Annotated in this window: 43 protein-coding genes and 15 pseudogenes (2 of these 58 running past the window's edge); 37 read left to right on the top strand and 21 right to left on the bottom strand. The window is 63.5% G+C overall.

The features are described from left to right. The 6 genes and pseudogenes from H9L14_RS10545 to hflK form a co-directional block, all read right to left on the bottom strand. Window positions 1-1,542: pseudogene (locus tag H9L14_RS10545) on the bottom strand (OPT family oligopeptide transporter); it reaches 398 nt to the left of the window's first position. A gap of 46 nt (window positions 1,543-1,588) precedes the next feature. Further along, entirely contained in the window at window positions 1,589-1,978 is a 390-nt protein-coding gene (locus tag H9L14_RS10540) for a nuclear transport factor 2 family protein (protein WP_187708057.1), read from the bottom strand. Then, the gene (locus tag H9L14_RS10535) at window positions 1,968-3,608 is read right to left on the bottom strand and encodes a helicase HerA-like domain-containing protein (protein WP_187708056.1); all 1,641 of its coding nucleotides are present in this window, start codon (window positions 3,606-3,608) and stop codon (window positions 1,968-1,970) included. Before H9L14_RS10535 ends, H9L14_RS10540 begins: the two co-directional genes overlap by 11 nt. Before the next feature lie 60 nt (window positions 3,609-3,668). After that, a pseudogene (locus H9L14_RS10530) lies at window positions 3,669-5,197 on the bottom strand (Do family serine endopeptidase). A 47-nt stretch (window positions 5,198-5,244) separates the two neighbouring features. After that, the gene (gene hflC, locus H9L14_RS10525; protein ID WP_187708055.1) at window positions 5,245-6,135 is read right to left on the bottom strand and encodes a protease modulator HflC; all 891 of its coding nucleotides are present in this window, start codon (window positions 6,133-6,135) and stop codon (window positions 5,245-5,247) included. Further along, window positions 6,132-7,217: an FtsH protease activity modulator HflK gene (gene hflK, locus H9L14_RS10520; protein ID WP_187708054.1), complete on the bottom strand. Its 1,086-nt coding sequence runs from the start codon at window positions 7,215-7,217 to the stop codon at window positions 6,132-6,134. The genes hflC and hflK overlap by 4 nt, the downstream gene beginning before the upstream one ends. A gap of 145 nt (window positions 7,218-7,362) precedes the next feature. Between hflK and H9L14_RS10515 the strand changes: the two genes are divergently transcribed. Both H9L14_RS10515 and H9L14_RS10510 read left to right on the top strand, forming a co-directional pair. Continuing rightward, window positions 7,363-8,256: an Mrp/NBP35 family ATP-binding protein gene (locus tag H9L14_RS10515; protein WP_222949806.1), complete on the top strand. Its 894-nt coding sequence runs from the start codon at window positions 7,363-7,365 to the stop codon at window positions 8,254-8,256. Window positions 8,257-8,282: 26 nt separating this feature from the next. Further along, on the top strand, window positions 8,283-8,720 hold the full coding sequence (locus tag H9L14_RS10510) for a CoA-binding protein (protein WP_187708052.1): 438 nt from the start codon (window positions 8,283-8,285) through the stop codon (window positions 8,718-8,720). Here the strand turns inward: H9L14_RS10510 and H9L14_RS10505 are convergent. The 3 genes and pseudogenes from H9L14_RS10505 to H9L14_RS10495 form a co-directional block, all read right to left on the bottom strand. Next, complete coding sequence (locus H9L14_RS10505; RefSeq protein WP_187708051.1) at window positions 8,717-10,063, bottom strand: TldD/PmbA family protein; 1,347 nt, start codon at window positions 10,061-10,063, stop codon at window positions 8,717-8,719. The genes H9L14_RS10510 and H9L14_RS10505 overlap by 4 nt on opposite strands. A 9-nt stretch (window positions 10,064-10,072) precedes the next feature. Next, window positions 10,073-10,987: a 4-hydroxybenzoate octaprenyltransferase gene (gene ubiA, locus H9L14_RS10500; protein ID WP_187708050.1), complete on the bottom strand. Its 915-nt coding sequence runs from the start codon at window positions 10,985-10,987 to the stop codon at window positions 10,073-10,075. A gap of 36 nt (window positions 10,988-11,023) precedes the next feature. Next, window positions 11,024-12,348 (bottom strand): annotated as a pseudogene (locus H9L14_RS10495) (SLC13 family permease). Window positions 12,349-12,358: 10 nt separating this feature from the next. Here H9L14_RS10495 and H9L14_RS10490 point away from each other — a divergent pair. The 8 genes and pseudogenes from H9L14_RS10490 to H9L14_RS16010 all read left to right on the top strand — a co-directional run bounded on the left by H9L14_RS10490 (window position 12,359) and on the right by H9L14_RS16010 (window position 20,753). Then, window positions 12,359-13,345: a hypothetical protein gene (locus tag H9L14_RS10490; RefSeq protein ID WP_222949805.1), complete on the top strand. Its 987-nt coding sequence runs from the start codon at window positions 12,359-12,361 to the stop codon at window positions 13,343-13,345. Window positions 13,346-13,822: 477 nt separating this feature from the next. After that, a pseudogene (locus H9L14_RS10485) lies at window positions 13,823-14,556 on the top strand (16S rRNA (uracil(1498)-N(3))-methyltransferase). A 73-nt stretch (window positions 14,557-14,629) separates the two neighbouring features. Further along, window positions 14,630-16,006 (top strand): glutamate--cysteine ligase, encoded by a 1,377-nt coding sequence (locus H9L14_RS10480; RefSeq protein WP_187708048.1) that lies wholly within the window; start codon window positions 14,630-14,632, stop codon window positions 16,004-16,006. After that, on the top strand, window positions 16,006-16,977 hold the full coding sequence (pip, locus tag H9L14_RS10475; RefSeq protein ID WP_246444108.1) for a prolyl aminopeptidase: 972 nt from the start codon (window positions 16,006-16,008) through the stop codon (window positions 16,975-16,977). Before H9L14_RS10480 ends, pip begins: the two co-directional genes overlap by 1 nt. A gap of 110 nt (window positions 16,978-17,087) precedes the next feature. Beyond that, the gene (locus H9L14_RS10470) at window positions 17,088-19,403 is read left to right on the top strand and encodes a TonB-dependent receptor (RefSeq protein ID WP_187708047.1); all 2,316 of its coding nucleotides are present in this window, start codon (window positions 17,088-17,090) and stop codon (window positions 19,401-19,403) included. A gap of 53 nt (window positions 19,404-19,456) precedes the next feature. Beyond that, a pseudogene (locus H9L14_RS16680) lies at window positions 19,457-19,795 on the top strand (MFS transporter); the annotation flags it as partial. A gap of 77 nt (window positions 19,796-19,872) precedes the next feature. Further along, window positions 19,873-20,247: an MFS transporter gene (locus H9L14_RS16675; protein WP_281389377.1), complete on the top strand. Its 375-nt coding sequence runs from the start codon at window positions 19,873-19,875 to the stop codon at window positions 20,245-20,247. Between the two features lie 8 nt (window positions 20,248-20,255). Further along, window positions 20,256-20,753, top strand: coding sequence for an MFS transporter (locus tag H9L14_RS16010; RefSeq protein WP_246444106.1), 498 nt, complete (start codon window positions 20,256-20,258; stop codon window positions 20,751-20,753). Here the strand turns inward: H9L14_RS16010 and H9L14_RS17590 are convergent. The 4 genes and pseudogenes from H9L14_RS17590 to ku all read right to left on the bottom strand — a co-directional run bounded on the left by H9L14_RS17590 (window position 20,750) and on the right by ku (window position 26,250). After that, window positions 20,750-21,688, bottom strand: a complete 939-nt coding sequence (locus H9L14_RS17590; protein WP_484592945.1) for a penicillin acylase family protein — start codon at window positions 21,686-21,688, stop codon at window positions 20,750-20,752. The genes H9L14_RS16010 and H9L14_RS17590 overlap by 4 nt on opposite strands. Continuing rightward, complete coding sequence (locus H9L14_RS17585; protein WP_484592944.1) at window positions 21,645-22,913, bottom strand: penicillin acylase family protein; 1,269 nt, start codon at window positions 22,911-22,913, stop codon at window positions 21,645-21,647. The genes H9L14_RS17590 and H9L14_RS17585 overlap by 44 nt, the downstream gene beginning before the upstream one ends. Further along, a pseudogene (gene ligD, locus H9L14_RS10455) lies at window positions 22,906-25,391 on the bottom strand (DNA ligase D). The gene H9L14_RS17585 and the pseudogene ligD overlap by 8 nt, the downstream one beginning before the upstream one ends. A gap of 3 nt (window positions 25,392-25,394) precedes the next feature. Then, window positions 25,395-26,250: pseudogene (gene ku, locus H9L14_RS10450) on the bottom strand (non-homologous end joining protein Ku). 146 nt (window positions 26,251-26,396) lie between these two features. Here ku and der point away from each other — a divergent pair. Both der and H9L14_RS10440 read left to right on the top strand, forming a co-directional pair. Further along, complete coding sequence (der, locus tag H9L14_RS10445) at window positions 26,397-27,764, top strand: ribosome biogenesis GTPase Der (protein ID WP_187708046.1); 1,368 nt, start codon at window positions 26,397-26,399, stop codon at window positions 27,762-27,764. 56 nt (window positions 27,765-27,820) lie between these two features. Continuing rightward, window positions 27,821-28,252: an Hpt domain-containing protein gene (locus H9L14_RS10440; RefSeq protein WP_187708045.1), complete on the top strand. Its 432-nt coding sequence runs from the start codon at window positions 27,821-27,823 to the stop codon at window positions 28,250-28,252. Between the two features lie 10 nt (window positions 28,253-28,262). Here the strand turns inward: H9L14_RS10440 and H9L14_RS16005 are convergent, their stop codons facing one another. The 7 genes and pseudogenes from H9L14_RS16005 to purL all read right to left on the bottom strand — a co-directional run bounded on the left by H9L14_RS16005 (window position 28,263) and on the right by purL (window position 33,495). Beyond that, window positions 28,263-28,799: a DUF418 domain-containing protein gene (locus H9L14_RS16005; RefSeq protein ID WP_246444104.1), complete on the bottom strand. Its 537-nt coding sequence runs from the start codon at window positions 28,797-28,799 to the stop codon at window positions 28,263-28,265. A gap of 5 nt (window positions 28,800-28,804) precedes the next feature. Continuing rightward, the gene (locus tag H9L14_RS16000) at window positions 28,805-29,497 is read right to left on the bottom strand and encodes a DUF418 domain-containing protein (protein ID WP_246444102.1); all 693 of its coding nucleotides are present in this window, start codon (window positions 29,495-29,497) and stop codon (window positions 28,805-28,807) included. A 19-nt stretch (window positions 29,498-29,516) separates the two neighbouring features. Then, complete coding sequence (bfr, locus tag H9L14_RS10430) at window positions 29,517-29,996, bottom strand: bacterioferritin (RefSeq protein WP_187708044.1); 480 nt, start codon at window positions 29,994-29,996, stop codon at window positions 29,517-29,519. Between the two features lie 74 nt (window positions 29,997-30,070). Next, window positions 30,071-30,265, bottom strand: a complete 195-nt coding sequence (locus H9L14_RS10425) for a (2Fe-2S)-binding protein (protein ID WP_187708043.1) — start codon at window positions 30,263-30,265, stop codon at window positions 30,071-30,073. Between the two features lie 102 nt (window positions 30,266-30,367). Further along, complete coding sequence (locus tag H9L14_RS10420; protein WP_343070183.1) at window positions 30,368-30,712, bottom strand: hypothetical protein; 345 nt, start codon at window positions 30,710-30,712, stop codon at window positions 30,368-30,370. Further along, window positions 30,709-31,158 (bottom strand): hypothetical protein, encoded by a 450-nt coding sequence (locus H9L14_RS10415; RefSeq protein WP_187708042.1) that lies wholly within the window; start codon window positions 31,156-31,158, stop codon window positions 30,709-30,711. The genes H9L14_RS10420 and H9L14_RS10415 overlap by 4 nt, the downstream gene beginning before the upstream one ends. An 85-nt stretch (window positions 31,159-31,243) precedes the next feature. Continuing rightward, window positions 31,244-33,495, bottom strand: a pseudogene (gene purL, locus H9L14_RS10410) (phosphoribosylformylglycinamidine synthase subunit PurL). Between the two features lie 121 nt (window positions 33,496-33,616). Here purL and H9L14_RS10405 point away from each other — a divergent pair. Beyond that, window positions 33,617-34,093, top strand: a complete 477-nt coding sequence (locus H9L14_RS10405) for a VOC family protein (RefSeq protein ID WP_187708041.1) — start codon at window positions 33,617-33,619, stop codon at window positions 34,091-34,093. A 60-nt stretch (window positions 34,094-34,153) separates the two neighbouring features. On the opposite strand, the gene H9L14_RS10400 is transcribed toward H9L14_RS10405, so the two are convergent. Beyond that, complete coding sequence (locus H9L14_RS10400; RefSeq protein WP_187708040.1) at window positions 34,154-34,486, bottom strand: hypothetical protein; 333 nt, start codon at window positions 34,484-34,486, stop codon at window positions 34,154-34,156. A gap of 83 nt (window positions 34,487-34,569) precedes the next feature. On the opposite strand from H9L14_RS10400, the gene H9L14_RS10395 reads away from it, so the two are divergent. The 24 genes and pseudogenes from H9L14_RS10395 to H9L14_RS10290 all read left to right on the top strand — a co-directional run. Beyond that, on the top strand, window positions 34,570-34,800 hold the full coding sequence (locus tag H9L14_RS10395) for a hypothetical protein (RefSeq protein ID WP_187708039.1): 231 nt from the start codon (window positions 34,570-34,572) through the stop codon (window positions 34,798-34,800). Between the two features lie 8 nt (window positions 34,801-34,808). Beyond that, window positions 34,809-35,540, top strand: coding sequence for a hypothetical protein (locus H9L14_RS10390; RefSeq protein ID WP_187708038.1), 732 nt, complete (start codon window positions 34,809-34,811; stop codon window positions 35,538-35,540). A 301-nt stretch (window positions 35,541-35,841) separates the two neighbouring features. Then, window positions 35,842-36,333 carry a division/cell wall cluster transcriptional repressor MraZ gene (locus H9L14_RS10385; RefSeq protein WP_187708037.1) on the top strand — a complete coding sequence of 164 codons (492 nt, stop codon included), beginning with the start codon at window positions 35,842-35,844 and terminating at the stop codon, window positions 36,331-36,333. Further along, a complete protein-coding gene (gene rsmH, locus H9L14_RS10380; protein ID WP_187708036.1) occupies window positions 36,330-37,295 on the top strand; it encodes a 16S rRNA (cytosine(1402)-N(4))-methyltransferase RsmH in 966 nt (321 codons plus the stop codon). The genes H9L14_RS10385 and rsmH overlap by 4 nt, the downstream gene beginning before the upstream one ends. Continuing rightward, on the top strand, window positions 37,292-38,047 hold the full coding sequence (locus tag H9L14_RS10375) for a hypothetical protein (RefSeq protein ID WP_187708035.1): 756 nt from the start codon (window positions 37,292-37,294) through the stop codon (window positions 38,045-38,047). Before rsmH ends, H9L14_RS10375 begins: the two co-directional genes overlap by 4 nt. After that, complete coding sequence (locus tag H9L14_RS15995) at window positions 38,044-38,499, top strand: penicillin-binding protein 2 (RefSeq protein WP_246444099.1); 456 nt, start codon at window positions 38,044-38,046, stop codon at window positions 38,497-38,499. Before H9L14_RS10375 ends, H9L14_RS15995 begins: the two co-directional genes overlap by 4 nt. Then, entirely contained in the window at window positions 38,475-38,717 is a 243-nt protein-coding gene (locus tag H9L14_RS15990) for a hypothetical protein (protein WP_246444097.1), read from the top strand. The genes H9L14_RS15995 and H9L14_RS15990 overlap by 25 nt, the downstream gene beginning before the upstream one ends. A 5-nt stretch (window positions 38,718-38,722) precedes the next feature. After that, complete coding sequence (locus tag H9L14_RS15985; RefSeq protein WP_246444095.1) at window positions 38,723-39,742, top strand: peptidoglycan D,D-transpeptidase FtsI family protein; 1,020 nt, start codon at window positions 38,723-38,725, stop codon at window positions 39,740-39,742. Window positions 39,743-39,747: 5 nt separating this feature from the next. Continuing rightward, window positions 39,748-41,174: pseudogene (locus H9L14_RS10365) on the top strand (UDP-N-acetylmuramoyl-L-alanyl-D-glutamate--2,6-diaminopimelate ligase). Beyond that, complete coding sequence (locus H9L14_RS10360) at window positions 41,171-42,556, top strand: UDP-N-acetylmuramoyl-tripeptide--D-alanyl-D-alanine ligase (protein WP_187708034.1); 1,386 nt, start codon at window positions 41,171-41,173, stop codon at window positions 42,554-42,556. Before H9L14_RS10365 ends, H9L14_RS10360 begins: the two are co-directional and overlap by 4 nt. Further along, the gene (gene mraY / locus H9L14_RS10355) at window positions 42,544-43,614 is read left to right on the top strand and encodes a phospho-N-acetylmuramoyl-pentapeptide-transferase (RefSeq protein WP_187708033.1); all 1,071 of its coding nucleotides are present in this window, start codon (window positions 42,544-42,546) and stop codon (window positions 43,612-43,614) included. Before H9L14_RS10360 ends, mraY begins: the two co-directional genes overlap by 13 nt. Next, window positions 43,611-44,911, top strand: a pseudogene (murD, locus tag H9L14_RS10350) (UDP-N-acetylmuramoyl-L-alanine--D-glutamate ligase). Before mraY ends, murD begins: the two are co-directional and overlap by 4 nt. Further along, window positions 44,908-46,130: pseudogene (locus tag H9L14_RS10345) on the top strand (FtsW/RodA/SpoVE family cell cycle protein). Before murD ends, H9L14_RS10345 begins: the two co-directional pseudogenes overlap by 4 nt. After that, a pseudogene (murG, locus tag H9L14_RS10340) lies at window positions 46,127-47,284 on the top strand (undecaprenyldiphospho-muramoylpentapeptide beta-N-acetylglucosaminyltransferase). The pseudogenes H9L14_RS10345 and murG overlap by 4 nt, the downstream one beginning before the upstream one ends. Before the next feature lie 31 nt (window positions 47,285-47,315). Continuing rightward, a complete protein-coding gene (gene murC, locus H9L14_RS10335; RefSeq protein ID WP_187708032.1) occupies window positions 47,316-48,731 on the top strand; it encodes a UDP-N-acetylmuramate--L-alanine ligase in 1,416 nt (471 codons plus the stop codon). Further along, window positions 48,728-49,621: a UDP-N-acetylmuramate dehydrogenase gene (murB, locus tag H9L14_RS10330; RefSeq protein ID WP_246444093.1), complete on the top strand. Its 894-nt coding sequence runs from the start codon at window positions 48,728-48,730 to the stop codon at window positions 49,619-49,621. The genes murC and murB overlap by 4 nt, the downstream gene beginning before the upstream one ends. Further along, window positions 49,618-50,555, top strand: a pseudogene (locus H9L14_RS10325) (D-alanine--D-alanine ligase). The gene murB and the pseudogene H9L14_RS10325 overlap by 4 nt, the downstream one beginning before the upstream one ends. Before the next feature lie 4 nt (window positions 50,556-50,559). After that, entirely contained in the window at window positions 50,560-51,315 is a 756-nt protein-coding gene (locus H9L14_RS10320) for a cell division protein FtsQ/DivIB (RefSeq protein ID WP_187708031.1), read from the top strand. 167 nt (window positions 51,316-51,482) lie between these two features. Beyond that, the gene (gene ftsA, locus H9L14_RS10315; RefSeq protein WP_187708030.1) at window positions 51,483-52,739 is read left to right on the top strand and encodes a cell division protein FtsA; all 1,257 of its coding nucleotides are present in this window, start codon (window positions 51,483-51,485) and stop codon (window positions 52,737-52,739) included. Between the two features lie 33 nt (window positions 52,740-52,772). Then, window positions 52,773-53,878, top strand: a pseudogene (locus H9L14_RS17455) (MFS transporter). Beyond that, on the top strand, window positions 53,839-54,009 hold the full coding sequence (locus H9L14_RS10305) for a hypothetical protein (protein ID WP_187708029.1): 171 nt from the start codon (window positions 53,839-53,841) through the stop codon (window positions 54,007-54,009). Before H9L14_RS17455 ends, H9L14_RS10305 begins: the two are co-directional and overlap by 40 nt. A 132-nt stretch (window positions 54,010-54,141) precedes the next feature. Continuing rightward, window positions 54,142-55,539: a cell division protein FtsZ gene (gene ftsZ, locus H9L14_RS10300; protein WP_187708028.1), complete on the top strand. Its 1,398-nt coding sequence runs from the start codon at window positions 54,142-54,144 to the stop codon at window positions 55,537-55,539. Window positions 55,540-55,678: 139 nt separating this feature from the next. Beyond that, complete coding sequence (locus tag H9L14_RS10295) at window positions 55,679-56,935, top strand: tetratricopeptide repeat protein (RefSeq protein WP_187708027.1); 1,257 nt, start codon at window positions 55,679-55,681, stop codon at window positions 56,933-56,935. Then, window positions 56,932-57,671: pseudogene (locus tag H9L14_RS10290) on the top strand (deoxyguanosinetriphosphate triphosphohydrolase); it runs 416 nt beyond the window's last position. Before H9L14_RS10295 ends, H9L14_RS10290 begins: the two are co-directional and overlap by 4 nt.

Raw genomic sequence — 57,671 nt, 5'->3', positions numbered from 1 at the left:
CCGCCCCGATTGCGGCACCCCAGCCGATCAGCTTCCAGTCCAGGTCGCCGCCGAGGATGCCTTGAGCAATCGCGGATATCAGCGCAGCCTGCGGAGCGGCCAGCGAGTTCGCATCGGCTCCCGGGGCCCCTTGGAAACCCAACGTGCTGTTGAGCAGATCCAGAACGGGCGGGATCACGACCGCGCCGAAGATCACGCCCAGGACTAGCGCGATCTGCTGCCTCCACGGGTAGCTTCGACCAGCTGCCCGGTCTTCAAGTCCTGGAGGTTGTTGTTGGCAATGGTAGCTACGCCGAAGATGAATGCGGTCACCAGCAGTGCAAACGCTACGAGCGCTTTGGTGGCCTGAGGGTCGACCTTGGGGAAGAGCGCAGCCAGGATCAGCGCAATGCCGAGGACCGAGAGGATTCCCACGCCTGAGACCGGGCTGTTCGATGCGCCAATCAGGCCCGCCATGTAGCCGGTGATTGCGGCGATCACGATGCCGGCGATCAAAATGTAAAGGATGCTGATAACGATCGTCGCGGTCGGATTGGACGCAATCGGATCGGTGCTCGCGAACGCATAAAGCAGCGCGCCAATCGGGATCATCAACAGAAGAATGGAGCCACCCACGATTCCGATCGGAAGATCGCGCTCAGTCAGCGGCAGCGAGTCGCCCTGGCCCGCCTTGCGCGCCCGGCTTGCCGCCATCGCACCGCGGATGCCGGCAATGATCGGGCCCATGATCCGAAGCAGGGTCCAGATGGACGCGACGCCGATCGCGCCGGCGCCGATGAAGCGAACCTGGTTGCGGAAGACGCCGTTGACGAACGCGTCGAGCTCCACGCCGGGCGCTTGGGGAGCGATGGACGTGTAGTGAGGAACAAGGAAGACCCAGCTGATTAGCAGTCCGACAAACATCGCGATTCCGACGGCGAGGCCGACCAAGTGGCCGACACCGATCAGGAGCATCGAGAGGCTGCTTGAGGCGGCGGTGGCTCCGGAGCCTAACTTGAACGCCTTGGCGACCTCTCCGACGAGCAAGCGCGTCTGGGCGAGGGTGGCGAAGACCGCCGCCACGACAGAGCTCCAGACGATCATCTTCAGGCCGCGCCGGTTCTCTTCGACGCCGCCGACGCCCGTTCCGACCTTGAGCACTTCAGCCGCGGCAACGCCTTCCGGGTAGGGAAGATCGGTCCCGGTCACGAGCGCTCGGCGGAGCGGCACCGAGTACATGACGCCGAGGATGCCGCCGATGGCGATGACGGCGACGGACAGCCAGTAAGGGAAGCCAGTCCACCAGCCGACCATGACGAGGCCGGGAAGGACGAAGACGATGGCTGACAGCGTTCCCGCCGCCGACGCTATCGTCTGGACGATGTTGTTCTCCTGGATCGTCGAATCCTTGAAGAATTTTAGAACGGCCATCGAAATGACCGCTGCCGGGATCGAAGTGGCGACCGTCAGACCGATCTTCAGGCCCGCGTACACATTTGCCGCGGTCAGAATTACGGTGATGAGCGCTCCAAGGATAATCCCGCGAAGCGTGAGTTCCTTGATCGCGCTTACGCCAGCGCCTTGAGTTGTTGTCGCCACGCCAATCCCCTTAAGCTTTGTTGTTGGGCGGTGCAGGGCTCGAATGCCTGCGGACCACCTTCCAGCGTTCATCGTCCTTTACCCACACGTCGGTGAGAAGCACGCAGTCCTCGATCTCGCCACCGAGATATTTGACGCGCCACTTCGCCTCGATCGTGCCGATCATCACCTGATCGAAGATGACGGCGTCACGGATGTCGAGATCGATGGATATCAGCTCGCGCTTCTGGATGGCGTCGAGCCATTCGTCGCGCGTGAGAATGAACGGGCCGGTCGAACGGGTTCCGATGAGCACGAAGCGCGGATGAATCAGGGTTCGAAGGCGGTCGACGTCCTTTGCGCAAAGCGCGTCGCGCCATTCACGCTCGAGAGCGCCAATCAACTCGCGACTATCGTCCACGCAGCAATCCGCCGAAGATTCCACGAAGGAGCTGGTTGCCGATCTGCCGTCCCACCGAGCTGGCGATCGACCGGCCCGCCGACTGCATCATCTTGTCGGCCATGGTCGGCCGGGCCGCCTCGCGGGCGCGCCGCGCGTCCTCGCGCTCCTGCTCGCGTTGCTGGCGCTCCAGTTCGCGCTGTTGCTGTGCCGCCAGCCTTGCTTCGGCGGCTTGCGCCCTTGCCGCTTCCTTTGCAGCGACGGCGTCCTGGCGTGCCTTCTCGGCCGCGGCCTTTTCGGAGTCGGTTTGCGCCTTGGCCGCCGCCGCAGCAGCGGCCGCTTCATCCGCCTTGGCCTTGAGGATTTCCTCGGCCGACTGCGGGTCGAGCAAAGTGTCGTACTTGGCGCCGATTGCGTCTGTGGTGATGATGACGCTTCGCTCTTCCGGCGTAAGCGGCCCAACCCGTGTCGATGGCGGCTTGATGAGCGTCCGCTGCACCGGCTCGGGCGAGCCGTCCGGCTGGAGCAGCGAGACGAGCGCCTCGCCGATTTTCAGCTCGGTAATCGCGGTGGCGACGTCGATATCCGGATTGACCCGGAAGGTGTCAGCCGCCGCCTTGACCGCCTGTTGGTCGCGGGGCGTAAAGGCGTTCAGCTTGTGCTGGATGCGGTTGTTGAGCTGGGCAGCGACCTTGTCCGGTATGTCGATCGGGTTCTGCGTAATGAAATAGACGCCGACGCCCTTCGAACGGATCAGGCGAACGACCTGCTCGACCTTCTCCAGGAGACCCGGCGGAGCGTCGTCGAACAGCAAATGAGCTTCATCGAAGAAGAAGCAGAGGATCGGCTTTTCCGGATCGCCGATTTCCGGAAGCTCTTCGAACAATTCGCTGAGCAGCCAGAGCAGAAAGGTCGCGTAGAGACGCGGACTTGCCATGAGACGATCCGCGGCGAGGATGTTGACTACGCCTCGGCCCTGGTCGTCGAGACCGATGAAATCGTGTAGGTCGAGCGCCGGCTCACCGAAGAAATGGTCGCCGCCCTGGCTTCTCAGCTGGAGCAGAGAGCGCTGGATCGATCCGACCGATTGCTTTGAGACGTTGCCATACTCGAGCGTTAGCTCGTCGGCCTTTTCTCCGCAGTGGACCATCATCGATTGCAGGTCGTCGAGGTCGAGGAGGAGCAGGCCTTCCTTGTCGGCGACGTTGAAGGCGATGTTGAGCACGCCTTCCTGAACATCGTTGAGGTTCATCAGCCGGCTCAGCAGGAGCGGGCCCATCTCGCTGACGGTGGTGCGAATGGGATGGCCTTGCTCGCCGAACAGATCCCAGAATTGGACCGGCGTATCGTGATACGTCCAGTCGGTCATGCCGATGTCGGTGGCGCGCTGTGCGAAAATCGGGTGGACCTTCGACGTCGGCGAGCCGGCCATTGCGAGGCCTGAAAGGTCGCCTTTCACGTCTGCGACGAAGCACGGCACTCCTGCTGCAGACAGGCCCTCGACGATACCCTGCAATGTGACGGTCTTGCCAGTGCCGGTCGCCCCCGCGATCAACCCATGGCGATTGGCCCGCTTGAGCTCGAGCTGCTGCGGATTGGCGCCGCCCGATGCACTTCCGATGAAAATGCTGCTCGTCGGTTCACCAGCCATGCGCACTCCCCACTAGATTCGGGGGCGCAACCTAGCTCCAGCAATTGCCCGTGGCGACTCCTAGCGTGGAGGAGCGATGTCCACCCCGATGAAAGCCTCCGGCCCGGTGCCGCGCTTGACCAGTAGGAGCACGCTGGTTCGCCCGGAACGGCGTGCTGCTTCGACCGCTGCCTGCACTTGGGCGGGGGTCGTTACGGCCTGCTGGTTGACCGAGAGAATCAGGTCGGCGCGTTGCAGCCCCTTCTCCGCGGCGTCGCTGTTGGGATCGACCTGCGTAATCACGACACCGCGCGCGGTCGGCGGAAGGCTCAGCGCCTTGGCGATCTGCGGATTGAGCGGCTGCAGCGAAAGGCCGAGAACGGCGCTGCCCGGCGTGATCGGAGTATTTTCCGGCGTCAGCGGCTCGTTGTCGTTGCCGAGCTGGCGAGCCAGCTCTTCCTCGGTCGGGCGCTGGCCTACCGTGACCGTGACAGTCTGGCGGCGGCCGGCACGGATGATGTCGACCGGTATCTTCGACCCGACCGGAGTATTGGCGACGATGAAAGAGACCGTCTGATCGGGGTTCACGTCGCGGCCATTGACCCGCAGGATGACGTCGCCCTGCTGCAGTCCGGCCCGAGCCGCCGGCTCGTTAGGCTGGATGGAGCGGACAATCTCGCCGCGATCCTTCGGAAGGCCGAGCGAGTTCGCGATATTCTCGTCCAGCGGCTGGAGGCCGACGCCGAGATAGCCGCGCTCCGGACGTTGTCCGCGGCGAAGCGAATCGATGACGGGCTTGGCAAGCTCGGCCGGGATGGCGAGGCCGATTCCCACCGACGCACCGGTCGGCGAGATCAGCGCGGAGTTGATGCCGACCACCCTGCCGTTGAGATCGAACATCGGCCCGCCGCTATTGCCCATGTTGATGGAGGCGTCGGTCTGAATGTAGCGATCGTAGGCGCCGGCACCGGTGATGCCGCGATGAAGCGCCGAGATGATGCCGGCAGTGACCGTGCCGCCCAGTCCGTAGGGATTGCCAATGGCGAGCACCCAGTCTCCAACGCGCGCCTTGGTGCTGTCGCCCCAATCCACGAAGGGCAGGTTCTGACCTTCGATCTTCAGCAATGCGAGGTCGGATGCGGTGTCGCGTCCAATGATCCGTGCCGGATATTCTTTCCGGTTGGTCAGCGTGACGGTGACCTGGTCGACCGTTCCGTTGCCTGTCGCGCTCGCGATGAGGTGGTTGTTGGTGACGATGTAGCCGTCTGGCGAGATGATGAAGCCGGAGCCGAGCGAGCCGGTCTCGCGCGTCCTTGGCCCGCCGCTGCTGCCGTCCGGACCCCCCTGCTGATTTTCGGGGAACCCGAACCTCCGGAAGAATTCCTCCAGCGGATCGGCCTGCGTCCTCACGGGCACGCGTTGTTTGGTGGAAATGTTGACCACCGCCGGCTGAAGCCGAGCCGCGAGGTCGGCGAAAGATTGCGGCGCACCGCCGGGGCCATTGCCGCCGGTGCATTCTGTGCAACCTGCGCACCGGCTTGCCCGGTTGCGAGGGAAAAGGCGGATCCACCCAAAAGCAGCGCCGTTGCAACTCCATAGGCGTAGCGCACCGTCCCGGACTCCTTCGATCTCATCGAAACTCCATGAATTGCACGTTTTAACTCCACGTTCGCGCTATACCGAACGCCTGAACGCGGATTGAACGAGGGTTATCGTCCCTGCCAGTGAATTCCTTCAAATAGTCATTGTCAGGCGACAAAATGAGGTTCGTGCCGGCAGGAGGCGGTTGGGTGCCGTCGCCCAGGAACGTGATCTGGTACGACTGCATTGCCCGGTAGAACTCATAAAAGTCCGGGTCTTTCCCAAAACTGGCAGCATAAACTCGCGCCGCTTCGGCATCCGCCTCCGCGCGGATGATCTGAGCGCGCTTGGCACCTTCGGCGAGAATCGACCTTGCTTCCTGCTCGCGGGCGGTCCGCATCCGGTCGAACGCGGCATCCAGAGGAGTGCCGTCGGGCAGATCTGCCTTCTTGATGCGGACGTCGATGATGCGTGCGCCATATTGGGCGGCGATCCGGTCGAGGCTTCGGCGCACGTTCTCCATGACGCCTTGCCGCTCCGGAGAGAGCAAGGCGGCGAACTGCTGCTTGCCAAGCTCATTGCGGATTTCCGAGCCGAGGATCGGCACCAGCGACTTGCGAAGGCGCTCCTCGTCTCCGGCGCGGATGTACATCAACAGCGGATTGACGATGCGGTACCGCGCGAAGGCGTCGACCTCCAGCCGGCGCTGATCGGTGGACAACACCTGTTGCCGATCCATGTCGACCGACTGAACGCGCTTGTCGATCCAGACGATGTTTTCGAAGAACGGGATTCGATAGTTGAGGCCTGCCCGGGTGCTGCCGAGAATCCTGGCCGGCTTCCCGAACTGGACGACCACCGCCTGCTTCGTTTCCGGAATGATCGGGAAAGCGGTGAACAGGATGAACAGGGCAAGGAGGGCTACGATGCCGCTGAGCAACGGGCGCTGGCGGATGAAGTCGGTCATTGGCCAGCTCCCGACTGCTGCTGCGACTGCTTCTGGACTTCCGGAAGCGGAAGGTAGGGCGTCACCCCCGGCGCCTCGACGATCGTTTTCGGCATCTTCGGAAGGATCTGCTCCATCGTCTCATAGTACATGCGGCGACGGGTCACCTCCGGCGCCAGCCTGTATTGCTCGTAGACCTTGTCGAACGCCGCGGCCTCGCCCTGCGCCTTCTGGGTCAGCTGCAGCGAGTATGCATTCGCCCTGTTGATGTAGGACTGCGCATCCTGTTGGGCTGCGGTCACCTTTTTGAAGGCTTCATTAACAGCCTGCGGCGGATCCGCCTGCCGGATCGCAATGCCCTGGATCACGACGCCCGAGCGATAGGCATCGAGGATCGTCTGCATCCTGTCGGTTACCCGGTTTTCGATCTCGCCCCGACCCTCGCCGATCGCGTCGTTCAGTGAGACTGTTGCAACGACTGCCCGCATGGCGCTTTCGGCCACTTCGCGGATCGTTTCGTCGGGCTGGGCGAGCTGGAACAGATAGAGTTCCGGATCGCGGATATTCCAGCGCACAGTGTAAGCGATGTCGATGATGTTCTGGTCGCCCGTCAGCATCAGAGTTTCGGTGCTGGCCGAACCCAGCGCCAACTCGCGGATGTTCTCGACGTCGATCTTCTGGACCCGATTGACCGGGTAAGGGAACGTCATTCCGACGCCGGGTTTGAGCGTATGGCTATAACGCCCGAATAAAGTGACCACGCCGCGCTCGCCGGGCGCGATCAGGTGGAACGACGTGAATGCCAGCCACAGACCGATGACGCCCAGGATGGCCCATGTGATGACCGAACGGCTCGGCGCGCCTGGGAGGCCGCCACCGCCACCACCGAACCGCTCGCGGCCCTTGCGTAGGAAGTCGTCGAGCGAAGAGACTTGACGCGGTGAGCCGCCACCTGTCCGTTTGCGCTTGGGCGTTTCGCCCCAAGGCCCGCTCGGCTGATTGTCTCCGCTTTCCGGCTCGCTTTCGCTCGCCGGTCCCCATGGCCCTTTATTGTCGCTGAAGAGGGCTCGCGCCCGTGGCCCCAGCCCCGAAAGAATATTCATGTAACCTACTATAGGGAGCGCAAATGGTGAAAAACAGTGGAAAGCGGAGGGCAAGCGCCTATGTCGCGCGGCGATGACCGTTGAGACCGACGCACTTGGAATATTGGACAGGCATCCTGAAGCCGGACGCATACGCTCACGCCGTATGAACAAGGGCGTCGCGACCTTGATCGTCGACGCGAGCGGACTGCGCGACGCCGATCGTTCAAAACTCGAGCGCGAGCTGCATGATGCAGCTTCCGCGATAGAGGGTGTGGACGAAGTGCGTATCGCGATGACTGCCTCGCAGCCGCACCGCACTTTGATTGCCGTCGGCAGCGGGAAGGGCGGCGTCGGCAAGTCCACCGTTGCCGCGAACCTCGCCATTGCCCTGGCCAGGAGTGGAAAGAAGGTCGGGCTGGTGGACGCGGACGTCTACGGTCCGTCGCAGCCAACCTTGCTCGGATCGGACACGAAGCCGACGGCTGAAGATGACCGGCTCATTCCGGTCGAGGCTCAGGGCCTTAAGTTCCTGTCGCTCGGACATCTGGTCTCGCCAGGTCACGCACTCGCGTGGCGCGGGCCGATGGCGACCGGAGCGCTCGCCAAGCTGGTCGATGCCGACTGGGGCGATGCCGAGGTGCTGGTCGTCGACCTGCCACCCGGGACTGGCGACGTGCAGCTCTCGCTGATCCAGAAGTCGCGGCCGGACGGCGCGATCATCGTTTCGACGCCTCAGGACCTGTCGCTGATCGATGCAACGCGCGCGATCGACTTGTTCCGAAAGATGAACGTGCCGGTGCTGGGCATCGTCGAGAACATGGCCGGCTACATCTGCCCGCATTGCGGCGAGGGTTCGGATCCGTTCGGAAGCGGTGGCGCTGAAGCGGCTTCGAAGGAAATCGGAGTGCCGTTCCTAGGCCGGCTGCCCCTCTCGGCGGCAGTCCGCGCAGCGTCGGACGCCGGCAGGCCGCCAGCTGCGGGCGATGGTCCGGAAGCCAAGGCCTTCGCCGATCTCGCGGCAACGATCAGCGAAGCGCTGGAAAGAGTCCGCCGCTGAAGCATTGAGGCGGCAGGAGATTGAAGATGTCGCTCACACTTGACGATTACATCAGGGAATTGCTGTCCGGCGCTCGCACGATTGCCGTGTTCGGCTGCTCAGATCGGCCGGATCGCCCGTCCTACGGTGTCTCGGCCTTTCTTCAGCGGCACGGCTACCGGATGCTTCCGGTCAATCCGCAAATCACGGGCGAGCGCGTGCATGGCGAGTTCGTCTGGCGCGACCTTGGCCAGATCGGAGTGCCGATCGATATCGTCGACATCTTCCGCCGGCCGATCGCGGCAGGAGAAGCAGTGGATCAGGCGATCGCGGCGGGAGCCAAGGCCGTTTGGATGCAGCTCGGCATCGTCAACGAGGAAGCGGCCGCCCGGGCGGAAGCTGCCGGTCTGAAGGTCGTGATGGACCGCTGCACCAAGATCGAGATCATGCGGCTCGGGATTCCGGCAATCGAAACTGCGGACTAAGCCGCGCCGACGGTCATCTCCGGAACCAGGAGCGTCGGCGAGTCCACGCCTCGGCGGAACTCGAGGTCAGTTCCAGGTTCAAGTGTCGCGAACATGTCGAGCAGGTTCGAGGCGATCGTAATCTCCTGCACAGGCTCGGCGATTGCCCCGTTCCGGACCATGAAGCCTGCGGCTCCCCGGCTGTAGTCTCCGGTCACGCCGTTGACGCCCTGGCCGATGAGCTCGGTGACCAGCAATGCCTCCGGGAAAGCAGCGAGCAGTTCATCGCGGCTACGCGATCCTGGAGCGAGGTAAAGATTGCTCGGACCCGCGCCCGGCGGGCCGCCCGCTCCTCGCACGGCATGACCGGTGGGCTGGATCCCAAGCTGCCGGGCCGAGGCGCTGTCGGCGAGCCAGGTCTTCAGGACTCCGTTGTCGACCAGCGCCGAGGTCGTCACCGGCAATCCTTCGCCGTCAAAAGGCCGTGACCTCAGTCCTCGCGGACGAAGCGGATCGTCGATGAGCCGCACGCCGGTCGCGAAAATCTGCTGCCCAAGCTTGTCCTGCAGAAAAGAAGATTTGCGAGCCACGGACGACCCGGTGATCGCACCGATGAAATGCCCCAGCAGCGAACCCGCGATACGCGGATCGAACAGGACGGCGTAGCGGCCGGGCTTTGGCTTGATCGGGTTGAGCCGGGCTACGGCGCGTTCCCCCGCAAGCTTCCCCACTTCTTCGGGCGCATCCAGGTCTTCGAGATGCCGGGCCCCGTGCCAAGCGCTGTCGCGCTGCATCGTCGGGCCTTCACCCGCGATGACCGTCACCGAGCAGCTGTGGCCGGTCGAGCGATACGCTCCGCTGAAGCCGCCCGAGGTCGCCAGCGCTACCGTGCTCGCGGACGTGCCAGCCGATCCGCCACTGGAATTGGTGACGCCTTCGACGGCCAGCGCCGCGTTCTCGGCCGCGAGCGCCCGCTCGCGCAAAGCCTTGGGATCTTCCTGACGGGAGTCCTCCGACTGGATGTCGGGAAATGGGCCGTGCGCGAGCAGCTCGGGCGGAGCAAGGCCGGCATACGGGTCTTCTGGGGCCTCGCGAGCCATTGCGACGCCCCGATTGACGAGCTCCGCCAGCGCATCCGGGGAAAAGTCGGACGATGCTACGCTTGCACTTTGGTGTCCGACGAAGACGCGGAGTCCGACCTCTTCCCCTTCGGACCGGTCGACATGCTCGAGCTCGCCAAGGCGGACCTGCACCCCCTGCGATTCCGATCCGACGTAGATTGCGTCGGCGCTGTCCGCGCCCGCTGAGCGCGCCTTCTCGACGAGCGATTGGGCGATTTCGCGCGCTTTATCCTCTGACAGCATTGGACGCGCCTAGCGGCTGGAAAGACCGACGACCAGCATTCCCAGAAAGATCAGCAAGCCGGTGGTCCGGTTCGAACGGAACAGGCGAAGCGCGCCTTCGCCGTCTTTCGGGTCGGCCCTCAGCGCCTGATTGGCGAGGTGGAAAGCCGCGGGTGCTAGCGTGGCAAGCGCGAGCCAGTCGGGCCTCACGGTCCAGACGGCGGTCGCCCAGAGTGCGATGGCCAGCGCGTAGAACAGGGCAACGCCCTGCGGGGCCTTGTCGCCGAGCCGCCGCGCGGAGGACTTCACACCGACCAATGCGTCGTCCTCGATGTCCTGGATTGCGTAGAGCGTGTCATAGCCGATCACCCAGGCGATGCTCCCAAACCAGAGCAGCAGCGCCGGAAGGTCGAGCGCTCCGCGTACCGCCGGCCAGCCTACTAGCGCTCCCCACGAGAAGACGACACCGAGCCAAGCCTGCGGCCACCAGGTAATGCGCTTCATGAAGGGGTAGGCGGCGACCGGCGCAACGCTGACCAGCGAAATGACGGCAGCGGTTGTGTTGAGTTGAGCCAAAACAATCAGGCCGATCGCACAGAGTAGCGCAATCAGCATCCATGCGGACCGCAACGATACTCGCTCGCTCGCCAGGGGACGCAGGCGCGTTCGCTCGACCTGCCGGTCGAGGTCGCGGTCGACGATATCGTTGTAGACGCAGCCCGCGCTCCGCATCGCGAAGGCTCCGAGGAACAGCCACAGGACCATGGCCCAGCGTCCATCGACGCCCGCAAGCGCGACGCTCCACGCGCACGGCCAGTAGAGGAGCCACGTGCCGATCGGCCGATCGAGCCGCATGAGCGAGGCATAGGGGCGCAGTCTCGGCGGCAGCCCACCAATGAATCCGCGCCGTTCGCTGTCCGGGACGATTTCAGGAATTGCCGTCACGGGGAGGCTTAGCGTGCAGTTGCAGCTGTCACTAGGTTAGAACGGAAAGTAGATTTGGATCGCGACGATCGCGGCCGCCCAGGTGATGAGGTTGAGGGGGATGCCGATCTTCATGAAGTCGAGATAGTTGTACCCGCCCATCTGATAAACGAGCACGTTGGTCTGGTAGCCGAACGGCGTTGCGAACGCGGCGCTCGCGGCGATCATCACTGCGACTAGAAAGGGGCGGGGCTGACCGCGAAGGCCTCAGCCATAGAGACTGCGACCGGCGTGAAGAGTACCGCGACCGTCGCGTTGGACAGCAGTTCCGTCGCGAACAGCGTCACGCCGTAAAGAATGATGAGCGCAACGAGCGGGCGCATACCTTCCATCGACCCGATAAGCGCGTCCGTTGCGGAGGAAGCGAGTCCGGTCTCGTCGAGCGCGATGCCGAGCACCACCATTCCCGCGATCAGCATGAGAACTTCGGGCCTGAGCCCGCTGTAGGCCTCTTCAGCAGTTATGACGCGAAGCAGGATCAGGAGAACTGCTCCGGCAAAGGCACAGGCGGCGATGGGAGCGACGTTCAGTGCCGCCAGGGCAACGACCGCCACGAAAATCACGGTGGATATTAGCGCAGCGACCGGCTTCAGTTTGACCTGTTTGGCGAAGGGTTCGGCGGTACCGACGAGTCCTCCGGCAAGGCCGGGCTCGCGGAACCGGGTCGGCGGCTGCATTGCCTCGTCGACAGTTGCCGTTGGCTTGTCATTGTCTGATTTCGCAAGTCGCGGACCGAACAAGAACAGGTACGCGCCGCCCGCGACGGCAACCAGGATGCCGACGGGCGTGATCTCGAAAATTCCGAAGCGAGGTTGGCCGGCAACCGAAGCCATGTCGTTGACGAGCAGGTTGGTGGACGTCCCAATAAGCGTGCAGCAGCCTCCAAGGACGGCTGCATAGGACAACGGGATGAGGTAGGCCTTCGGCGACTGTCCGAGCGAGCGTGCCACGTCGCGAACAACGGGCGCGCTGAGCACTACAATCGGGGTATTGTTGAGGAAGGCCGATCCGACACCCGCAAGCCCGATCAGAACCCACAGCCCCGCGCGCCCGATGCGGCTACAGAGCCTGACAGTGCGCCGGATCGCTTCGTCGAGGAGGCCAGCCAATTCCATTGCGTAGGCAATGACGAAGAGTGAGGCCAGAGCAACGATGGCCGGGCTCGCGAAAGCGCTCTGAACTTCGACTGGCCGGACAACCCCGGTCATAAGCAGAAATGCGGCGCCCGTGAGGGCAACGACATCTGCCCGCAGTTTGTCGTAGATCAGGGCTCCAACGACCGCCGCGAGCACGAGCAACGTGATGATCTGGCTCGCCGTCATTCTGCCCCCTATGGCCGTTGGAGTTCAGAACGCGCAACCCGCGTCGGGGTCGCAGGGTCGCGCATTCGCTCACCCATGCTATCACCCGGTCATGTGCACGCGTGTTCAGTTGAAATGGTCTTCGCTCACGGTTGCGGTCGCCGCTCTTGCTGTGGGTTGTCGGCAAGCTCCGCAGGACGAGGTAGACGAGAATCAGGCCAACGCGGTCGTCCAGCTGCCCAGGCTCCCAGTTGCAGAGCCGCCGATGGACCGGGCTGCCCTGTTGATCGAGGTCGCCAAGGCTGCCAGCGCTTCTGCGCTCGGAGAGGACATTTCGAATGATCTGCGAAGGCTCGACGGAAAGCGGTTCGAGGTCCGAATTCGCTTTGGCTGCGCACCACCAGCATCGCCGCCGGAGGTAGAGAAGACAGCGAAGCCGGCAGCCCAAGGACAGGCGACCGGTCCATTCAATGTTCGGTTCGACGAAAAGGATCGCACATTGCGACTGCGGGCAGCCCCCGACTTGACGCTCAATGACCGATGGATCGCCTCTGTAGTTGATGAATCCGTGGAGGCGGTCGAAGGGTTCTGGATGTATAGGCCATGGTTGCTGACGGATGGCTGCTCCGTGATTCCGTCCCAGCTGGATCCGGGCGTTTCCGACGGAGGCTTGGCGAGCGAGACGAATGACGTTGCCGCGGTTCGGATTACAGCACCCGATCGCAAGTATCGCGTGGGACTGGCGCAATTCTTCACCAAGACCGATCCCCGGACCGGGCGCCGTGATGGCCGTGCATATGAAACGACGAAAATCCTGCCGGATGACAAACAACCCTCCCGGCAAGGCTATAATCTCGTTTTGTCAGGTCGCCTGCGGCACCTTCCGTCCGGTCAGGTGATTGCGTGCAGGACGGAAAGTACCAATGCGCCTCCGCAATGCGTGGTTTCGGCGGAATTCGACCGCGTGTGGGTCGAGGAGCCTGAGACCAAGAGCCTCATCGCTGAATGGGGAAATTGAACCTCAGAGGCAGCAGCTAATGATCAGTTGCTAGGCAAAATCTAAAGTTAACTGCCACTAGCAACCCGATTGGGTTTATTACGCGCGACTCCGGGTGGATCGTAAGGAGAGAGCAGATGAACAGGAATCTCCTGTTCGTGGCGGCATTTTGTACTGCCACGATATCCGTGCCGGCTCTTGCAGGCGAAGTGAACGGTAGCACCAGCAATCCGAAAGACGATTTTTCGAACGGCGTTTCGATCTGCAAGTTTTCAGGGCTGAACGACTATCCTGACGGTTCGCAGAGCGGACCTCCGGGCGCACTCAGTCCTTTGGGCAGGATGTCGCGAACTTCGGCGCCGACCCGAGGGAGTTCAATCCGGGTGACGCAGGCGCATGCAACGCGCACCTTTCGCCGATCCGCGAACCGGGCAATCCAAACTAGGAATTGACCGCAGCGGGATTCCCGCGCCTGCGGGAATGACGTAGGCGGGCTCCATGCCCGCCACGCCAGCCTGGCCTCCGAAGAGCCTGCCGCGCCTTTTCGTGCGCGCGCAGCTGCGTGATGGCGTGCGCGTCGATCTGGACGCGGACCAGGCCAATTATCTCGGCAATGTGATGAGGCTCGGCGAGGGGCCGAACTGCTGGTGTTCGACGGAACCTCTGGCGAATGGCTCGCCCGCATTTCCGAGGCGGGCAAGAAGCGGATGGCGCTAACCGTGGAGCAACGGACGCGCGAGCCTGAAGCAATTCCGGACGTCTGGCTGGCCTTTGCGCCCGTCAAGCGAACGCAAACCGACTGGCTCGTCGAAAAGGCGACCGAGCTCGGCATCGCGAAGCTCATTCCCGTCATCACGCAACGCACTATCGCGGAACGGGTGAAGCTTGAGCGGCTGAGATCGATCGCGACCGAGGCGGCGGAGCAATGCGGGCGGACGCGATTACCGACGATTGATGAGCCGATCTCGCTCGCGCAGCTTCTCAAGCAGGCCGACCGGGCCATCTATTTCGCGGACGAAGGCGGCGGCGAGCCCGCGGCGTCTGCATTCAAGCCGGGACCAGCGGTGATCCTGACGGGGCCGGAAGGCGGATTCACCGACGACGAGCGAGCCGTCATCCGCGCCGCGCCCAACGCAATTCCAGTCTCGCTTGGACCGCGCATCCTCCGCGCTGAAACGGCCGCGCTGGCCGCCTTAGCCGTTTACATGGCCGTCGCGGGCGACTGGTGCTGACCCTCTGGTCTTATGGAACCATAAATCGGAAGTGCTGGCGCCGCCTCGAGCGCGAAGCTAAGCGGCGCTTCGAATGACGCAACGCACCGACGATACGCCCGCGACGCACCGGCTGATCGAAAGCCGCGACGATCTGCTTTCCGTCTTCTCGGGCGGCGAAAAGCCCGCCGAGCGGTGGCGCATCGGCACCGAGCACGAGAAGTTCGTCTATCGCGTCGAGGATCATCGCGCGCCGAGCTATGCCGAGCCGGGCGGGATCCGCGATCTTCTCGACGGCCTTACCGAGTTCGGTTGGGCGCCCGTGATCGAAGGCGAAAATGCGATCGCTCTTTCGGGGCCGGATGGGACGATCAGCCTTGAACCTGCCGGACAGTTCGAATTGTCAGGCGCGGCGCTGGAAAATCTCCATCAGACTTGCGCCGAGGCAAATCGGCACTTGGGCCAGTGCAAGACCATCGGAGAACGGCTCGGGCTCGGGTTCCTCGGTCTTGGCATGTGGCCGGACAAGGCCCGGTCCGACCTGCCGGTCATGCCCAAGGGCCGCTACAAGATCATGCTCAACTACATGCCCAAGGTTGGCACCCTCGGCCTGGACATGATGCTTCGCACCTGTACCATTCAGGTTAATCTGGACTACAGTTCGGAAGCCGATATGGCGAAGAAGTTTCGCGTCGGCCTCGCGCTGCAGCCCGTCGCGACGGCACTCTTCGCCAATTCTCCGCTGACCGAGGGCAAGCCCAACGGCTATCGGAGCTTCCGGAGCCATATCTGGGAAGACACCGACCCCGACCGAACAGGCATGCTGCCTTTCGTTTTCGAAGACGGGTTCGGCTACGAGCGCTACCTCGACTATGCGCTCGATGTGCCGATGTACTTCGTCTACCGCGACGGAAAGTACATCGACGTCGCAGGCGAGAGCTTCAGGTCGTTTTTGGAGGGCAAATTGCCCCAATTGGCGGGCGAAAAGCCGCGCCTATCCGACTTTGTCGATCATCTCTCGACCATCTTCCCCGAAGTGCGCCTCAAGAGCTTTCTCGAGATGCGCGGCGCGGATGGCGGCCGGTGGGGCAAGATCTGCGGGCTTCCCGCGCTGTGGGTCGGCCTTCTGTACGACAGCCAGGCGCTCGATGCGGCTTGGGACCTGGTCAAGGACTGGACGATCGAGGAGCGCTCGCAGGTTCGCCACGCCGTCCCCAAGACCGCGCTGAAGACGCCTCTTCCACGCGGCGGCACCGTTCACGACCTCGCACGGCAGGTCCTCCAGATTGCTTCGGATGGCCTCAGCCGCCGGGCCCGCCTCAATTCAGCGGGAGACAATGAGAGCGGCTTCCTCGACCCATTGCACGAAGTTGTCGCAACCGGCGTGACGCCCGCCGATCGCCTGCTCGACAAGTTTCATAATGAGTGGAACGGGGACGTTTCGCGCATCTACGAGGAGTTCAGCTTCTGATGGACATGCCCACCCCCCAGCGCCGGACGCTCTATCCGGAAATCACCCCCTACGAGACCGGCATGCTGGACGTGGGCGACGGCCACAGCCTCTATTGGGAGCTGACAGGAAATCCGAACGGCAAACCGGCTGTGATGCTTCACGGCGGGCCTGGCGGCGGTTCAAGCCCCGACCATCGCAGGCAGTGGAACCCCGACAAGTACAAGATCCTCGTCTTCGACCAGCGCGGCTGCGGCAAGTCGACGCCCTACGCGAGCCTCGAGAACAACACGACCTGGGACCTTGTCGACGACATCGAGAAGCTGCGTACGCAGGTCGCGAAGGTCGACAAATGGCAGGTGTTCGGCGGAAGCTGGGGCTCGACGCTTTCCCTGGCCTATGCGCAGACCTATCCCGAGCGGGTTACCGAGATCATCCTGCGCGGCATCTTCCTGTTCGATCAATATGAGATCGACTGGATGTATGCCTATGGCGGAGCTTCCTCGGTATATCCCGACAAATGGGATGAGTTCGAAGCGGTCGTTCCCGAAAGGGAACGCGCCGACATGGTCGAAGCCTACCGCAAGCGGCTGATCAGCGACGACAAGGACGAGCAGCTGCGCGCCGCAAAGGCGTGGAGCAAGTGGGAAGGCGACATCGTCACGCTTCTACCAAGCCCGGAAACGATCGAGCATTTCACCAGCCCGGAGGTCGCAGTCGCGGTCGCCCGGATCGAGAATCACTACATGGCGAACAATGGCTGGTTCGAGCCTGGGCAGCTGCTGAAGGGGGCCGAAAAGCTTCGCGGAATTCCGGGAGTCATCGTCCAGGGTCGCCATGACACCTGCACGCCTCCGGTTGCCGCATGGAAGCTCAAGAAGGCCTGGCCGGAGGTTGATCTCAATATCATTCCGGACGCTGGTCACCTGTTCAACGAACCGGGAATCCTTGACGGGCTCGTCCGGGCGACCGACAAGTTCGCGTCAATGTGAATGTTTGGCGTAGCTTTCGCGTCGAATGACTGACTAGGGGCACCGACAACTGCAACAAGTGTCCGCGGCCCGCCCGGCCGCGGCGAGAACTTATCCGGGGGGATAAAGCGATGGGCGTCCGTTTCACGTCAATTTCGGTATTGGCGCTTTCCACTGCGTGCATGTTTGCAACTCCGGCAGCCGCCCAGACGGCGGACCCGGCAGCGCAGCCGGCACCCGACCAGCCCGCACCGGCGCAGCCCGCAGCGGCTCAGTCCGAGGGCGTTGGCGACATCGTCGTTACTGCGCAGCGCCGCGCCGAGCGCCTTCAGGACGTTCCTGTCTCGGTCGCGACGATCGATGAAATGACGCTCGACGCCGTCAACTCCGGCGGCGCAGACATTCGCGGCCTTTCCGGACGCGTTCCGAGCCTCAACATCGAAAGCTCGTTCGGACGTACTTTCCCGCGCTTCTACATTCGTGGCCTTGGCAACACTGACTTCGATCTGAACGCATCGCAGCCGGTCAGCCTGGTCTATGACGACGTCGTCCTCGAAAATCCTATCCTCAAGGGCTTTCCGGCATTCGACGTCGACCGGATCGAGGTGCTCCGTGGTCCGCAGGGAACATTGTTCGGCCGCAACACGCCGGCCGGCATCGTCAAGTTCGACACGGTGAAGCCGGGCAGCGGGAACAACTACGCCAAGATCAGCTACGGTTCCTATTCGACGATCAACGCCGAAGCAGGCGTCGGGGGCCGTCTGAACGACACGGTCGCGGTCCGCATTTCAGGCCTCTGGCAGCATCGCAACGACTGGATCGACAACCTCGACGCGCCGGGTAAGCACAACCTTGAAGGCTATGACGACATCGCCGTTCGTGCGCAGGTCGAATTCACCCCAAACGAGTCCTTGAAGATCCGCCTGACGGGTCAGCTTCGCGATCTCGACGGCGACGCGCGCATCTTCCGCGCCAACGCAATCCAGCAGGGCACGAATCACCTGATCGGTGTCGACGGCGGCGACTTCAAGCGCGACGAAGTCCATGCCGACGGCCTGAACTTCCAGCGGCTGAAGACGCAGAATATCGCCGGCACCATCGAATACGATCTCGGGCCGGCAACGCTCTATTCCGTGACCAGCTATTGGCACGGCACGCTCAAGAGCCGCGGCGACATCGACGGCGGCTTCGGCTGCTCGTTCTGCGGTCCGGGCTTTACCAACAACAGCGCGCCCGGGTTCATTCCTTTCCCGGCGCAGAGCCAGGACAATATCCCGAGCCTTGACCAGTTCACGCAGGAACTCCGGGTCGCGTCGAACAACACGAAGGGCCTCGGCTATCAGGCGGGCATCTTCTACTTCGACGAGAATCTCGACATCGAAAGCTTCGACTTCGGCGCGCCGACCGATCTCACCCCGGCCGCGATCGTCAATCAGCGGCAGGACGCCAAGGCGCTCGGCATCTTCGGTTCGGTCAACTACAAGACGACCAGCGGCCTGACGCTTCAGGCCGGCGCTCGCTGGAACCACGACAAGAAGAAGCTGACGGCGGAACGCCTGTTCGACGTCCGCCCGATCTTCGTCGGCGGAGGACCGGTTCCGGAGACTACTACGCGGGTGAAGGACAGCGTCCTTACCTGGGATCTCAGCGCGATCCAGGAGATCAACCCGGACGTGAATGTCTATGCGCGCGTCGCAAAGGGCTATCGCGCACCGGCGATCCAGGGCCGCATCCTGTTCGACCGCGACGTGACGACGGCCGACAGCGAAAACACCATGTCCTATGAGGCGGGGCTCAAGTCGACGCTTCTCGACCGCAAGCTGCGCTTCAACCTGACCGGCTATTACTTCAAGACCAAGGACCTCCAGCTATCGGCGGTCGGCGGTGCGGCCAACGCCAACCTGCTGCTCAATGCGGACGCGGTGAAGGGCTATGGCTTCGAGACCGAGCTTGAGGCGCGACCCGCTCGCGGCCTCACGCTGACTGCGGGCCTCAGCTACAACCACACGCGCATCGACGATAAGAACCTGACCGTCGAGACCTGCGCTGCGCCGTGCACCGTGCTGGATCCGATCGCGGTCCCGGCGTCCTCGCCAGCCATCGTTTACATCGACGGCAACCCGCTGCCGCAGGCCCCGAAGTGGACGTTGAACTTCACCGCCGGTTACGAATATCCGGTCGGTCCGGGCAACGTCTACGTCTTCACCGACTGGTACCACCGCTCAAAGGTGAACTTCTTCCTCTATGAGTCGGTCGAGTTCAGCGACGACCAACTTCTCGAGGGCGGCCTGCGCATCGGTTATCGCACCGACCGCTATGACATCGCCGGTTTCGTCCGGAATATCACCAACGACGAGAGTGCCGTGTCCGCGATCGACTTCAACAATCTCACCGCGATGGTCAACGAGCCGCGCATCTGGGGTGTCGAGGTCGGAGTGAAGTTCTAAGACCGCCGCTTGCCTGTTCTCCCGCCAACCCCAAGAGGGCGCGGGAGAACAGGATGACTCAATCGGCGAGTGAAGCGACGCCGCTCCGGCGTGTTGTGATGGCAAGCCTGATCGGCACGACCATCGAGTGGTACGATTTCTTCCTCTACGGCTCCGCCGCCGCCCTTGTCTTCAACAAGCTGTTCTTCCCTGAATTCGACCCGCTGACTGGCACCCTGCTGGCGTTCGCGACCTATGCGCTCGGGTTCGTCGCGCGGCCGGTCGGCGGTGTCGTTTTCGGCCATTTCGGCGACCGCATCGGCCGCAAGCGCCTCCTCATGCTGAGCCTCATCCTGATGGGCGTCGCGACGATCTTCATCGGCCTGCTTCCTACCTACGCGCAGGTAGGCATCTGGGCGCCGATCGGCCTGATTGCCCTACGGCTAGTGCAAGGCTTCGCGGTCGGCGGGAGTGGGGTGGAGCGGTCCTCATGGCCGCCGAGCATGGTGACGCCGCGAGGCGTGGCTTCTGGGCAAGTTGGCCGCAGGCGGGCGTTCCGGCGGGCAATCTGCTTGCGGCTGCAATGCTCGCGATCATGGCCGCGCTTCAGGCCGAGGAGGACTTCCTCGACTGGGGTTGGCGCGTGCCTTTCATCCTGTCCGCGCTGCTCGTCGTCGTCGGTTGGTACATCCGCAATCGCGTTGCCGAGAGCCCGATGTTCGAAGCTGAGTTCGACGCGGCTGAGGCGCCTGCCCGAGTACCCGCCATTGAAGTTCTGCGCGAACGACCGAAAGCGCTTGTCCTTGGGCGGGCCTCCGTGTCGGCGAGAACATTTCCTATTACATCCTCACCGTATTCTCGCTGACCTTCCTCGTGGATGTCTCGAAGGAGAGCCGCAGCCTGGCGCTCAACGCACTGCTGATCGGCGCGGCCGTCCAGTTCTTCGCCATCCCGCTCTTTGCGGCGCTGTCGGACAGGATCGGCAGGCGGCCCGTCTATGCATTCGGCGCGTTCGGTCTAGCCGCCTGGTGTTTCGTCATGTTCGGCCTGCTCGGCAGCGGCGATAACGCATCGATCATCTCCGCGCTCGTTGTCGGCCTTGTCCTGCACGGAGCGATGTACGGCCCGCAGGCGGCGTTCATCACGGAGCTGTTCCCAACCCGCATCCGCTATTCCGGCGTGTCGCTCGCTTACCAGCTGACATCGATCGTTGCGGGTTCGCTGGCCCCGATCATCGCACTGTGGCTGTACAAGGATTACGGCTCGGCCATGCCGGTCTCGATCTACGTCGGTGCGGCCTGCGTGATCAGCGGTATCAGCGCCCTGTTAGCTCGCGAGACGCGCGGTCTGGAACTCGACGCGATCCGCTAGCGCTCGCCCGGCTTGTAGCGGCGCTCTGTGTGGCCGCTCAGCTGGTCGGGATAAAAATAGACCTCGCGCAGGTTGCCAGCGGCATAGCGCTCCGCCTCGTCGTTGAAGTGCGGTGAGGCGGGATTGCCGCTCTCCCCGCCGGCAGTGACTGCGCGGGCACGGACTCGGCGGCCGAACTCCACTACCGCGACGAAGCTGTTGCCGCTTGTACCGTACCACTTCTTCGTTCCCGGCTTCGGAGCCGAGCCGAACGCGGCCAGGGTGCCGTAGGCGCTGGAGGCGAACGGCACCGGGATGCTCGGCGCGGCATCGCTGAACGGATGTTCGATCGCAGGCGAGATGCGCTGGAAGCGGTTGATTTCCCCCCACGGAACGCTCGCCCAGCCGAAGTCGCGCTTCAGCCGGGCGATTGCGACCGTGAGCGCCTGGAGCTTCTGCGCCGGGCTGGTGTCGCGGCCGATGCGCATCATGACCTTGTTGGCCGGCTCGTCCTTTGGCGGATTGAGCGCGTTCCTGAGTTCGTCGCCCCAGAACATCGCGAGCGATTGCGCAACCGAGCCAGCGCTCCAGCGATAATCCCAAATCCGGAGCGTTCCGATCGGACCGGCGAGAGAGGCGCGGCGTGCATCCCTCTTCGGCAGTGCGTCATAGGCGTTGATCAGCTGCGGGATCAGCTCGGCAAAGCCCGGCTGGTAGCTATCAAACGCTGCTGCCTGAAGCCGGTCGAGCGTCCAGCCCTTGCTTCCCGTCAACAGCTGAAGCGCGTGAACGCCCCGATAATTCTCGCCGAACATGTCCATGTACTTCGGAAAGCGCTTCGGATCCGGACTGTTCGGTCCAGCCGCGCGATAGGGCCAGGTGTTCGTGTTCTGGACCCAGCCGTTGCGAGGGTTAGTAGTGCTCGGAAGCTCCACAATCGCGTGCAGGGGCCCCAATCGGTCGCGGGATCGCTGCCGTCGACAGGCTTCGTATAATCGAAGCGGTCGTCCCTCCGGGCATGAATTGCGGCATCAGCATCGCAATCTCGCCCTTCGCACTGGCGAAGACCGTGTCGTTCGAGCTGTTCGCTTTCAGGTCGGCGACCTTTAGGAAGTCCTTCAAATCACGCGTCTTCGTGCGCAGGAAGCTTTGCTGAAGTGCGGCGGCCGGCTTGTCCATCATCGCGAACGCAATCCAGCGGCCGTTCGCCTCCCGCACGATTGGTCCGCGGTGAGTCCGCCACGTGGTGAAGGTGCGGCTGGCGAGCTTGCCGTCTTTGGTGCGGTAATTGACGGTGACGGGCCGCTCGACGAGCGGGCGGCATTGCGGGCCGTAACGGTAGCAGAAGCCCTTGCCCTTGCGCTCCACCTTCTCCGCGAACTCGTCCACATTATCGACGCCGCTCGACGTGTGCATCCAGCCGGTGCGCTCGTTGAAGCCCTGGTAAATGAAAAACTGGCCCCAGGTCGCGGCGCCATAGGCGTTCAGCCCCTCATCGCTGGTTACTTGAAGTTCGGAGCGGAAGAAGAAGCTGGTGTGCGGGTTGATCAACAGGAGAGGACCTGTGCCGCGAGCGGTAATCGACGGAGCGATGGCGATTCCGTTCGATCCGCGCGGCTCCAAGTCTTTGACTGTCGCTGCGAGCGTTCGCTTGCCGGCGTAGAATTTCTGCAGGTCACCCAGGTCGATGCGCTCGATATCGCCGCCGATACTTCCTTCGGTGAAGCTCAAGGCCATCCACGGCTCGAATCGGGTCATCACGCGCGGATGCACATGAGGATGGGTCGCGAGATAGTAATTCAGGCCCGCCGCCCAGCTGTTCATCAGCTTCTTCAGCCAGTCGGGACTTGCCGAATAATTGGCCTTCAGCCCATCTTCGCTGACGTAAAGCCGTGCCCGCAAATCCTGCCAGATCGCCTTCTCGCCATCCGCTTCGGCCGTACGGCCGAGGTTGGTGAGATAGTTCGCCTCGATACGCGGGAAGTCGTCCTCCGCCTGGGCGTAAATCATCCCGAATACCGCGTCCGCATCACTCTTTCCGCGCACGTGCGCGACGCCCCAGTCGTCGCGGGTGATCGTCACGCGTGTGGCCTGATTGCGCCATTGCTGTAGCTCGGCCGGCGACGCGGCGGTGAGAATGAAGAGTAAGGGGAGGAGTGCTGCGCGGGTGCGGCTATGCATCCGGCAAGGATTGCTTCGCTTTTCCCCAGCCCGCAAGCGGCTTCGATTTGGCGCGCTCGAGCAATAGGTCGAGGTCTCGGATCGAGAAAGCGTTGCCCCCGCTGAACTGGTCGAGCTCTTCCCAAGCAATTGGGGCTGCCACCGGAGCGCCTTCGCGGGCGCGGGCGGAGTAGGGCATCACCGCCGTCGAGCCGCGCTGGTTGCGTAGCCAGTCGAGGAAAATGCGGCCCTTGCGCTGCACTTTCCGGATGTTGGCGGTGAAGCGGTCCGGGTCGGCTTCGGCGACCGCGCGAGAGAAGCGCTCGGCAAAGTCCGACACCTCGTCCCAGTGCGCCGACCCATCGAGCGGCGCGATCACGTGCACACCCTTCCCGCCGGTCAGCATGGGGAAAGTCTTGAGGCCGAGCTGCAGCAACAGTTCGCGAAGGCTTACCGCCGCCTCGCGCACTGCGGCGAAGTCGAGCCCCTCGTCGGGGTCGAGGTCGAACACAAGCCGGTCGGGATAATCGACCTTGGGAACGCTGCTTCCCCAGCCGTGGAATTCGATCGTCCCCATCTGGACGCAGGCGAGAACTCCGCGGACGTCGTCGAGGTAGAGATAGTCCTCCACGTCGCCGTCCTTCTCCTCGATCGGGACGTGCTTCACATGCTCCCCGAAGGTGCCGCTGTCGTGCTTCTGGAAGAAGCATTTCTCGGCCGTTCCTTGCGGGCAGCGGATGATGGTCATCGGTCGCCGTGCGACGGTGGGCATGATCAATTTGTCGACGGCCGCGTAGTAATTGGCGAGCTCGCCCTTGGTGACTCCGTCCTTCGGGTAGATGACGCGGTCGGGATTGCTGATTTCAATCCCGTAGCTCTCCGGCGTCTTGTGAGCCTTCGTCTTTGGCGGCGACTTTAGATGCTGCGGCACTTCGCGGACGACCTCCTTGGCGGGCTTGTCCTCGCGGAGCGCAACGAAGCTCGGGTGACGAAGGATGCCGTCCGAGGTGAATTCGGCGAAATTGATCTCTGCAACCAGGGTCGGCTTGAGCCAGTGCGCCCCTTTTCGCTCCGCACGGGGCACCTCTGCTGCGGCCTTGTCGGTCTCAAGCGGCTCCATCCGCTTCATCAGGTCTTCGATCAACTCGCCGCTGAACCCGGTGCCGACCTTCCCGGCATAGGCGAACTTGCGACCGTCGCGCGTGCCGAGAAGAAGCGAACGGAAGCCTCGGCGCTTGTCGCTTTCCGACCAGCCGATAATCACGAATTCTTGGCGCTGAATGCATTTGATCTTGAGCCAGTTGCGCGAACGCTCGCCGCGATAGGGCGCGTTGGCGGCTTTCGCGATCAGGCCTTCTCCACCGGCCTTGCAGATTTCGCGGAACAGTTCCTCGCCGCGGCCGATGACATGATCGCCGAACAGGATTGGCGGCTGGACCCCAGCGAGCAGCGACTTCAGCCGGTCCTTGCGCTCGATCGTCGGCAGGCGCGTGATATCCTCGCCGCGATCGACCAGCAGGTCGAAGGCGTAGAAGGCTAGGTTCTCGCCCCGGCTTTTCTTGAGCGTCGACTGAAGCAGCTGGAAGTCGGGCTTGCCCTCTTTATCCAGCGCAACCGCTTCACCGTCGATCAGGCAGCCGGCGGGTAGGTTTGCCGCCGCTTTCACCAAAGCGCGAAACTTGTCGCTCCAATCCTTCCCGTTGCGGGTCCAGGCTGTCGCCGCGCCGCTGCCGGTGGCGATCAGCAGCCGGTAGCCGTCGTACTTGTATTCGAAGAGCCAGTTCGCGCCCGGCGGCACCTCGTCGACAAGCGTTGCAAGCTGCGGCTGCTGAAACGGCGGTGGGGCCTCGTCTGCTTTCTTCCGCGCGCGGCCGCCCTTCTGTCCGCCGCGATCGGACCGCCACACGTCGCTGCCTGAGGCGATCTCGGCCATCGTCCGGCCAGTAGTCACGCTGGTCACGCACTCATCGACCAGCTCTTCGCCGTTCTCGGGATTGGCGAAGTCGTCGGTGACCTTCTTGAGCATCCAGCTTTCGCGCTTCTCTCCGCGCCGCGGCTTCATCCGGAACATCACCCACTCGCCCTTCATCCGCTCGCCTTCGAGCGTGAAGTGGAGGTGGCCTTCCTCAAGCGTCTTGCGGGGTCCTTCTCCGGATGCGGAATCCAGCGGCCCTGATCCCAGAGCATCACCGTTCCCCCGCCATATTCGCCGGCGGGGATGGTCCCCTCGAAGCTGCCGTAATCGAGTGGGTGATCTTCGGTCCGCATAGCAAGGCGGTTCTGCCCGGGATCGAGGCTCGGGCCCTTGGGAACCGCCCAGCTCTTCAGGACTCCGTCGAGTTCCAGCCGGAAGTCCCAGTGGAGATGCGACGCGTCATGCTTCTGGACGACGAAACTGTCGCCCTTGCCTTTGAGCTTGCGGCCCTTCGGCTCCTTCGTCTTCGTGAAGTCGCGCTTCTGGTTGTAGGTCTCGATGTCGAGGCCGGCGCGCTTCGCCATGACTCAGGCCCTCTTGCGTGCCGGCTCTTTGGTAGCCTTCTTGGCCGGTGCCTTTTTCGCGGCGGCCTTTGTGGTCTTGCCCTTCTTTTCGTCGCCGAGGCTCTTCTTGAGCGCAGCCATCAGGTCGATGACGTTCGAACCCTTCGGCGGGCCTTGTCGGCGTCCGGGTCCTGAATGACCTTCTCGCCCTTCTTCTTCTGCTTCTCGGCAATCAGGTCCTTCAGCGCGTCGACATAGCGGTTGTGGAACTCCGACGGGTCGAACTCGCCGGCCTTCCGCTCGATCAGCATCGAAGCCATGTCGAGCAGGTCCGGATCGGGCTTCGTGTCGCCAATATCGCGGAAGAATCCGGACGATTTGTGAACTTCGTCCGCGTAGCGAAGCGTCTCCATCAGGATTCCACGGCCGGAAGGCTTGATCGCGACGACATATTCCTGGCCGCGCATCGCCATCTGGCCGACGCCGATCTTCTTCGCATCCTTCAGCGCATCGCGGAGGACGACATAGGCCTCCTCTGCGAGGTCATCTGCCGGAACAACGTAGTACGGCTTCTCGAAATACATCGCCTCGATGTCGTCCTCGTCGACGAATTGGACGAGATCGAGCGTCTTGCGGCTCTCGAGCTTGACGGCCTCGATCTCCTCGGGATCGAGAAGGACGTAATGGCCCTTCGATACCTCGTAGCCCTTGACGATCTCGTCCGGGTCGACCGGGCCGATGCCCGGGACGACCTTCTCATATTTTATGCGCTTGCCCGAAGGCTCGTGCACCTGGTGAAACTGGATCTGGGCACCGCTCTTGGTGGCCGGATAGATCTCGACGGGATCGAGACCAAGGCGAGTCTGATCTGCCCCTCCATGCGGGTCGCGACGGCATTCTTTCACTCTCCCGAGCTTTGGAACGGGCGATTCAATACGCTCGCCGGTGACTCGTTCCGTTGCGCACACGAATCAGTATCTTATCACGCGCCTTCGCAGATGCGGATTCATCGGCTAACCGCTCGCCATGCCCCGTCTTCCCACCGTAGCGATCGTCGGACGTCCCAATGTGGGAAAGTCGACGCTCTTCAACCGCCTCGTCGGCAGGAAGGTGGCGCTGGTGGACGATCGTCCGGGCGTTACCCGTGACCGCCGCGAGGGCGAGGCGAAGCTGGTCGGGCTCGAGTTTCGCGTGATCGATACGGCCGGGTACGAGGATGAGGACCCGCAAACACTGCCTGGCCGGATGCGTCAGCAGACCGAGGCGGCAGTCCGCGATGCGGACGTCGCCCTCTTTCTGATCGACGGGCGTGAGGGGCTGACTCCCCTGGACGAAGAAATTGGCCGCTGGTTGCGCGCAGGCAAGACGCCGGTGGTGGTCGCCGCGAACAAGGCGGAAGGCCGCGCCGGCGAAACGGGTCGGCTCGAAGCCTATGCGCTCGGTCTCGGCGATCCGATCGCCATCAGCGCCGAGCATGGCGAAGGTATTGTCGACCTGTTCGACCTGCTCCGCCCGCACGTCGAGCATGAGCATCTCGAAACCGAAGCCGAAGAACTGGAAGTGGGGCATGACGACGAACATGCGCCGCTCAAGCTCGCGATTGTGGGCCGTCCGAACGCCGGCAAGTCCACGCTCGTAAACAGGATGCTCGGCGAAGAGCGCATGATTACTGGGCCGGAGGCCGGAATTACCCGCGATTCCATTACGCTTGACTGGGAATGGCAGGGCCATCCTGTTCGGCTGGTCGATACGGCAGGCCTCCGGAAGCGCGCGAAGATCGAGGACAAGCTGGAAAAGCTGTCGGCGTCCGATACGCTGCGTTCAATCGACCATGCGGAAGTGGTCGTCCTCCTGTTGGATGCCACACGCGGGCTTGAGGCTCAGGACCTTCGGATCGCTGACCAAGTGGTCGAAGAGGGTAGGGCGCTTCTAATTGCGCTCAACAAGTGGGATGTCGCGGAGAACGCCTCCTCGCTCTTCAACGGCGTCAAGGCGGCGTTGGAAGAGGGCCTGTCGCAGCTCAAGAACGTGCCGGTGCTCGCCATCTCGGCGAAGACTGGAAAGGCCGTCGACGACGTGCTGAAAGTCGCGTTCGAGCTTCGCGAGTCCTGGTCGCGGCGAATTTCGACCGGCGAGCTCAATCGCTGGTTCGAGCACGCAGTCGATGCCAACCCGCCGCCTGCGCCGAGCGGCCGGCGAATCAAGCTTCGCTATATCACTCAGGTGAAGACGCGTCCGCCGACGTTCGTCGTGTTCGGGACGCGTGTCGACCAGCTTCCCGACAGCTATCGGCGCTATCTGCTCAACTCGATGCGGCGCGATTTGAAGCTCGGGCCGGTGCCGATGCGGCTGTCGTTCCGCGCACCGAAGAATCCATATCAGCGCGACCGCTAAGGCTAATTTTACCGTTTAGGCCGTATCCCAAGGCTCAAGTGGCCACGGGGAAGACAATGAGCGACGACGATTTCAAGCTCGTCGATTGGGTGCATTTCGAGAGGAGCCGCGCCGAGCTAGGTGCGGGCTTCATCCGGATTCTGAGCTATTTCCGTGAAGACGGAGCCAAGTCGGTCGCCCAGATCGAGGAGGCGATGCACGACCAGAACACGGCCGCGCTCGTCCTCCCCGCGCATACCATCAAGGGTGAGGCGCGGCAGTTCGGCGCAGAACCGCTCGCGCAGATCGCGGAGCTGATCGAGAGCACGGCTCGTCTGTGCGTCGAGTCCCGTCGCTTCCCGGACGAACTGGTCCCCGAGGTCGTCGAGCTTCGAAAGCTGTTCTCGAGGACGGTCGACCTGTTCGACAGGGCAACGAACCCGCTGCTGACGCGTGCTCCGCAGGGCTTCGGCCGCAAGGTCGGCAACCAGGATTTCGGCCGGATCTAGGCTTCCGCCGCTACGCCGCGGGCAGCGGCTTTCTCATCGGCTGCAGCTTCAACCGCGCAAGGCTGCGCCACGCCCATTCGAATGGTCCATAGCGGAACCGGTCGAGCCATGGCTTCGACCAAACCAGCATGACTAGCCACACGGCTGGCGGGATCAGGTAGATCGTCGCCCTGTCCCAGCGCGCGAATTGGCCGAGCCCCCATCCGTAGAAGATCGCGGTCACCAGGATCGATGTGCCCAAATAATTGGTGAAGGCGGCGCGGCCCACTGCGGCCATGCGCTCGGTGAGTCGGCCGCCCGGCCTGATCGCGAGGATGAGCAAGGCGGCGTAGCCGATCGTTCCCAAAATCCGGAACGGGACCGACCCGACGATCGACGCGAAGTAGACCCAGCGCTGGTCGAAGCCCTGCGCGATCGTGTTCAGGCCGAGGAGCAGATAGGCCGTCCAGGCCACGCCCAAGCAAGTGACTGCGACGCGCCGGTAGGCTGTGCGCTCCCACGCCCCCGTGAGGAAGCCGGACCGGAATCCCCACATCCCGAACAGCATGGCCGTCAGCGTTTCGGGGCCGACGGCTTTAACGAAAGCGAGCGGTCCGTCGAGGAACTCCCACCGCCACGCGACCTGGGCCGTCCAGTGCCCGCGCATTGCCGCGATTTCCCCTCGATCCAGTCGGCCGGCGGCACACCGAAGCCCCAGGCAAACAGGTCCCATGTCTGGATGGCCTGAGGCGTGTCGCGCGGGGCCGCCTGGATCAGTCCGACCAGCCCCATGCTGTTCCATAGCAGGGTCGCGACGAGCGCCGTGAGCGCCGCAGCCAGCAATTGCTCAGCCTTCAATCCGGCAAAGACGAAGGCGACCAGCCCGACCAGGGCATAGTGGGCCAGGATGTCGCCCCACCAGATGAAGTACATGTGCGCGACGCCGATCAGGAACAGCACGGCCATGCGCGAGAGATGGACTTTCACGGGGTTTGCGCCGCCCGCCTGAGCACGTTCGATGACCAGCAGCATCGACGCGCCGAACAGGAAGGAGAAGAGGCCGCGCATCTTGCCTTCGACGAAGACGAAGGTCGTCAGCCAGACGGCTATTTCCCGTGTCCCGTGACCGCCCCAGGCGAGCGGCGAGAAATAGGCGGGCGCCGGGAGGGCGAACGCAGCAATGTTCGCGAGCAAGATGCCCATCACCGCGACGCCACGGACGACGTCGAGCGTCAGGTAGCGCGGAGCCGCAACAGCTCCAGTCAATTCCGAACCCTGCGGGATCCTAGTCCTCTGTCGGTTTGGACTGGAGCTGGACGTAATTCTGGATACCCATCCGGGCGATCATTTCGAACTGCTGTTCTAGCGTGTCGACATGCTCTTCCTCATTCTTGAGGATTTCGGAGAACAGGTCGCGGCTGACGTAGTCCTTCACGCTCTCGCAGTAGCCGATGGCACCCTTGAGCTGCCCGACCGCTTCCAACTCCAGCTCCAGGTCGGCTTTGAGGATCTCCTCGACATTTTCGCCGATGTGAAGGCGGCCGAGCAGCTGGAAGTTGGGGAGACCGTCGAGGAAGAGGATGCGCTCGGCGAGCCTATCCGCATGCTTCATCTCGTCGATCGATTCGGAGCGCTCGAAATCGGCGAGCTTGCGCACGCCCCAATTGTCGAGCAGCCGATAGTGCAGCCAATATTGGTTGGTCGCGGTCAGCTCGTTCTTCAGCGCTTCGTTGAGCAGCTCGAGGACCTTCTTGTCGCCCTTCATTCCCGCCTCCGTCGCGTAGCACGGGAGGCGATGCTCTTTCAGTCAAAAGGGGTCAAGGGAGGTCCGGGCCGAGGTCAGGCGGCGACGGCGTCGACCTCGAGCAGGTCCGAGCGTTCTTCCTCTATGATCTCAGCCGCGTAATCGAGACAGCACCCGCACTGCACTTCGCAACCCAGGCAGGCGTACGCCTTTTCCGGAGTCGGAGCTCCGGCGCGCGTGGCCTTGCGGACCTCGCTTTCGGTGATGCGATTGCAGATGCAGACGATCATGGAGATCGTTATAATCGATAATGCGAACCATTCGCAAGTAGAATCAGACTCGACGCCTCATCAGCTTCAAGCCGGACCAGGTGGCGTCGACGGCGCAAACCTTCACATCGACCAGCCCATCGGCAGGCAAACCTTGCGAATGGTGTCTTCGGTGATTTCGGTCGGGACCTTCGAAGCTTTCTTCGGCCAGCTGATCCAGATGAACCCGCCCTCGGCGAGCAGGGGCATCAGAGCCTGAGCCTTGTCCTCTAGCTTCGCTCGTACAGTGACGAAGATGTGCGCGGCATCGAGGTCCGGCTCCGGGCTGAACTGCCAGTCGGGCTTCTCTCCGATGCTTTTCTCGATTTCGTGCCGTGTGGGATCGGGCATGCCGTCCACGAACACCCGCATAGCCTCACGATAGCCGAGCTTCTTGCCGAGTGGGGTGCCCGAATAACCTGCTGTCACGCGAAGCGGGGCTTCAAGTAACGCGCCGCGATGAGCGCCATCGGAATGCCCACCAGCACGATATGCGCAAATAGCTGGGTCGCGATCGACAAGGGCTTGGGCGGGAGCGGCGTGTCGAAACGAAGCGGGACGACCAGCCAGTTCATCACGAAATAGGTGATGACGCCGTAGGCGAGGCCGGTGCGATAGGGTGTGTCGAGAAGTTGAGGCTTGGCCCGGACCAGCACCACGAAGACCGCGGCCATGATCGCCATCAAAGTGAAATGGACGAGAAGGCCGATGATCGATCCGGCCGCACCCATTTCGACAGCCTGCGGAAAGGGGCCGGAGCCGACGCGGCGGAGCATGCTTCCGATCTCGCTGCCGAACGCGATCGTCAGGATCATCGCAAACAAGATGTCGAGCGTGCCGGCAACGGCAGTCCCGAACGCAATCGGCTTCAGCATGTCACTCGCTCTCCGTTAGGTACGCGAGGAAACTTCACGCGTGCGCGCGAAGTCAAGAAAACAGCGGGCGAACGCGAATTCCCGGTTAAGCGAGCGCCGCGTCGGCTCCCATCAGCTTGGGGAAGAAGCCTTCGTGCGCGGCGCGGAGGTCGGCGAGAGAGACTGACTGCGGTCCGCCGCGATCGACGAGATCGAAGGTCAAGACGTCGCCGCCGGTAACCCCGATCTCTACCGCGATGAGTTGAGCTTCATTGGCAAGCTGACGAACGAATTCGGGATTGCACGTCGAAACTATATAGCGGCCCTGATCTTCTCCGAAGAGTATCGCCCCACATTCGGAATCTGAGGCACGACCGTCATGGTCATTCCGATGTTTGCTGCGAGTGCCATTTCGGCGACGGCGATTGCGGCACCGCCGTCGGAGCAATCATGGATCGCGCTGACGAAGCTCTCCTTGGCCAGCCGGCGAATGAGTTCTCCTGTGCGCTTCTCAGCAGCGAGATCGATAGGCGGAGGCGTGCCTTCACGCCGACCGTGACAGACTTCCAACCAGAGTGATTGGCCAACGTGGCTGTCGCTGTGACCGATGAGTACGAGATCCTCGCCCTCACCGTACGCAATACCGACGCTCTTCTCCCAATCCTCCAGCAACCCAACTCCGCCAATCGCCGGCGTCGGCAGGATCGCGCTCCCACCGCCCGTCGCCTTGCTCTCGTTGTAAAGCGAGACATTGCCGCTCACGATCGGATAGTCGAGCGCGCGGCAGGCTTCGCCCATGCCTTCGAGCGCGCCGACGAGTTGGGCCATGATCTCGGGCCGCTGCGGGTTGCCGAAATTGAGGCAGTTGGTGATCGCCAGCGGCTTCGCGCCGACCGCGCAGAGGTTGCGGTAGGTCTCGGCGACCGCCTGCTTCCCGCCCTCGACCGGGTCGGCATAGACGTAGCGCGGCGTGCAGTCGGTGGTGATCGCCAGCGCCTTCTTCGTCCCGTGAACGCGCACGACCGCGGCGTCGCCGCCTGGGCGTTGAACCGTGTCCGCTCCGACCTGGCTGTCGTACTGCTCCCAGATCCAGCGGCGGCTGGCGAGGTTGGGGGAGGCCATCAGCTTCAGCAGGTCTGCGGCGATGTCGGTGCTTTCCGGCACGTCGCCGAGCGGCTTGATGCCGGCCCAGGCCTTGTACTCATCCTGGCTGATGTACGGCCGCTCGTAGCACGGCGCTTCGTCGGCCAGCGGGCCGAGCGGAATGTCGCACACCACCTCGCCGTCGAACTCCAGCACCATGTGTCCGGTGTCGGTGACTTCGCCGATGACCGCAAAGTCGAGCTCCCACTTGTGAAAGATGGCCTCGGCCTCGGCCTCGCGCCCGGGCTTCAGCACCATCAGCATGCGCTCCTGGCTTTCGGAGAGCATCATCTCGTAGGGCGTCATGCCGGTTTCTCGGCACGGCACCTTGTTCATGTCGAGCCTTATGCCCGCGCCGCCCTTGCTCGCCATTTCGACTGAGGACGAGGTGAGGCCAGCGGCGCCCATGTCCTGGATGGCGACGATGGCGTCGGTGGCCATCAGCTCGAGGCAGGCCTCGATCAGCAATTTCTCGGTGAAGGGGTCGCCTACCTGCACCGTCGGGCGCTTCTCGTCGCTGTTCTCGTCGAAGTCGGCGCTGGCCATGGTCGCGCCGTGGATGCCGTCGCGGCCGGTCTTCGAGCCGACATAGACGATCGGGTTCCCGATGCCGGTCGCGGCGGAGTAGAATATTTTGTCCGTCTTCGCGACGCCGACGGTCATCGCGTTGACGAGGATGTTTCCGTCGTAAGCGCTGTCGAAATTGACCTCGCCGCCGACCGTCGGGACTCCGACGCAATTGCCGTAGCCGCCGATGCCGTGGACCACGCCCGCGATCAGGTGGCGCATCTTCGGATGGTCGGGCCGTCCGAAGCGCAGCGCGTTGAGGTTCGCGACCGGGCGCGCGCCCATGGTGAAGACATCGCGCAGGATGCCGCCGACGCCCGTCGCTGCGCCCTGGTAGGGCTCGATGTAGGACGGGTGGTTGTGGCTCTCCATCTTGAAGATGGCCGCATCTCCGTCGCCGATGTCGATGATGCCCGCGTTCTCGCCCGGGCCACAGATCACCCAGGGCGCTTTGGTCGGGAGCTTCTTCAGGTGGAAGCGCGACGATTTGTAGGAGCAATGCTCCGACCACATTACCGAGAAGATGCCGAGTTCGACGAGGTTCGGCTCGCGGCCGAGCGCTTTGAGGATCCGGGCATATTCCTCTTCCGAAAGGCCGTGTTCGGCGACGGTTTCGGGCGAGATTCGGCTGGCTTCTAGGACGGTCATGGCCGCGCCCTTAGCCCCGTCTGCAAGCGGCGGCTAGGTTGCGACGAACGGCACGGCGGGCGCTTGGGCCGACTCAGGTAAGGGAGTAGAAGGCGCTCCGGGCGGGGTCAGGAGAGATCAAATGCCGAAGCCCATTCCCGAAGGCTATCACAGCGTCACGCCCTATCTGGTGGTCGATGACGCCAATGCGGCGATCAAATTCTATGAGCGCGCGTTCGGCGCCAAGGAGAAGTTCCGGCTGCCGATGGGCAACCGGGTCAGCCATGCCGAGCTGGAGATCGGCGACAGCATTGTCATGCTCGCGGACGAATTCCCGGACATGGGTCACCTCGGCCCCAAGAGCCGCGGCGGTCCCACGTCCAGCATCCTGCTGTATGTCGAGGACGTCGACACGGCGTTCAACAAGGCGATCAACGCCGGTGCGACCCAGCAGCGTCCGCTCGAAAACCAGTTCTGGGGAGACCGCATGGGCACTTTGACCGACCCATTCGGTCACCAGTGGAGCCTCGCGACCCATGTCGAGGAGGTGCCACCGGACGAAATGCAGCGGCGAATGGAGCAGATGGGCTCCCAGCAGAAGCAGCCCGAGCACGCCTGATTGGCAAATGAAAACGGCGCCGGATCGCTCCGGCGCCGTCAATTTGTTCGAACCTGTGGCTTAAGCCTTGCAGCTCTGGCCGTTGTAGGTGATCGACGCAGCCTTCGCGTCGCCCGTCAGCGCCTTGTCGCCGGCGGCAATCGTTGTGCCGACTTCCTCGCGCGTCTTCTTCACGCGCGCGGTGCCGTCCGACAGCCAGTCGACGTAGATCAGGCTGTTGTCCTTGCAGCGGTAGGCCTTGCTGGCCTGGATCGACGGCGGGAGGACGACGCCGACATTGTTCATCGGCTGATCGTCGGCACCGGGGCCTGCGACAATGGTGTGGTCTTCGTTGTTGCAGCCGGCTAGCGCTGCGGCCGCAACGAGTGCGAGGATGGTGAACGGGCGAGTCATACCTTGCGCCTTTCACAAGGGGGGTGCCATCGTCAAGGCACCAGCTTGCATTGTACCGTGCTGAGCCATAGCTTCCAACCGGAATGGCCTATCCTGCAGGCAATAGCGCTCAGCGTATCCGCATCGGGCTTACCGGCCTTGCTTTTGCCTTTCTGCTCGTCCTTCTCGGATCGGTGATCAGCCGTTCCCGCGACGACAATTCTCCGCCTCCTACGCAGGGGCAAGCCAACGAGGCAGAGCCTAACGAGCCACTCGCCCAGCTGGGAGTCGCGCCGGGCGGTGACGCATCCACCAACAACGTCAGCGAAAAATAGGTGAGCTGATGCGCCGCAATTCGGCGCGGGTGCTGGTCGGCGTTTCCGTTGCGCTCTTGCTCGCGGGAGCAGCCGCTTTGGCGCTCGTGGGCCGCAACCCCGGACCCGACATATCTCCACGCGCCGAAGCCCAGCGGCCGCCGCTGATGCTTCTCACGACCCTGCCTCTGGTCTTTCCCGAGGAATTCTCGCTTCAGGGGGGAGGATCGAAGGCGCTGAGCGCGATCGAGACGCGCTACCGGGTCATCCCGATCGGAACGACCGACGCCGCGACGCTGCGGCAGGCGCGGCTGTTGCTGATGGCGCATCCCCTGGCGCAGCCGTCTGAAGCGCTGGTCGATCTCGATCGCTGGGTGCGGGATGGAGGGAGGCTGCTCCTGCTCGCTGACCCGAGGCTCGAATGGCCGAGCAAGCGGCCGCTGGGTGACAAGCTTCGGCCTCCGCTATCCTTTGCCGACACGGGATTGCTCGCTCATTGGGGATTGCGTCTCGATGCGCCCGACCACGGTGGACCGGCGCAGCGCGAGCTCGATGGGCGCCATGTCCTCGCTGTTTCGCCGGGTATTCTTTCCGGAGGTTGCAAGGTTGGAGGTGCGGGATTCGTCGCGCGCTGCCGTGTCGGCAAGGGCCGGGCGACCGTGGTGGCGGACGCCGACTTCCTCAATCTCGAGCAGCTCGAGGGGCCGACCGAAGGCAACCTCGACGCACTCCTGGCCGAACTGGCCGAACTGGAACGCTGAGTCGCCAGTGACTTAGCGTTTGATTCTCCGATTCGGTCTGCGCACAGAGTTATCCACAGGTTAAGAACGACAGAACAGGATAAGAACATCCCGCGAAACTGAGGTAAAAAAGCCGCAGAATTCCGCCATTGGGCATGAAAACCCACGAAATGGCATCAAAATCCATTGTGTCCCATAGCTGTTGAGTTACCAACACTCTGTAGTGCGGGGCTAACCCTTTGCCTGTGTTTTGGCGCCGGAGGCGCGGCGATGCCGCGTCCCGCGAACGGGGAAGCTTTGCGCTGCGAACGGGGAGTGGTTTGTGGCGCTTGAGCATCTGTTCCAGGGCAGTGCGCTGAACGCGGTGGACGCGAAGGGTCGCGTTTCCGTACCCTCCTTCTTGCGCTCCGTGATCGAACGCCGAGGCGATTCCCGCACAATCGTCCTCGCGAAGCATGACGCCTTCCCCTGCCTCAGCGCCTACGACCCCGCGTACGCCGCTCTGAAGCACGCGAAGCTGGAGCGACTGCTCGAAAAGGAAGAGACGAGCCCCGAAGCGCAACTGGAATATCAGCAGCGCAACCTGATGGCGTTCGCGGCCACCGAAGAGGTCCCGTACGACCCATCGGGCCGTATCGTTCTTCCGCCGATGATGCGCCGGAAGGGCGAGCTTCTTGAGCTCGCGCTGTTCCTAGGTGCCGGCGAGACCTTCCAGATCTGGAATCCGACCCTGTTTCTCAAGGATGCCCGCATTCCCGAGGACATGAAGGACATCGCGCGCTTCCGCCTCGAAGAGAAGGGGCTGAAGGCATGACCGGCCGCGGCGCTGCACAAGCACCGCACGTGCCGGTGCTTCTCGACGAAGTGTTGACCGCCATGGCGATCCAGCCGGGCGAAACGGCGGTCGACGGCACTTTTGGAGCAGGCGGCTACACGCGCGCGCTGCTTCGGGTGGGGGCGGGACGAGTGATTGCTTTCGATCGTGACCCCGATGCGATCGCAGCTGGCAGATCGCTCGTCCCGGACACCAATCTGACGCTCGTCGAAGAACGGTTCAGCCAGATGGACCGCGTGCTTGGCGAACGGAGCATTGGCCTCGTCGATGCCATCACGCTCGATATCGGCGTCTCTTCGATGCAACTGGACAGAGCGGACCGCGGCTTTTCCTTCTCGGCCGACGGTCCGCTCGACATGCGCATGGAAAGATCGGGGCCGACCGCCGCCGACTTCGTCAACGAGGCCGACGAGGCCGAGATTGCGCGGATCCTGCGCGAATATGGCGAGGAGCCGCGCGCTCGCTCCATCGCACGTGCAATCGTCGCCAACCGCCCGATCGAGCGGACCGGCGAGCTTGCGGCGATTGTCCGTCGCGCAGTCGGCTATCGCCAGGGGCAGAAGAGCGACCCGGCGACGCGGACCTTCCAGGCGATCCGCATTCATTTGAACGCCGAGCTCGATGAGCTCGAGGGTGGCCTTGCTGCGGCCGAGCGCTCGCTCAAGCCCGGCGGCCGGCTCGCAGTGGTCACCTTTCACAGTCTCGAGGACCGCATCGTGAAGCGCTTCTTCCGTGAACGCAGCGGCGCGACGCCAGCGGGGTCGCGTCACCGTCCAGTCGTAGTTCAAGGCCCCGCACCAACTTTCGAGAAAGTCGCCAAGCCGGTCAGCCCTTCCGAGGCCGAGATCGTGCGCAATCCGCGGTCGCGCTCCGCGCGCCTGCGCAGCGCCATTCGTACCGGAGCTCCCGCTTGGCAGAAAAATGCAGGAGAGAGAAAATGAGCGCCCGCAGCTTCCGCTCGGTGTTCATGGTTGCGACGTGCGCCGGTGCTGCACTGACTTGCTATCTCGTGTCGCTCAACGTCGCTTCGGAGCGCGCGTCCCTGGAGGACGTCGAGACCAAGATTGTGCTCGCCCAGCGTGACATCCGCCTGCTCCAGACGGAGATCGGCACCCGCGGGCGCATGGCTCAGCTCGAACGCTGGAACGTCAAGGTTCTCGCTCTGTCGGCCCCGTCTGCCGACCAATTCCTCGAAGGCGGCTTCCAGCTGGCCCGGCTCGGACGACCCGAGCCCACCCAGGCTGTCGAAGCTCCTGTTGTGCTTGCCTCGGCGCCCGCGCCGCATCCCCAATCCGCTCCGCTCGAGGAGGGCGAGCCGGTGGCGGATGGCGCGGGTGTCTCCTTGCCTGCGGCCAAGCTTATGCGTGAGGCGAGCCTCAGGGTTCCGATCCGCGAGACAATGCCTGTCGCAGAGACGGCGCCGTTGCCGAAGCCGCACAAGGTGTCTGAGTCCGTTGTGAAGCCGCCTTCGGCCAGGATTGCGACGCCTGCCAAGACGTCCGAACGCAAGCCCGTAAAGGCCGCAGAAGCGAAGCCGGAATCGAAGGAAAAGAAAGCTGGGGATAAGGCGCTCGAAGCGTTCGCAAAGCCGGTGACAAAGCCAATTCGCGTCGCCAGAGTCGACCCGCTGGCGCCGCTTCCCACGGCTGCCAAGTCGAAGAAAATGACCAAGGAATCCGGCACGGCTCGATGAACGCACCGACGCCCGCTCTCGTCGCACCACGGCCCGAGCGGCTCCGACTTGTCGGGCAGCGACGGCAGATTCTGACCATGATGCACCAGCGGCTGATGTTCGGCCTGCTGGTCTATGCCGGTGTCATTGCCCTCATTGTCTTGAGGATCCTCTACCTCGCGGCCTTCGGCGACCATGCCGGCGCCAAGCGCGGAATAACCTCACTTGTACCGGAGCGAGGCGACATCATCGACCGCGACGGCGTGCCGCTCGCCCAGACGATGGACGCCTGGACCATCGGGCTTTGGCCGAAGAAGGTCATCGGCGACAAACTGGAGCTGGCCCGCAACCTGGCGCGGCTCATGCCGGAGCGTGACGAGGCGGCATATTTCGCCATGCTCAGGTCGGGCAAGAGCTTCTACTATCTGCGCCGCCGCGCCGCCCGGGAGTGGTCGAGGCGGTCAATGCTTTAGGCGAGCCAGGCATTGCCCTGGAGCGCGAACCGGATCGTCTTTACCCGCAGACCAGCCTTGCCGCCCACGTGATCGGCTACACCACGATCGACGGCCATGGCGTCGCAGGCATGGAGCGCGCCTACGACAAGCGATTGTCCGACCCCGCAACCCGCGGCCAGCCGCTGCAGCTCTCGATCTCCGCCGTATCCAGCAGGCGATGGAGCATGAGTTGCTGACGGCCATGACGAAGTTCTCCGCGAAGGGTGCGGCGGGCGTGATCATGGACATCCACACTGGCGAGGTGCTGGCCTTGACCTCGCTTCCGCAGCTCAACCCAAATGCGGCAGGTCAGGGGACGGACGAGGCGCGTTTCAATCGCGCCACTCTCGGCGTCTTTGAGCTTGGCTCGACGTTCAAGCCCTTCACGGTCGCGATGGCGATGGACAGCGGGATCATCAAGAGCTTCGGCAAGATGTACAACTGCCCGCACGACTTCCCTGCCTATGGGAAGGTCATCCACGACACGCATCCGTACGGACGCGCTTGCTCGGTCGCCGAGATCATGAAGGAAAGCTCGAACATCGGCTCTGCGCAGATCGCCGCCGAAGTCGGCGCCACTCGCCAGCGTGCATTCCTCGACAAGATGGGCTTCCTGAAAAGGAGCGAGGTCGAACTTCTTGAGAAAGGCCGGCCAATCCTGCCTCGCGATTGGGGTCCCCTCGACGTCATGACGATCGGTTTCGGGCACAGCCTTGCAGTCAGCCCGCTCCATCTGGCCAGCGGCTACGCGACCCTGTTCAACGGCGGAGTCTACCGCCCGCCCACCTTGCTCAAGGTCGACCGGGGTCACGCGACGGGCAAGGGCCACCGTGTCTTTACGGAAGAGACCAGCTACAAGATGCGATCGCTCCTACGGCTGGTTGTCACCGAGGGCACCGGCAAGAAGGCGGATGCGCCCGGCTATCGTGTCGGCGGCAAGACCGGATCGGCCGAGAAGTACGAGAACCGGTCACTGTTGGTTACCAGCTTCGCGGGTGTGTTCCCGATGGATGAGCCGCGCTATGTGATGGTGATGATGCTGGACGAACCAAAAGCACTACCGGAAACCTTTGGATTCCGTACGGCCGCCTGGAACGTCGGTCCTGCGTTCGGCGCGGCGGTCAGCCGAATTGCACCGATGCTCGGCGTCCGGCCCGACAAGAATCGCGAGCCCGACATGTCGCTCGTGCTCCCTTACGTTCACGAAGAAGCAAAGCACTAAACAACGTGAAACTACGCGATCTCGCGGGCGTCGATAGCGATTCAGAAGTGACGGGTTTTGCCATCGACCACCGGAAAGTGGCGAAGGGCAGCGTCTTCGGTGCGTTCAAGGGAGCCGTATTCAACGGCGAGGACTTCATCGGCGAAGCGGTAGAGCGCGGGGCCGTAGCCGTCGTGGCCCGCGAAGAGGCATCGGTCCCCCGTATCCCGCATCTTACCGACGAGAACCCCGACGGCTGTTCGCTCAGCTCGCGTCGCGCTTCTACGGCCCCTATCCGGAAACGGTCGTCGCGGTGACCGGCACCAACGGCAAGACCTCGACGGTCGAGATGACGCGCCAGCTGTGGCGAATGGCCGGCCATCGCTCGGCGTCGATCGGGACGCTCGGCGTCACCACCTCCGACGATCAGGTGAAGACGGGCCTGACGACGCCCGACATCGTCACCTTCCTCAACAATATGGCCGGCCTCAAGCGCATGGGGATTACCCATGTCGCCTACGAGGCGTCGTCGCATGGACTCGACCAGCACCGCGCGGAGGGTGTGGCGCTGAAGGCGGTGGCCTTCACCAACTTCAGCCGCGACCATCTCGACTATCACTCATCGATGGACGCCTATTTCGCAGCCAAGATGCGGCTGTTCGACGAGCTTCTTCCCGCGGACGGGGCGGCGGTGATCTGGACCGACGATCGCAAGTCGGCCGAGGTGATCGAGCACGTTCGCCGTCGCGGGATCGAACCGATGACGGTCGGCCGGGCGGGCGAGTTCATCCAGCTGATCGAGCAGAACCCCACGGCGCTCGGCCAGAACCTAGTCATTCGGCACGGCGACGGAACGTATCGCCTCGCTCTGCCTTTGATCGGTGCGTACCAGGCGTCCAACGTATTGGTCGCGGCGGGGCTAGCAATGGCGACAGGCAGCAATTTCGAAAGCGTCTTCTCGGCGATGCAGCGGCTCGCGCCAGTTCGCGGGCGGCTCGAGCGAGCGGTGATCAGCCGTGCAGGCGCGCCGGTCTACGTCGACTATGCGCACACGGCGGACGCGCTCGAAGCGGCGATCGCGGCGCTTCGCCCGCATGTCAGCAACAGACTGATCACCGTCTTCGGCGCCGGTGGCGATCGCGACCAGGGTAAGAGGCCGGAGATGGGCGCAGTCGCGGCGAAGCTTTCCGACGTGGTCATCGTCACCGACGACAATCCGCGCGGCGAGGATGCGGCGAAGATCCGCTCCGAAGTCATGGCCGGCGCGCCTGGAGCGCTGGAGATCGGCGGTCGTCGCGAAGCAATCGCCGAGGCCATCCGAATGGCCGTACAGGGAGATATCATCCTGCTGGCCGGCAAGGGGCATGAGACGGGCCAGATTATCGGCGCGGGCTCGAGCCAACGCATCCTGCCATTCGACGATGCGCTCGTTGCCCGGGAGTGCGCGGCATGAGCGTGCTCTGGACCTCCGCCGAGATTGAGACCGCGACCGGCGGCCGCGCAAGCACGTCGTTCGAAGTTACTGGCGTGACCTTCGACAGCCGCGAGGTGCAGCCGGGCGATCTCTTCGTCGCGATGCCGGGCACGGTCTACGACGGTCACAAGTTCGTCGAGGGCGCATTCGCCGCCGGCGCGGCGGGCGCAATCGTATCGCATCCCGTCGACGGTCCGCACGTGCTGGTCGGGGACACTGCAAGAGCGCTCGAGGACCTGGGTCGTGCGTCGCGCGACCGTTCGAAAGCGCGGATCGTCGGAGTGACCGGTTCGGTCGGCAAGACCAGCACGAAGGAAGCGCTTTTCGCCGCTCTCGACCGCATCAGCGGAGGCAGGGCCCACCGCTCGGTCAAGAGCTACAACAACCATACCGGCGTGCCGCTCAGCCTCGCGCGCATGCCGCGCGAAGCCGAGTTCGCGGTGCTCGAAATGGGCATGAACAACAAAGGCGAGATCGCCGCGCTGACCCGCATGGTACGCCCGCACGTCGCGCTCATCACCGCAATCGCGCCCGCGCACATCGAGAACCTCGGTTCGGAAGAAGCGATCGCCGACGCCAAGGGCGAGATCTTCGAAGGCCTTGAGCCCGAAGGTATTGCGATCGTTCCGAACGACACGCCGCACCGCGATCGGCTGGTCCGTGCGGCTCGGCGACATGCCGACCAGATCCTGACCTTCGGTTCCGGCGACGCGGACGTCCATGCGCTCCATGCCGTCCGCTCATCGGAGGGCGGCAGCCTGATCACCGCGGCGCTTCTCGAAAGCGAAGTGACCTTCACCATCTCCCAGCGCGGCGAGCATTGGGTGTCGAACGCGCTCGCGGTCCTCGCTGTCGTCGAAGCGCTCGGCCTCGACGTCGGCGTTGCCGGGCTGGCGCTTGCGGACCTAGGCGGCCTCAAGGGCCGCGGTGAGCGCCATCAGGTCCAACTCGACGGCGGCAAGTTCCTGCTGATCGACGAAAGCTACAACGCCAATCCCGCGTCTATGGCGGCGACGCTGAAGAGCCTCGGCGCCGAGCGCGATATAGACCGGCGCATTGCCGTCCTTGGCCCGATGCGCGAGCTCGGGAGCCACAGCGACGATCTGCATGCCGGCCTCGCTCCTGCGATCCTGGATGCGCATGTCGACCGGGTGATCCTGATTGGCGATGAGATGCGCCCGCTTGCCGAGAAGATCGTCGGTAGGGTCGGGCTTGATCTAGCGAAGGACGTGGACGAAGCGGCCGAGGCCTTGCTGTCGATGTTGAAGCCGGGTGACGCCGTGCTGGTGAAGGCTTCCAACTCTGTTGGCCTTGCGAAGCTGGTCGAGCGCGTCAAAGAGGGCGTTGCATGCTCTATCTGATTGCTGAACAGCTTGGGTTCCCGGGCGTCCTCAACCTCATTCGCTACATCAGCTTTCGGGCGGGCGCGGCGAGCGCGACCGCGCTCTTGATCGGGCTAGTCCTCGGCCCCTGGCTCATTTCGTACCTGCGCGTTCGGCAAGGGAAGGGCCAACCGATTCGCGCCGACGGGCCGCAGAGCCACCTCGCCAAGCGCGGCACTCCCACGATGGGCGGCCTGCTGATCCTGATCTCGATGGCGACGTCAGTCCTGCTGTGGATGGACCTTCGCAACCCTTACGTCTGGGCGGTTCTGCTGGTGACCGGCGGGTTCGGGTTGATCGGCTTCCTCGACGACTACGACAAGGTGAAGAAGGCTCACCACGCGGGTCTTTCCGGCAAGACGCGGCTGGTGCTCGAATTCCTGATCGCGGGTTTCGCGACCTGGCTCCTCGTTCGCCAGGGCAATACGAACCTCTATCTGCCGTTCGTGCAAGGGCCGGTGATGAACCTCGGCTGGTTCTACATCGCGTTCGGGGCGTTCGTGATCGTGGCTTTCGGCAATGCAGTGAACCTGACCGATGGTCTCGATGGCCTGGCGACCATGCCGGTGATCATCGCGTCGATCGCCTTCCTGATCATCGCCTACCTCGTCGGGAACGCGAAATTCGCCGAATATCTCGGCATCCCGCACATCCTCGGCGTTGGCGATCTGACGGTTCTATGCCTCGCCATCGTTGGAGCCGGGCTAGCCTTCCTCTGGTTCAACGCGCCGCCCGCTGCAGTCTTCATGGGCGACACCGGCAGCCTCGCGCTCGGCGGAGCACTGGGAGCGGTCGCGGTGGCGACGCACCACGAGTTCGTACTGGTGATCATTGGTGGCCTGTTCGTACTCGAGGCGGCGTCGGTCGTGATCCAGGTCGTGGTCTACAAGCGCACCGGAAAGCGTGTCTTCAGAATGGCGCCGATCCACCACCATTTCGAACATCTCGGCTGGTCCGAGCCGACCGTCGTCATCCGCTTCTGGATCGTCAGCTTCATCCTGGCGCTCGCCGGGCTGAGCACACTCAAGCTGCGGTGATCACCGCCAAGGCCTTCGGCGGCAAACATTATGCGGTCTACGGTCTGGCGCGGTCCGGGCTGTCGACGGCCGGGGCCCTGCTTGCCAGCGGCGCTCGGGTCACTGCGTGGGACGCCAAGGTTGAAGCGAGGGCGAAGGCGCCCGCCGGCACTGAGATCGCCTATCTCGACGAAGCGGACCTGACCCAATTCGATAGCTTGGTGGTTACGCCGGGCCTGCCGCTCAACCGCCACCCGATCGCCCAGCGCGCCCGCGAGGCCGGCGTCGAGATCATCGGCGACATCGAGCTTTTTGCTCGCGCCCGGCCCGAGCTTCCGCTGCACAAGGTCGTTGGCATCACCGGCACCAATGGCAAGTCGACGACAACCGCGCTCATCCATCACATCCTCAAGACCGCAGGCTTGCCGACGACGATGGGCGGCAACATCGGCCTTCCGATCCTCTCCCAGGACCCGCTGCCGGAAGGCGGCGTCTATGTGCTTGAGCTGTCGAGCTATCAGATCGACCTGACGCAGAGCCTGAACTGCGACGTTGCGGTCCTGCTCAACATCACGCCCGATCATCTCGATCGCTACGAGAGCTTCGAGGCCTACGCAGCGTCGAAGGCTCGGCTATTCGAGATGCAGTTGGAGACCGAGAGTCACGCGGCCGTCATTGCCGAGGACGACGATCAGACGCGAGCCATTGCTTCGGGCCTCGGCGAGAAAGGCTTCTGGCTGCGCAACACACTGATCTGCGTGAGAGGCAGCGATGTCGGCGAGCAGGCGAGCCTGCCCACGCTTCAGGGCCGCACAATGCGCAGAATATTGCCTGCGCGATAGCGGTCTGCCGGCACCTGGGCGTCGCCTACGCGACGATCGTTGAGGGGCTAGAGACTTACGCGGGTCTGCCGCACCGCATGGAGCGCGTCCGCGAGATGGACGGCATTCTCTTCGTGAACGACAGCAAGGCGACCAACCCGACCGCGACCGCTCCTGCGCTCGCGGCTTTCCCGTCAATCCGCTGGATCCTCGGTGGGCAGGCGAAGACGGACAATCTCGACGAATGCGCTCCGCACTTCGGCCACGTCCGCTCCGCTTATACGATTGGCGAGGCCGGTGAATTGTTCGCGCGGCTGCTTGCCCCGCACATGCCGGTGACCAACTGTGAAACGCTTGAAAATGCGCTGAATCGGGCTGCGAAGGATTCACAGTCGGGCGATACCGTTCTACTCTCTCCCGCCTGCGCGTCGTTCGATCAGTTCAAGGACTTCGAGCAGAGGGGTGACAGGTTCCGGGACCTGGTGGGGGCGTTATGATCGGAAGCATTTCAGGACAGATCAAGGCGAAGGCCGCGCGGTTCGACCCGAGCAGCTACGGACGCTCGGACACGTCGTCCGTCGGTCGCTGGTTCTGGGAAATCGACAAGGTCCTTTTGCTGCTGATCGCGACACTTATCGGTATCGGCCTGATCGCAGTCGCTGCCGCTTCGCCCGCAGCGGGCCAGCGCTATTCCGGCGGCTCGGTTCGCTTCTCCGAGCTTCACTATTTCTACCGTCAGATCGTGTGGATCGGCGTCGGCCTGCCGGTGATGATCGCCATCTCGATGATGCCGCGCGAGCGTGCGAAGCGTTTTTCGCTCGCGGGTGCGGCCTTCTTCCTCGTCCTGCTCGCCTTCGTGCCGATCCTCGGTCCCGAAGTGAACGGCGCGACGCGGTGGATCGACATCGGCATCGGCCAGCTCCAGCCGTCGGAGTTCCTGAAGCCCTTCTTCGTTGTCGCCATGGCTTGGCTGTTGTCGCTGCGGGAGCAGGACAGGACGCTTCCGGTCTTCTGGCTGTCGGCGGCGGTGACCGGTGTCGTGGCGGTGCTTCTGATGAAGCAGCCGGACTTCGGCTCGACCATCATCTTCGGATGCGTGTGGCTGGCGCTGCTCGCGCTTGCCGGCGTCAACATGCGCATCCTGGTTGGTCTTGGTGTTGCCGGCCTCGTCGGCGTCGTCCTCGCTTACTTCTTTTATCCGGTGGCGACCGTCCGCATCGACGGCTTCCTGTTCGGCGAGGGCGACAATTTCCAGGTCGAGAACGCAATGCGCACCCTGACGGCGGGGGCCTGTTCGGCATGGGTCCGGGCGCCGGCACGCGGAAGTTCGGGCTTCCTGAGCCACACACTGATTACATCTTCTCGGTCATTGGCGAGGAGTTCGGGCTGATCGCCTGCCTCGTGATCGCAGTCCTTTATCTGACCATCGTCGCGCGGGTGCTGATCAAGCTGCTCGACGAGGAATCCTCGTTTGCGATCCTCGCGGCGGCAGGGCTCGCCATCGAGTTCGGGCTGCAGGCGCTGATCAACATGGCGGTCAACGTGCAGATCGCCCCGTCGAAGGGCATGACCTTGCCGTTCATAAGCTATGGTGGAAGCTCGATGCTGGCCCTGTCGATCGGCATGGGCTTGCTGCTCGCATTCACGCGGCGAAACCCGTATCTGACGCGCTCGCCCTATGTCGTGAAATGGAGCGGGGAGAGCGTCACCGCATGAATTTCGTTTTGGCTGCAGGAGGCACCGGGGGTCACATGGTCCCGCGCACGCACTCGCTGCGGAACTGAAGAAACGCGGACATGGCGTGCTGCTGATCACAGACGATCGCGGCGCGCGCTTTCCCGGCCTGTTCGGGGCGTGCCGGTGCACATCCTTCCTGCAGGGCGACTCCGGAAGAGCCCGCTCGGCCTGATCCGTGGAGTCCGCTCGCTGCTCGCCGGACGGCGGGAAGCCAAGGCGATATACAAGGATCACCGCCCGGACGTGGTCATCGGCTTCGGCGGCTATCCCGCGGTTCCTGCTTTGCTCGCCGCAACCTCGACGGGCATTCCAACCGTCCTTCACGAGCAGAATGCGGTCCTTGGTCGCGCCAACCGCTTCCTCGCAGGTGACGCTGCTGCGATTGCGACCGCTTACACCCATGTCGACCGGATGAAGTCGCGATTTGGGGGGAAGACCGTCTTCGTCGGAAATCCCGTGCGCGAGGCCATCGCCAAGCTGGGCGAAGCGCCGTTCCCCCCGTTCGATGAATATGCACCGTTCAGGATCCTCGTCACGGGCGGAAGCCAGGGTGCGTCGGTCCTGAGCAAGGTCGTGCCTGAAGGCCTTGGAATGCTATCGCCGTCGCTCCGGCATCGCCTGCAGGTCATGCAGCAGTGCCGTCCGGACGACATCGACGACGTTCGCGTCCATTATGCGAAGCTCGGGATTCCCGCCGAGTTGATGACCTACATCGAGGACATGCCGGCGAAGCTCGCCGAAGCGCATCTGGTGATCGCGCGGTCCGGCGCGTCGACCGTCGCGGAGCTGACCGCCGCGGGCCGTCCCGCGATCCTCATTCCCTATCCGGAGGCGACGGACGACCATCAGACGGCGAACGCCCGAGACATTACGGAAGCCGGCGGCGCCCGGATGATCCACCAGCCTCTGTTCACTCCGAAGGTATTGGCCAAGCAGATCGAGGTTATGGCCGAGGATCCGCAGGCGTTGATCAACGCCGCATCCCGGGCTCTTTCGGTTGGCAAGCCCACGCGGCCCGCGACCTCGCCGATTTGGTCGAGCGCATCGCGGACGGTCTTGCGCCCATGGAAGTCGGTTTCGGGCTGACCCCGCGTGTGCGATCGGAGGGTCCGGTGAACGGCGTCCCCGCATGAAGGCGCTGTCTTTGATAGGACGCCTTCAAAAATGAAGGCTTTGGGAACCGACATAGGGACGATCCACTTCGTCGGCATTGGTGGCATCGGCATGTCCGGGATCGCCGAGGTCATGCACAAGATCGGCTACAAGGTGCAGGGCTCCGATCTTGCCGAAGGCTATGTCGTCGAAGGATTGCGCAAGCTTGGTATTCCAGTCGCCATCGGACAGAAGGCCGAAAATCTGGGCGACGCCGCCGTCATCGTGATTTCCTCCGCGGTAAGCCGCGGCAATCCCGAGGTTGAAGCCGCGGTCGAGCGCCGCCTGCCCATCGTCCGCCGCGCCGAGATGCTCGCAGAGCTGATGCGCATGCAAAAGACGATCGCGGTCGCCGGGACGCACGGCAAGACGACCACGACGTCGATGGTCGCGGCGATGCTCGACGCTGGCGGGCTCGACCCGACCGTCATCAACGGCGGCATCATCAACCGCTACGGTTCGAACGCCCGCCTCGGAAAGAGCGACTGGATGGTGGTCGAGGCCGACGAGAGCGACGGCAGCTTCCTTCGCCTCGACGGGACGATCGCGGTCGTTACCAACATCGATCCCGAACATCTCGAGCATTACGGAGGGTTCGAGGAGGTCAAGAAGGCCTACTGCGAGTTCATCGAGAACGTGCCCTTTTACGGTCTTGCGGTCATGTGCGTGGACCATCCCGAGGTGCAGAACGTCATCGGGCGAATTCGTGACCGGAGGATCGTCACCTACGGCTTTTCGGCACTCGCCGATTTGCGCGCCGACAATGTCACGGTGGCGGGTCCGGGCGGCAGTAAGTTCGACGTCATTGTCTCCGGACGCGATGGAGAAAGACGGACGATTGAAGGCATCTCCGTTCCGATGCCCGGGCGGCACAATATCCAGAATGCGCTTGCCGCCATCGCTGTCGCACTCGAACTCGGTATTCCGGAAGAGCAGATCCGCGAGGGCTTCGCCCGCTTCGATGGAGTGAAGCGCCGCTTCAGCAAGGTCGGCGAGGTCGACGGATGCGTGATCATCGACGATTACGCGCATCATCCAGTCGAAATCAGCGCGGTCCTGTCGGCGGCTCGGGAGAGTGCCGACCAGCGGGTCATTGCGGTGATGCAACCCCACCGCTTCACGCGCCTCCATGACCTGATGGAAGACTTTCAGAACGCCTTCAACAATGCCGATATCGTGTTCGTTACTCCGGTTTATGCGGCGGGCGAGCAGCCGATCGAGGGCGTCGATTCAGAGGCGTTGGCCGAGGGTCTCCGCGCGCACGGACACAGGATGGTGCGGACGGTCAGCGATCCCGCCGAGCTGGCGCAGGCGCTTCGCGATCTCGCCGCGCCAGGCGACCTCATCATCTGCATGGGAGCCGGCGACATCACCAAGTGGGCGGCTTCTCTTGCCGACGGAATTCGCAAAGCGAGAGCGAGCAAGTGAGCGTCGACACCCTGCCGCACGTCCAAGGCCGACTGACACCGAATGCCCCGCTGGCACCGCTCGTCTGGTTCAAGAGCGGCGGAACCGCGCAGTGGTTGTTCGAGCCGAAGGACGAGGACGACCTGGTCCAGTTCCTTCGCGAGCTCGATACCGATGTGCCGGTCATGGCGCTCGGGCTCGGGTCGAACATGATCGTTCGCGACGGCGGCGTTCCGGGCGTTGTCGTGCGCCTTGGTAAGGGGTTCTCGAAGATCGATAAGGTCGACGACGTGACGCTGCGCTGCGGAGGCGGAGCGAGCGGGATACTTGTCTCGTCGACCGCCCGAGATGCCGGAATCGCCGGAATGGAGTTCCTTCGCGGAATCCCCGGCACCGTCGGCGGCTTTGTCCGCATGAACGGTGGCGCCTATGGCCGCGAGGTCCAGGACATTCTGATCGAGGCCCGCGTCGCACTTCGCGATGGAACGGTCGAGATCTGGCCGCTCGGTAAGTTTGGCTACACCTATCGTCACAGCGAGCTGCCCGAAGGTGCCGTCGTCATTGAAGCGACTTTTCGCGGATCGCCCGGCAAGCCTGAAGCGATCGGCGCGGAAATGGACGCCATCGCCCGTGCCCGCGAGGAATCGCAGCCGCTCCGCAGCCGCACAGGCGGGTCGACCTTCAAGAATCCCCCGGGCCACAAGGCGTGGGTGCTCGTCGATGCGGCGGGGTGCCGTGGACTGACGATGGGCGACGCCCAAGTCTCGGAAAAGCATTGCAACTTCCTGCTCAATCTCGGTAGCGCGACCAGCGCCGACATCGAGGCGCTGGGCGAGGAAGTCCGCCGCCGCGTGTTGGAAAACTCCGGCATTACCCTTGAATGGGAAATCCAGCGGATCGGCAGGGAATGAACAAGGATTTGCGCGTCGTTGTGTTGATGGGCGGCTGGTCGTCCGAGCGCGAGGTTTCGCTGACCAGCGGGCGCGGCGTCGCCAATGCGCTGCGCGAGCGTGGCTGGTCGAACGTCGTCGAGCTCGACATGGACCGCAACGTTGCACACCGGCTCGAGGAGCTGAAGCCGGACGTCGTGTTTAACGCTCTCCACGGCACACCGGGGGAGGACGGAACGGTCCAGGGCATGCTCGATCTGATGGGCATCCCCTACACCCACAGCGGGCTCGAAACGTCCGTGATCGCGATCGACAAAGAGATCACCAAGATGGTGCTGGTCCCTCACGGCATTCGCATGCCGGCGGGCAAGATCGTCGAGAGCGAGAGCCTGTTCCGCGAGGACCCAATGGCCCGGCCTTACGTCCTGAAGCCCGTCAATGAAGGGTCCTCCGTTGGGGTCGCCATCGTCACTGACGAAAGCAATTACGGCAGCCCGATCGGACGCGACGTCGAGGGCCCGTGGAAGCATTTCGACAGCCTGCTCGCGGAGCCGTTCGTGAAGGGTCACGAACTCACCGTCGCGGTGCTGAACGACGAGGCGCTCGCGGTGACCGAGCTGAAGCCGAAGGTAGGCTTCTACGATTACGACTCCAAATATACCGACGGCCTGACCGAGCACGTCTGTCCGGCGCAGATCCCTGACGATATCGCCCGCTCTATGATGGGCATGGCCGCGAAGGCGCACCGCCTGCTCGGCTGCCGAGGCGCCTCGCGCTCAGACTTCCGCTGGGACGACGAGCTGGGCGAAGCCGGCATTTTTCTTTTGGAAGTCAACACACAACCCGGAATGACCCCTTGAGCCTTGTGCCAGAGCAGGCGAAGGTACGCGGCATCAGCTACGGCGAGTTGGTCGAGCGCCTGATCGAGGAAGCGCTCGCGAGAAAGAAGGGGTAGGCGAATGGCTGCGCGGATGCGGCGCGGATCAGGGGCGAAGACGAAACGCAAGTCGTCCAACCGCGTCCCCGCCAAGATCGCGAAGAGGCTTCCGGTCGACCAGGCGCGCGCGAACAAGCTTGCCGCGCTCGGCTTCGCCAGTTTCCTCGTCCTGATGGCCGGAGCCGCCGCCATTGCGCTCGACATTCCGGCCAAGGCCGCGTTCGAGGCCGGCGAGGCTGTCGGCACCGCAGGTTTCCGGGTCGACGGCTACCAGATCGTCGGCCTGAAGCACATGGACCGAAAGCTGATCGATGCGGTTGTCGTCGATGAGCTTCGCAACGCTGCGTCCGCCGCCGGCGAGACCAAGCCTGCGCAGCCGCTGGTGGACGTGTCGGCCATCCGCGAGAGGCTCCTCAGGTTCGGCTGGGTCAAGGACGCGCGCGTATCGCGGCGGCTCCCCGACACACTTGTAATCGACATCGTCGAACGGACTCCGTCCGCCTTGTGGCAGGACCGCCAGCAACTGGCGCTGATCGACGCGGAGGGCGTGGTTCTCGATCGGGTGCCGGTCGACAAGATGCCCGACCTGCCGCTGGTGATTGGCCCGGGCGCCAATGCGCGGGCAAGCGAGCTCAAGACGATCCTTGCCGACGCTCCCACGCTCCAGGCGCAGCTTTCATCCGCGACCTGGGTTGGCGGCCGTCGCTGGGACCTGAGCTTCCAATCGGGTGAGACCGTCGCTCTCCCGAAGGCGAGCAGGCCGCGCGTGACGCGCTGACCCGCTTTGCAAAGGCCGACCGGTCGTCGAGTCTTCTTGGTCGGGGCCTCGTCCGCTTCGATCTTCGCATTCCAGGCAAGATGACCGTCCGGCTGCCGCGCGCGCCAGGAGAGGCGATCATGCCGGAGCCAAGCAGCCAAGCGCCGGCGGAGGGCTGACCCCAAACCGTGGCTTCGCCGACTGACCAACCCCTGATTGCAGCGCTCGACATCGGTTCTTCGAAGGTCAGTGCGCTCATTTGCACGCGCACGGATGACGGTCGGCTGCAGGTGCTCGGCACCGGCCAGCGCGAGAGCCGCGGCGTCAAGCGCGGCTATGTCACGGACATGGAAGCCGGCGAGCATGCGGTTCGCGAAGCCGTGGAACTCGCCGAGCGCATGTCGGGCCTGACCATCGAGGACGTCTGGGCAAGCTTCGGCGCGGGCGGTCTTTCGAGCGGTCTTGCGAACGTTGAGGTCGAGCTCGGCGGGCACCAGGTCGAGCAGTCGGACATCGATGAGCTTTTGATGGGTGGCCGCAGCGCAATCGACCGCAACGGGCAGATGGTGCTCCACGCTCATCCCGCGCTCTACACGATCGACGGCGTCGAAGGCGTGAAGAACCCGATCGGCCTCCATGCCGATCGCCTTGGCGTCGACATTCACGTGGTCGCGGCCGATCCCGCACCGCTCCGCAATATCGATTACGTGATCCGCTCGGCCCACCTCGGTGTGAAGGCGATCGTCGCATCGCCCGTCGCGGCCGCTTTGGCATGCCTGACCGAAGACGAGCGTGAACTCGGCGTCGCACTTGTCGAGCTCGGAGCAGAAGTCACGAATGTGTCGCTCCACGCTGGTGGCATGCTGCTCGGCCTTCGGTCGATTCCGCTTGGCGCGAAGGATATCACTGACGACATCGCCTGCGCCTTCGGAGTCCAGCGTCGCGATGCCGAGCGGCTGAAGTGCTTCTACGGCTCGGCTATGACGAGCCCGCGCGACAATCACGAGATGATCGAAGCGCGCCAGATGGGCACCGAAGAGGGTGTCGACCCGATGCGGATTACTCGTGCCCAGCTGATGACCGTCATCCGTCAGCGCATCGAAGAGCTTACGGCGAAGATCGACGAGGCGCTCAAGAGCCTCGGCTTCACCGGCCCGGTCGGTCGTCAGGTCGTGCTCACCGGTGGCGGCGCCGAGCTCAAGAATATTGCCGATTACATGCAGGGGGTGCTCGGCCGATCCGTCCGAGTTGGTCGCCCGAGGCAGCTGACCGGATTGCCCGATGCGCACAGCGGACCCGCATTCTCGACGCTTGTCGGGCTCGCCTGCCTCGCCTCGTCGCAAAGCGGCGACATCCGCGACCTAACAATGGGCAAGATCACGCAGAAGAAGCCGGCGAATGGAATGATCGGCCGCCTGATCGCCGCGATGAAGGGCGGAATCTAAGCTTTTAATCAGCTTGCTTGGGGGAGGGTGCAAATGGCTACGCTTGCAGCTCGGAAGCCCGTCTCCAGTGCGCTCGTGCTCCTCCTCGGCGCGGCAATTTTCCTGAATTACGTCGACCGCGGTGCGATCGGCATCGCGGCGCCGCTGATGAAGTCCGACCTTGGCCTGTCCGAAGAAGCGTATGGCGTCGTCTTCTCGGCCTTCTTCTGGATCTACGCGCCGGTGCAGCTGTTCGCCGGGTGGCTGTGTGACCGCTTCTCGGTCTACAAGTTGATGGCCATCGGCATATTGATCTGGGCCGGAAGCACCTTTCTGATGGGCTTCGCAGGCGGGTTTGCTTCCCTCCTCGTGCTTCGGATCATGCTGGGCGTCGGCGAGAGCATCTCCTTTCCGGGCAGCTCCAAGATTATCGCGCGCCATGTCCCGCCGGAACGCCGGGGGATCGCCAACGCGGCCATCGCCGCAGGGATCGCGCTGGGTCCGGCCGCCGGAACGCTGGCGGGGGACTAATCCTCCGAAGCTGGGGCTGGCAGACGATCTTTCTCGTATTCGGGGTCGTGACCCTCATCTGGCTGCTGCCCTGGCGGCAAACCGTCCAAGCCTTGCCGATGACGGGGCATGCCGACGAAGGCCCACGCGTACCGCTGGCCTTGCTGCTGAAGAAATGGCCGTTGTGGTCGATGTCGATCGTCCACGCGCTGGGCAATTACTGCTTCTACTTCCTGCTCGCGTGGCTGCCTTTGTTCCTGACCAAGTCGCGGGGTTTCAGCATCGGTGAGATGACCATGCTCGCGACGCTCGGCTACGCCGTCCAGGGCGCCTGCGCCCTCGGCTACGGACATTTCTCAGACTGGTGGACCCGTTCGGGTCGCTCGGAGGCTGCGTGCCGGCGTTGGATGATGGTCGCCAGCCAATTGTTCGCAGCGGGGGCCATCCTTGGATTGGCCTTCGCTCACAGCGCCATGACGATCGGTATCCTGTTGTGCCTGGCGGGCGCCGCCTCCGCATCGCTGTCGCTCAATCTTTATGCGGTCGCGCAGATGTTTGCTGGTCCCGTGCGTCAGGGACGTGGGTCGGCGTGCAGAACGCCATCGGCAATTTGTCCGGGATCATCGGGCCGATCGTCACTGGCATCGTAGTCCAGCGGGCCGGCTACAACAGCGCCTTCGTGCTTACGGCGGCCATCGCGGCGATCGGTGCACTCTGGTGGGCAATCGGCGTCCCGAAAATCGAACGGGTCGACTTGGACGAGGAACATCGGGCCAACTGAGTCTTTAGCGCCACGTAATCCTCACTTTTTTCGAGCTGCGTTAACTTTTTCGCTTGGCTTGCGACTCGTGATGATTCAGAAGATTCGTGGTGGAGGATCAGCGCGCTAGCGGCGCTTGAAGGGGGTTTACCCATGAGCATCGATTTCATTCGGCCGGAAGTCGACGAACTTCGGCCTCGCATCAGCGTCATCGGCGTCGGTGGCGCCGGCGGTAACGCCGTCGCCAACATGATGCGCGCGGACGTGCAGGGCGTCGATTTCATCGTCGCCAACACGGACGCCCAGGCGCTGAACGCATCGACGGCCGACCGTCGGATTCAGCTGGGCCTCAAAATCACTCAGGGCTTGGGTGCAGGATCGCGGCCGGAAATCGGACGTGCCGCCGCCGAAGAAACGCTCGAGGATATCGAGCGCGCTCTCGACGGCTCCCACATGTGCTTCATCGCCGCCGGAATGGGTGGCGGCACTGGCACCGGTGCAGCTCCGGTCATTGCTAAGGCTGCTCGCGACCGCGGTATCCTGACTGTCGGCGTCGTGACCAAGCCTTTCGCGTTCGAAGGCGCTCGCCGCGGCCGCTCTGCCGATACCGGCATTGAGGAGCTTCAGCAGCACGTCGACACGCTCATCGTCATTCCGAACCAGAACCTGTTCCGGCTCGCCAATTCCGAAACGACCTTCAAGGAAGCGTTCGAGATGGCGGACGAAGTCCTCCAGCAGGGCGTCCGCGGAATCACCGACCTGATGGTCATGCCCGGCCTCATCAATCTCGATTTCGCCGACGTACGCTCGGTGATGGGAGAGATGGGCAAGGCGATGATGGGCACCGGCGAAGCATCGGGCGACAACCGCGCCATCGAAGCCGCCGAAAAGGCGATTTCGAACCCGCTGCTCGACGGTGTCAGCATGAAGGGCGCAAAGGGCGTCATTATCTCGATCACCGGTGGCGAGGACATGCGCCTGATGGAGGTCGACGAGGCCGCCAGCCACATCAAGGAACTGGTCGATCCCGATGCCAACATCATCTGGGGCTCGGCGTTCAACAACGACCTGGACGGCAAGATCCGCGTCTCGGTCGTCGCGACCGGCATCGAGGCCGAAGCTGTTGCCCAGCCGCAGCCAGGCAAGGTCTTCGCCTTTCCGCGGACGACGGCTGCCGCAGCCGTTCCGATCACTCCGATTTCTGCGCCGACTCCCGTGATGGAAGATGAGACGGACGAAGAGGATACGCTTGAGCTTACGGACGAGGCGGAAGACGGTGATGAGCTGCTGCTCGACAGTGACGACGTCCTGACCACGCCGGTCGGTTCCGCGCCGATCGAGCCGCCCATCGACGAGGAAGATCTGACCGCCGAAGAATCCCCGGCCGAGGAAAAGCCGAAGGTTCGCGAAACGGGGACCTTGTTCGAGCGCATGTCGAACATCGCTCGCGGTGCTGCTCAGGCCCAGGTCAACGATGACGAATCGACTCCCAGCTATCGCCGCGAGCCGATCGACATTCCGCGTTTCTTGAACCGGCAGAACAACCAGTAGGCGTGCTCAGCGAGCAGGCGGCTTGCCGTCCGCTCGCCACGCCTCGGCGTTAACCCTCTAGCGAGCAAGCTTTGCGCAAGCTCCAAGCCGTCATGGGGGTCCCATGGCGAAAGGTCGGTCCAGCCGCGTGCGTATAGCGGTGGTCATTCTGGCAAGTGTTGGCGCAGTGCTCGCGGGTGTTCCCGCGCAGGCTGACGCGCAGGTTGCGGTCGGTGTCCGGGGCGAAAGTCCCTCGGATGCGCTCGCCCGCAATATGAAGGAACTTGCCACCAACCCGAGAAGCTTCAACGCCCTCATCGGCGCCGGGCGGGCTGCGCTTGCGCTTGGCGATACCCAGGCAGCCGCGGGCTTCTTCGGCCGCGCCGACGAGGTCTGGCCGGACAGTCCGCTCGCGCAAGCAGGCATGGGCGCAGCTCTCGCGCAGGAGGGCGACGGTAGCGGAGCACTGCAATACTTCAGCCGTGCGGCGCAGCGTGGCGCAACCCAGTCGATGATCGGTGCCGACCGTGGGCTCGCGTACGACCTGGTCGGCCAGCATTCGCAGGCACAGGCGGATTATCGTGCGGCCTTGTCCGGGCAGGATGGCGACGAAGCGCGCCGCAGGCTCGCGCTTAGCCTCGCGATCACCGGCAAGAAGGCCGATGCCTTGGCGATGCTGTCTCCCTTGATGGCGCGAGGCGATGCCGCAGGCGCCCGCTGCCGCGCCTTCGTTCTTGCGCTGACCGGGGATTCGAGCGGCGCCAAGAATGCGATCGAAGCGGCAATGCCCGGCTCGTCGGCGAACATGGCCTATTTCTTCCGTAAGTTGCCGGAGCTTCGTTCCGACCAGAAGGCTGCTGCGGTCAATCTCGGCATCTTCCCCGATTCCGGCACACAAGTCGCTTCCGCGTCGCCGCCGCCAGTGTCGATGAACCCCGTCAACATCATCCAGAAGAATGCGAGGCGAAGCGACGACGCCGACGACGACCGGATCGGCTCGATCGAGAAGTGGCTTTCGGAGGCGACGCAAGGGAATACGACGCTACCCGCAACCCCGGCCGCCCCGACGCAGCAGGTCGCCGCGGCGTCCGTTCCGCAATTTTCCGTGCCCGTGCGAACTGGCGTGGACACGTCCCTCACAACCACTCGCAAGCTGTGGATCCAGCTGGCCAGCGGACCGAACTCGACGGCACTCCCTGAACAATTCTCTCGCATGAAGAACCGCAACCGCGAGCTGTTCGAGGGAATTAGCGGGTATATCTCGGAAGAGCGTGGCAAGGCACGCCTGCTGATCGGTCCGTTCCGCAACAACGAAGAAGCGACAATTTTTACTGAGGACCTTGCGTCGGTTCACATCCCCGCCTTTACGTGGACCAGCCAACCCGGCCAGGCCATCAGGAAACTGCCCTCCGAATGATGCTCGATGCTCTAGCCGCGCAACCGTCATCATCGCGCGGCAGGGCCCATCCGGAAGTCGACGCCGGGCCGCGTGGCCCCGCGATATTTTTCAGCGCGACCGCGATCGCATCATCCACTCGGTCTCGTTCCGGCGACTTCGGCACAAGACTCAGGTTTTCGTTGCCCCGATGGCGACCATTACCGGGTCCGGCTCACGCACAGCATCGAAGTAGCGCAGATCGGCCGAACGATTGCCCGGGCTCTCGGCCTGAATGAGGATCTGACGGAAGCGCTCTGCCTGGCGCATGACCTCGGGCATCCGCCGTTCGGCCATGCCGGCGAGGACGCGCTGAAAGCGGCGATGACGGATGCCGGCGGCTTCGATCACAACGCCCACAGCATTCGGCTCGTGACGAAGCTGGAGACGCCCTATCCGGGCTTTGATGGGCTCAATCTCAGCTGGGAAGCCCTCGAGGGCCTCGCCAAACATAATGGTCCGATCCGCAATCCATCCTGGGCACTGGCCGAGGCCAACGCGGACTTCGATCTGGAGCTAGGAAGCTGGCCGTCGCTAGAGGCGCAGGTCGCCGCGGTCGCCGACGATGTCGCTTACGACAATCACGACATTGACGATGGAATTCGCGCCGGACTGCTCAACCTAGACGAGCTGGTCGAGTTACCGATCGTGCGGCGCCATTGGGATCCGATCGACCAGCGCCATCCCGGTCTGTCGGACGAGAAGAAGTTGCGGGCAT

The sequence above is a fragment of the Sphingomonas sediminicola genome, from assembly GCF_014489515.1.
Taxonomy (GTDB): Bacteria; Pseudomonadota; Alphaproteobacteria; order Sphingomonadales; family Sphingomonadaceae; genus Sphingomicrobium; species Sphingomicrobium sediminicola.
Note: the sequence above shows the minus strand (reverse complement) of the source record. Positions and strands in the feature narration are given on the sequence as shown.

Excerpts from the sequence above, each read along its gene's own strand:
- H9L14_RS10535 (WP_187708056.1), bottom strand. The coding sequence starts at position 3,608 with ATGGCTGGTGAACCGACGAGCAGCATTTTCATCGGAAGTGCATCGGGC.
- hflC (WP_187708055.1), bottom strand. The coding sequence starts at position 6,135 with ATGACCGACTTCATCCGCCAGCGCCCGTTGCTCAGCGGCATCGTAGCC.
- hflK (WP_187708054.1), bottom strand. The coding sequence starts at position 7,217 with ATGAATATTCTTTCGGGGCTGGGGCCACGGGCGCGAGCCCTCTTCAGC.
- H9L14_RS10515 (WP_222949806.1), top strand. The coding sequence starts at position 7,363 with ATGAACAAGGGCGTCGCGACCTTGATCGTCGACGCGAGCGGACTGCGC.
- H9L14_RS10510 (WP_187708052.1), top strand. The coding sequence starts at position 8,283 with ATGTCGCTCACACTTGACGATTACATCAGGGAATTGCTGTCCGGCGCT.
- H9L14_RS10505 (WP_187708051.1), bottom strand. The coding sequence starts at position 10,063 with ATGCTGTCAGAGGATAAAGCGCGCGAAATCGCCCAATCGCTCGTCGAG.
- H9L14_RS10490 (WP_222949805.1), top strand. The coding sequence starts at position 12,359 with ATGGCCGTTGGAGTTCAGAACGCGCAACCCGCGTCGGGGTCGCAGGGT.
- H9L14_RS10480 (WP_187708048.1), top strand. The coding sequence starts at position 14,630 with ATGACGCAACGCACCGACGATACGCCCGCGACGCACCGGCTGATCGAA.
- pip (WP_246444108.1), top strand. The coding sequence starts at position 16,006 with ATGGACATGCCCACCCCCCAGCGCCGGACGCTCTATCCGGAAATCACC.
- H9L14_RS10470 (WP_187708047.1), top strand. The coding sequence starts at position 17,088 with ATGGGCGTCCGTTTCACGTCAATTTCGGTATTGGCGCTTTCCACTGCG.
- H9L14_RS16675 (WP_281389377.1), top strand. The coding sequence starts at position 19,873 with ATGGCCGCCGAGCATGGTGACGCCGCGAGGCGTGGCTTCTGGGCAAGT.
- H9L14_RS17585 (WP_484592944.1), bottom strand. The coding sequence starts at position 22,913 with ATGCATAGCCGCACCCGCGCAGCACTCCTCCCCTTACTCTTCATTCTC.
- der (WP_187708046.1), top strand. The coding sequence starts at position 26,397 with ATGCCCCGTCTTCCCACCGTAGCGATCGTCGGACGTCCCAATGTGGGA.
- H9L14_RS10440 (WP_187708045.1), top strand. The coding sequence starts at position 27,821 with ATGAGCGACGACGATTTCAAGCTCGTCGATTGGGTGCATTTCGAGAGG.
- H9L14_RS16005 (WP_246444104.1), bottom strand. The coding sequence starts at position 28,799 with ATGCTGTTCGGGATGTGGGGATTCCGGTCCGGCTTCCTCACGGGGGCG.
- bfr (WP_187708044.1), bottom strand. The coding sequence starts at position 29,996 with ATGAAGGGCGACAAGAAGGTCCTCGAGCTGCTCAACGAAGCGCTGAAG.
- H9L14_RS10425 (WP_187708043.1), bottom strand. The coding sequence starts at position 30,265 with ATGATCGTCTGCATCTGCAATCGCATCACCGAAAGCGAGGTCCGCAAG.
- H9L14_RS10415 (WP_187708042.1), bottom strand. The coding sequence starts at position 31,158 with ATGCTGAAGCCGATTGCGTTCGGGACTGCCGTTGCCGGCACGCTCGAC.
- H9L14_RS10405 (WP_187708041.1), top strand. The coding sequence starts at position 33,617 with ATGCCGAAGCCCATTCCCGAAGGCTATCACAGCGTCACGCCCTATCTG.
- H9L14_RS10400 (WP_187708040.1), bottom strand. The coding sequence starts at position 34,486 with ATGACTCGCCCGTTCACCATCCTCGCACTCGTTGCGGCCGCAGCGCTA.
- H9L14_RS10395 (WP_187708039.1), top strand. The coding sequence starts at position 34,570 with ATGGCCTATCCTGCAGGCAATAGCGCTCAGCGTATCCGCATCGGGCTT.
- H9L14_RS10390 (WP_187708038.1), top strand. The coding sequence starts at position 34,809 with ATGCGCCGCAATTCGGCGCGGGTGCTGGTCGGCGTTTCCGTTGCGCTC.
- rsmH (WP_187708036.1), top strand. The coding sequence starts at position 36,330 with ATGACCGGCCGCGGCGCTGCACAAGCACCGCACGTGCCGGTGCTTCTC.
- H9L14_RS10375 (WP_187708035.1), top strand. The coding sequence starts at position 37,292 with ATGAGCGCCCGCAGCTTCCGCTCGGTGTTCATGGTTGCGACGTGCGCC.
- H9L14_RS15995 (WP_246444099.1), top strand. The coding sequence starts at position 38,044 with ATGAACGCACCGACGCCCGCTCTCGTCGCACCACGGCCCGAGCGGCTC.
- H9L14_RS15985 (WP_246444095.1), top strand. The coding sequence starts at position 38,723 with ATGACGAAGTTCTCCGCGAAGGGTGCGGCGGGCGTGATCATGGACATC.
- H9L14_RS10360 (WP_187708034.1), top strand. The coding sequence starts at position 41,171 with ATGAGCGTGCTCTGGACCTCCGCCGAGATTGAGACCGCGACCGGCGGC.
- mraY (WP_187708033.1), top strand. The coding sequence starts at position 42,544 with ATGCTCTATCTGATTGCTGAACAGCTTGGGTTCCCGGGCGTCCTCAAC.
- murC (WP_187708032.1), top strand. The coding sequence starts at position 47,316 with ATGAAGGCTTTGGGAACCGACATAGGGACGATCCACTTCGTCGGCATT.
- H9L14_RS10320 (WP_187708031.1), top strand. The coding sequence starts at position 50,560 with ATGGCTGCGCGGATGCGGCGCGGATCAGGGGCGAAGACGAAACGCAAG.
- ftsZ (WP_187708028.1), top strand. The coding sequence starts at position 54,142 with ATGAGCATCGATTTCATTCGGCCGGAAGTCGACGAACTTCGGCCTCGC.